Annotated in this window: 41 protein-coding genes and 1 pseudogene (1 of these 42 only partly in view); 13 read left to right on the top strand and 29 right to left on the bottom strand. The window is 40.5% G+C overall.

Features of this window, described 5'->3' with window-relative positions:
- The coding region (locus RMY16_RS06710; protein WP_416211650.1) for a glutamine amidotransferase-related protein at positions 1-440 on the top strand (440 nt) is incomplete at its 5' end.
- A gap of 101 nt (positions 441-541) precedes the next feature.
- The gene (locus RMY16_RS06705) at positions 542-964 is read left to right on the top strand and encodes a hypothetical protein (RefSeq protein ID WP_322735722.1); all 423 of its coding nucleotides are present in this window, start codon (positions 542-544) and stop codon (positions 962-964) included.
- A gap of 190 nt (positions 965-1,154) precedes the next feature.
- On the opposite strand, the gene RMY16_RS06700 is transcribed toward RMY16_RS06705, so the two are convergent.
- From RMY16_RS06700 to RMY16_RS06685, 4 genes are all read right to left on the bottom strand, one after another.
- Positions 1,155-2,630 carry an ABC transporter substrate-binding protein gene (locus RMY16_RS06700; protein ID WP_322735721.1) on the bottom strand — a complete coding sequence of 492 codons (1,476 nt, stop codon included), beginning with the start codon at positions 2,628-2,630 and terminating at the stop codon, positions 1,155-1,157.
- Positions 2,631-2,978: 348 nt separating this feature from the next.
- Positions 2,979-3,881 carry an ROK family protein gene (locus tag RMY16_RS06695; RefSeq protein WP_322735719.1) on the bottom strand — a complete coding sequence of 301 codons (903 nt, stop codon included), beginning with the start codon at positions 3,879-3,881 and terminating at the stop codon, positions 2,979-2,981.
- Positions 3,882-4,043: 162 nt separating this feature from the next.
- Complete coding sequence (locus RMY16_RS06690) at positions 4,044-4,238, bottom strand: hypothetical protein (RefSeq protein WP_322664121.1); 195 nt, start codon at positions 4,236-4,238, stop codon at positions 4,044-4,046.
- Positions 4,239-4,325: 87 nt separating this feature from the next.
- Entirely contained in the window at positions 4,326-5,222 is an 897-nt protein-coding gene (locus RMY16_RS06685) for an ABC transporter permease (protein ID WP_292726601.1), read from the bottom strand.
- A gap of 326 nt (positions 5,223-5,548) precedes the next feature.
- Here RMY16_RS06685 and RMY16_RS06680 point away from each other — a divergent pair, with 326 nt between their 5' ends.
- Positions 5,549-5,842, top strand: coding sequence for a hypothetical protein (locus RMY16_RS06680; protein WP_322664119.1), 294 nt, complete (start codon positions 5,549-5,551; stop codon positions 5,840-5,842).
- Positions 5,843-6,075: 233 nt separating this feature from the next.
- Here RMY16_RS06680 and trxB read toward each other — a convergent pair whose 3' ends face one another.
- Positions 6,076-7,446 carry a thioredoxin-disulfide reductase gene (gene trxB, locus RMY16_RS06675; RefSeq protein ID WP_322735718.1) on the bottom strand — a complete coding sequence of 457 codons (1,371 nt, stop codon included), beginning with the start codon at positions 7,444-7,446 and terminating at the stop codon, positions 6,076-6,078.
- A gap of 180 nt (positions 7,447-7,626) precedes the next feature.
- Here trxB and RMY16_RS06670 point away from each other — a divergent pair, with 180 nt between their 5' ends.
- From RMY16_RS06670 to RMY16_RS06660, 3 genes are all read left to right on the top strand, one after another.
- Positions 7,627-8,193: a Uma2 family endonuclease gene (locus tag RMY16_RS06670; RefSeq protein ID WP_322735717.1), complete on the top strand. Its 567-nt coding sequence runs from the start codon at positions 7,627-7,629 to the stop codon at positions 8,191-8,193.
- Positions 8,194-8,396: 203 nt separating this feature from the next.
- Positions 8,397-8,954, top strand: a complete 558-nt coding sequence (locus tag RMY16_RS06665; protein ID WP_322735716.1) for a type IV pilin-like G/H family protein — start codon at positions 8,397-8,399, stop codon at positions 8,952-8,954.
- Positions 8,955-9,144: 190 nt separating this feature from the next.
- Positions 9,145-11,382, top strand: coding sequence for a tetratricopeptide repeat protein (locus RMY16_RS06660; RefSeq protein WP_322735715.1), 2,238 nt, complete (start codon positions 9,145-9,147; stop codon positions 11,380-11,382).
- Between the two features lie 196 nt (positions 11,383-11,578).
- Here RMY16_RS06660 and RMY16_RS06655 read toward each other — a convergent pair whose 3' ends face one another.
- The 12 genes from RMY16_RS06655 to RMY16_RS06600 all read right to left on the bottom strand — a co-directional run bounded on the left by RMY16_RS06655 (position 11,579) and on the right by RMY16_RS06600 (position 25,402).
- The gene (locus RMY16_RS06655) at positions 11,579-11,905 is read right to left on the bottom strand and encodes a helix-turn-helix domain-containing protein (RefSeq protein ID WP_322735714.1); all 327 of its coding nucleotides are present in this window, start codon (positions 11,903-11,905) and stop codon (positions 11,579-11,581) included.
- On the bottom strand, positions 11,905-12,276 hold the full coding sequence (locus tag RMY16_RS06650; protein ID WP_322735713.1) for a type II toxin-antitoxin system RelE/ParE family toxin: 372 nt from the start codon (positions 12,274-12,276) through the stop codon (positions 11,905-11,907). The genes RMY16_RS06655 and RMY16_RS06650 overlap by 1 nt, the downstream gene beginning before the upstream one ends.
- A gap of 123 nt (positions 12,277-12,399) precedes the next feature.
- The gene (locus RMY16_RS06645) at positions 12,400-16,446 is read right to left on the bottom strand and encodes a glycosyltransferase (RefSeq protein WP_322735712.1); all 4,047 of its coding nucleotides are present in this window, start codon (positions 16,444-16,446) and stop codon (positions 12,400-12,402) included.
- Positions 16,447-16,564: 118 nt separating this feature from the next.
- A complete protein-coding gene (pseI, locus tag RMY16_RS06640; RefSeq protein WP_322735710.1) occupies positions 16,565-17,617 on the bottom strand; it encodes a pseudaminic acid synthase in 1,053 nt (350 codons plus the stop codon).
- 20 nt (positions 17,618-17,637) lie between these two features.
- Complete coding sequence (gene pseG / locus RMY16_RS06635; protein ID WP_322735708.1) at positions 17,638-19,128, bottom strand: UDP-2,4-diacetamido-2,4,6-trideoxy-beta-L-altropyranose hydrolase; 1,491 nt, start codon at positions 19,126-19,128, stop codon at positions 17,638-17,640.
- Positions 19,125-20,414 (bottom strand): aminotransferase class III-fold pyridoxal phosphate-dependent enzyme, encoded by a 1,290-nt coding sequence (locus RMY16_RS06630; protein WP_322735706.1) that lies wholly within the window; start codon positions 20,412-20,414, stop codon positions 19,125-19,127. The genes pseG and RMY16_RS06630 overlap by 4 nt, the downstream gene beginning before the upstream one ends.
- Before the next feature lie 2 nt (positions 20,415-20,416).
- Entirely contained in the window at positions 20,417-21,193 is a 777-nt protein-coding gene (locus RMY16_RS06625) for a glycosyltransferase family protein (RefSeq protein ID WP_322735704.1), read from the bottom strand.
- The gene (locus tag RMY16_RS06620) at positions 21,190-21,864 is read right to left on the bottom strand and encodes a class I SAM-dependent methyltransferase (protein ID WP_322735703.1); all 675 of its coding nucleotides are present in this window, start codon (positions 21,862-21,864) and stop codon (positions 21,190-21,192) included. The genes RMY16_RS06625 and RMY16_RS06620 overlap by 4 nt, the downstream gene beginning before the upstream one ends.
- 1 nt (position 21,865) lies before the next feature.
- Positions 21,866-22,750: an aldo/keto reductase gene (locus tag RMY16_RS06615; RefSeq protein WP_322735702.1), complete on the bottom strand. Its 885-nt coding sequence runs from the start codon at positions 22,748-22,750 to the stop codon at positions 21,866-21,868.
- Entirely contained in the window at positions 22,747-23,970 is a 1,224-nt protein-coding gene (pseC, locus tag RMY16_RS06610) for a UDP-4-amino-4,6-dideoxy-N-acetyl-beta-L-altrosamine transaminase (protein ID WP_322735700.1), read from the bottom strand. Before pseC ends, RMY16_RS06615 begins: the two co-directional genes overlap by 4 nt.
- Entirely contained in the window at positions 23,928-24,917 is a 990-nt protein-coding gene (pseB, locus tag RMY16_RS06605) for a UDP-N-acetylglucosamine 4,6-dehydratase (inverting) (protein ID WP_322735699.1), read from the bottom strand. The genes pseC and pseB overlap by 43 nt, the downstream gene beginning before the upstream one ends.
- A 59-nt stretch (positions 24,918-24,976) precedes the next feature.
- Entirely contained in the window at positions 24,977-25,402 is a 426-nt protein-coding gene (locus RMY16_RS06600; protein ID WP_322735698.1) for a tetratricopeptide repeat protein, read from the bottom strand.
- 888 nt (positions 25,403-26,290) lie between these two features.
- On the opposite strand from RMY16_RS06600, the gene RMY16_RS06595 reads away from it, so the two are divergent.
- Positions 26,291-26,509, top strand: coding sequence for a DUF4327 family protein (locus tag RMY16_RS06595; protein ID WP_012407469.1), 219 nt, complete (start codon positions 26,291-26,293; stop codon positions 26,507-26,509).
- A gap of 84 nt (positions 26,510-26,593) precedes the next feature.
- On the opposite strand, the gene RMY16_RS06590 is transcribed toward RMY16_RS06595, so the two are convergent.
- The 3 genes from RMY16_RS06590 to RMY16_RS06580 all read right to left on the bottom strand — a co-directional run bounded on the left by RMY16_RS06590 (position 26,594) and on the right by RMY16_RS06580 (position 31,203).
- Complete coding sequence (locus RMY16_RS06590; protein WP_322735696.1) at positions 26,594-27,874, bottom strand: protein kinase domain-containing protein; 1,281 nt, start codon at positions 27,872-27,874, stop codon at positions 26,594-26,596.
- A gap of 194 nt (positions 27,875-28,068) precedes the next feature.
- Positions 28,069-30,054 carry a serine/threonine phosphatase gene (locus RMY16_RS06585; protein ID WP_322735695.1) on the bottom strand — a complete coding sequence of 662 codons (1,986 nt, stop codon included), beginning with the start codon at positions 30,052-30,054 and terminating at the stop codon, positions 28,069-28,071.
- 333 nt (positions 30,055-30,387) lie between these two features.
- The gene (locus RMY16_RS06580) at positions 30,388-31,203 is read right to left on the bottom strand and encodes a basic amino acid ABC transporter substrate-binding protein (RefSeq protein ID WP_322735693.1); all 816 of its coding nucleotides are present in this window, start codon (positions 31,201-31,203) and stop codon (positions 30,388-30,390) included.
- Positions 31,204-31,334: 131 nt separating this feature from the next.
- Between RMY16_RS06580 and RMY16_RS06575 the strand changes: the two genes are divergently transcribed.
- The gene (locus RMY16_RS06575) at positions 31,335-32,537 is read left to right on the top strand and encodes a PLP-dependent aminotransferase family protein (protein WP_322735692.1); all 1,203 of its coding nucleotides are present in this window, start codon (positions 31,335-31,337) and stop codon (positions 32,535-32,537) included.
- 125 nt (positions 32,538-32,662) lie between these two features.
- Here RMY16_RS06575 and RMY16_RS06570 read toward each other — a convergent pair whose 3' ends face one another.
- The 4 genes from RMY16_RS06570 to RMY16_RS06555 all read right to left on the bottom strand — a co-directional run bounded on the left by RMY16_RS06570 (position 32,663) and on the right by RMY16_RS06555 (position 35,722).
- Entirely contained in the window at positions 32,663-33,118 is a 456-nt protein-coding gene (locus tag RMY16_RS06570) for a hypothetical protein (RefSeq protein ID WP_322735690.1), read from the bottom strand.
- A 362-nt stretch (positions 33,119-33,480) separates the two neighbouring features.
- Positions 33,481-34,104, bottom strand: coding sequence for a J domain-containing protein (locus tag RMY16_RS06565; RefSeq protein WP_322735688.1), 624 nt, complete (start codon positions 34,102-34,104; stop codon positions 33,481-33,483).
- A 233-nt stretch (positions 34,105-34,337) separates the two neighbouring features.
- A complete protein-coding gene (locus tag RMY16_RS06560) occupies positions 34,338-34,949 on the bottom strand; it encodes an ATP-dependent Clp protease proteolytic subunit (protein WP_179067384.1) in 612 nt (203 codons plus the stop codon).
- 110 nt (positions 34,950-35,059) lie between these two features.
- Positions 35,060-35,722 carry an ATP-dependent Clp protease proteolytic subunit gene (locus tag RMY16_RS06555; RefSeq protein WP_289797597.1) on the bottom strand — a complete coding sequence of 221 codons (663 nt, stop codon included), beginning with the start codon at positions 35,720-35,722 and terminating at the stop codon, positions 35,060-35,062.
- A gap of 238 nt (positions 35,723-35,960) precedes the next feature.
- Between RMY16_RS06555 and RMY16_RS06550 the strand changes: the two genes are divergently transcribed.
- From RMY16_RS06550 to RMY16_RS06540, 3 genes are all read left to right on the top strand, one after another.
- A complete protein-coding gene (locus RMY16_RS06550) occupies positions 35,961-37,217 on the top strand; it encodes a VWA domain-containing protein (protein WP_322663197.1) in 1,257 nt (418 codons plus the stop codon).
- 12 nt (positions 37,218-37,229) lie between these two features.
- Positions 37,230-38,510 (top strand): VWA domain-containing protein, encoded by a 1,281-nt coding sequence (locus RMY16_RS06545; protein WP_322735686.1) that lies wholly within the window; start codon positions 37,230-37,232, stop codon positions 38,508-38,510.
- Positions 38,511-38,651: 141 nt separating this feature from the next.
- On the top strand, positions 38,652-38,876 hold the full coding sequence (locus tag RMY16_RS06540) for a hypothetical protein (protein ID WP_322735684.1): 225 nt from the start codon (positions 38,652-38,654) through the stop codon (positions 38,874-38,876).
- A 385-nt stretch (positions 38,877-39,261) separates the two neighbouring features.
- Here RMY16_RS06540 and RMY16_RS06535 read toward each other — a convergent pair whose 3' ends face one another.
- The 3 genes from RMY16_RS06535 to RMY16_RS06525 form a co-directional block, all read right to left on the bottom strand.
- Positions 39,262-39,462, bottom strand: coding sequence for a hypothetical protein (locus RMY16_RS06535; protein WP_322735682.1), 201 nt, complete (start codon positions 39,460-39,462; stop codon positions 39,262-39,264).
- A gap of 91 nt (positions 39,463-39,553) precedes the next feature.
- A complete protein-coding gene (locus RMY16_RS06530) occupies positions 39,554-39,976 on the bottom strand; it encodes a DUF5615 family PIN-like protein (protein WP_322735680.1) in 423 nt (140 codons plus the stop codon).
- 18 nt (positions 39,977-39,994) lie between these two features.
- A complete protein-coding gene (locus RMY16_RS06525; RefSeq protein WP_322735679.1) occupies positions 39,995-40,921 on the bottom strand; it encodes an AraC family transcriptional regulator in 927 nt (308 codons plus the stop codon).
- A gap of 239 nt (positions 40,922-41,160) precedes the next feature.
- On the opposite strand from RMY16_RS06525, the gene RMY16_RS06520 reads away from it, so the two are divergent.
- Positions 41,161-42,237 carry an alpha/beta hydrolase gene (locus RMY16_RS06520; protein ID WP_322735677.1) on the top strand — a complete coding sequence of 359 codons (1,077 nt, stop codon included), beginning with the start codon at positions 41,161-41,163 and terminating at the stop codon, positions 42,235-42,237.
- 192 nt (positions 42,238-42,429) lie between these two features.
- Positions 42,430-42,815 (top strand): annotated as a pseudogene (locus tag RMY16_RS06515) (VOC family protein).
- A 131-nt stretch (positions 42,816-42,946) separates the two neighbouring features.
- Here RMY16_RS06515 and RMY16_RS06510 read toward each other — a convergent pair.
- Both RMY16_RS06510 and RMY16_RS06505 read right to left on the bottom strand, forming a co-directional pair.
- Positions 42,947-43,552, bottom strand: a complete 606-nt coding sequence (locus RMY16_RS06510; RefSeq protein WP_322735676.1) for a Uma2 family endonuclease — start codon at positions 43,550-43,552, stop codon at positions 42,947-42,949.
- A gap of 46 nt (positions 43,553-43,598) precedes the next feature.
- A protein-coding gene (locus RMY16_RS06505) for a hypothetical protein (protein WP_322735675.1) crosses the window boundary here: on the bottom strand, positions 43,599-43,889 show its 3' portion. Its footprint extends 207 nt past the window's final position; 291 of the gene's 498 nt are visible here — the last part of the coding sequence; its start codon lies off the right edge, out of view — the gene reads right to left on this strand; the stop codon is at positions 43,599-43,601.

The raw sequence follows: 43,889 nt of genomic DNA, 5'->3' as shown, positions 1-43,889 counted from the left end.
GTGCTAATAGTGCCGAATTTGACCCTTACACAACCGATCCGGTAATTAATTTATTGCCAGAACAACAGGAGGTAGTGGATTTAGGGGGTACAATGCGCTTAGGATTATATCCTTGTCGTGTTCTCCCTGATACTTTAGCTTTTAAGCTTTATCAAGAAGATGTGATTTATGAACGACATCGACACCGCTATGAGTTCAACAATGCTTACCGCGATTTGTTGTTAAAGTCTGGTTATGTGATTAGTGGTACTTCTCCCGATGGACGTTTAGTTGAAATTGTGGAATTTACCAAGCACCCATTCTTTCTTGCTTGCCAATTTCATCCAGAATTTCAATCATGCCCCAGTACACCTCATCCCTTATTTAAAGGATTCATTCAAACAGCGATCGCTCTTTCTCTTTCGACATCTAGCACACCAACACCATTGGAGGTGTCATAACAATTCAAAATTCAAAATTAATTACAACATTAACTTAAGGCTTCAGTAGATTTGGATATCCAGGGTGCATCATTCGTAAATTTCGGACTTGAGGAGATGTTGTGGCGTACTGGGTGAAAATCCTTTACGAGAGGAAAGAATATGTAGTAAATTTTGAATGTGTCCATGCTTTTTGTTATGAACTGAATGGCAGAGTTACTTTTTGGCTACCCGATAGTGCCATTCCCATAGTAATTAACCCACAAAGTAACCTGGAAGACTATCAAAAAATTCTCGATTATTTAGAATGTGTGACAGGATTAGAATTAGATCATGCCCACTGGGTAAAAATAATTTACGAAAAAAATGAATATGTAATTAATCTCAACTGCATCAGTTCCTTTTGTCATGAACCGAACGGCAGGATAACTTTTTGGTTGCCAGATGGCACTATTCCCATTATCATTAACCCTGTGAGTAATTCTGAATCTTATGAAAAAGTTGTGAAATACGTTCAGAAAGCAACAGGATATTCTTTGTCTTGAAATTCCTGTGTAGCAGAACAAGCTAACAAGAAACTTGAAAAACAGATTTACTGTCTTCCCAATCCTAAAAAATGGTTTGGGGAAATTTTTACTCAAATAGCCTAGCTATTGAATCATCTTTTTTATAGAGTTATCTAAGCAGAAAATTGTAACTTTAGTGGTAAGTGCTGATTCTAAAATTGCATATAGCTCACTGCCATTCATCAAAAATTTGTTTTATCCGCTCAATTGCCGTGTCTGCTGCTTCTTCTGGAGATATGCTATTGACAACTATTCGATTGAGAGCCTTACCCCAAACATTCTCTTCTAAAACTAGGCTGTAAGCAGGGTTTTGAACAATATAAAATAGGCGAGAATCTTTAGTTAGTGTTTGAGTTGCAATGGAAAGATGAGGATCTGCTGGATTTGTCCAAAAGGGGTCTTTCCAAACAGGCTTCATTACTGGTAGATACCGTCCTCCGGTAGCTTTGAGATAGTTTCCTATTATCTCAGGTTTAATTAAATATGCGAGAAAGTCTTTGGCTACCTTCTGATTTTTAGACTCTGCAAACAAAACTATTTCATTAACCGAGACTAAATATCGCATCGGTTTACCATTAGGTTTGTTCGGAAATTCTAGGATACCAAGCTTGTTACGATAGGTGTCAGAATCTTGGCGGACAGCAGTAGAAATCGAGAGTGAGGAGTTAGGTGTCATAACCACGCCACGATTGAGCAAGCTGCGATTATTGTCTGGATTTAACCAGTTTACTGCGTCCGGTGGTACGTAGTCCTGCTGGAAAAATTTCGCATACCACTCTAAGCTTTTAACAATACCTTGATGTACCTTGGGATCGTTGAGGAGAAGTTGACCCTTGGAGTCTAAAATTTGGACATTGTATGCCTCTAAAATTTGCTCAAATAAGTAGTAGGTATCTGTAGATCCAGTGGAGAAAGGAAAGCCTAACCCGTAAATATTCTGTTTTTGCTGTGTGCGCAAATCATCCTGTACTTGTTTCCAAAACTCCCAGAAAGCATCCCACTCTTTAGGGATATTGCTTTGAGTTCGACCTACTTGCTCTAGCAAGTCTCGCCAATAAAAAATGTGAATTGTTAATTGATTAATTGGGACTGCATAGTAACTCGGTTTTTTATCAACGTTGTTATATAAACGAACTGCTTCCAGAACACCTTCAGAATAAATACTTTTAACTGGCTCAATTACATCGGAGACATCTGCCAGTTTTCCTTCCCAGGCAAGACGTGGATACAGCTCCCTCTCAGCACTGCTATTTATTACCATATCAGGCGAATTACCTGCCTGAAGTGCCCTTTGAGTCTTTTGTGGCAACTCATCGTTAGTATAGAAAGTAAGTTTAATTTTGTTACCGCTTTGCTGTTCCCAGTTACTAATAATCTTCTGGAGCGCTTCATCCTCTTCCAAAGTATAACCTTTATCTGACCAAATCTTTAGGACTTTACTGTTAATAGGAGACTCACTGACTGAGGATTGGCTAGATTTTAAGATGTTAATACAGGCAAGAATCATCAAGCTGAGTATCAATGCTAAAAGTACGTAGCGATGACTAGCTCTTATTAGCATTACGGTAAAAGTTTGCTTGACTTTTTGCTGATTCTTAAAGCCTTTAGCCTTTGGACTGGCTTTGCTTGTGAATAACATACTCATTTTTATGATTTTTGCCAGAAAAACATCTTTACTGCATCTTCTGACATTACATAGCGCTTATTCAAGTTTAAATAGTTGTTTTTCACTCACTTTTCACCATCAGTTAGAATTGCTAAGTAAGTGGGCAAGAATAAAATCAACTATATTACGTAATGTAAAATTAATTAAATTAGCTCGTAGTATAGCGGTTCTCGCTTGAATGAGATAGAAGATCCCCTCCCCGCCGGAAGGGATGAGAGGACTATGATGTACCTCATGTGATTAAGAAACGCTATAGCTTCAGCAATAATCTAAGCCTCTTTCCATTACGGGGAGAGGTTTGGAGAGGAGTTCCAAGTTTAACCATAATCAAAAACCTGAATAGTTTTGCCATGCCAACTTTGCTGCACCTACTATCCCAGCAAAATTGCCTAACTCCGCTGGCAATATTTGTAAACCCGCTCGTGATAAAGGCTGCACTCGCTTCTCAATTTCTGCTTTCATACCTGGTAAGAAAAACTCAAAGCTGCCACTGATACCACCACCAATCACGATCGCTTGCGGTGTGAGTACATAAATCAAACTCGTCAAACCAATTCCCAAATTAATACCATATTCTTGCCAAAAAGTCAATGCTGCGGCATCTCCTTGTTGAGCAAGAAAACCCAATTCGATCGGTTCCTTGAGAGTGCGACGGCGAATTGCAGTAGCACAGGCATATTGCTCCAAAGAGCCTCGATTGCCACTATTACAAATTGGACCATCAGGATTTAATGAAATTAAACCCAATTCCCCGGCGGCTCCTTGATGTCCAATAAATAGTTTGCCATCAAGGATAATTGCACCACCAACCCCAGTCCCTAAAGTTAGCAGAATCAGATTTTGAAAGTGGCGACCGGCTCCCAGCCAAGCTTCTCCCAAAAGAGCGCAATTAGCATCATTAGCGATCGCAGTCGGTTTGCCAGTTTTAGCTTCTAACCAGTCTGCTAAAGGCACATCGACCCATCCAGGTAAGTTAATGGCGATTTTAGCAATGCGTCCTGCGGCATCGGATGGGCCAGGAGTACCAACACCAATGGCAACAGCTTGATTATCTGGATCGATTTGAGCGATCGCATCTACCAGCACCGCCAAGACAGCCTCCGGCGTTGTTGGTTGAGGAGATACCACAGTCAAAGATTGCAGGCAACTACCATCATCTGCAAAACGTCCCAGCTTAATTGCTGTTCCCCCAACATCAATGCCAATTACTTGAATTTTGTCATTTGTCATTTGTCACTTGTACTGAGCGTAGTCGTTGGCGCAGCCTCTCGTAGAGAAGTATTTGTCATTTGTAATTGGGTATGAGGCATTGGGCATTGGTAATTGGTGAACAGTTATCACACATTCCCTATTCCCGATCATCGAGTTCAAAATCAACAATTCGTCAGGGTTTTAGGATTTGGCACGAAAATATTCTAAATTTTCTGTCCTCTTGGGTGCGACTCGTAAATTAGCAACAGTCATAGTACGAACACTAGATTGCTCTTGCCAAGCTGTAATTGGCGCACCTCTTAAAATACCAGCAAGAGCAACGGAAAGGATAAACCCGCCAGTAGCGGCAGCAATTAACGTTAGATTATCTTTCATACAAATCTCTGTATTGTTTATTTGTCATTTGTCATTTGTCGTTTGTCCTTTGTCTAAAACTAATGACCAATGACCAATGACCAATGACTATTGTCGGATTCTATTTTCTCTCCGTAATCGGGGATTGACAAATTCATTTAACCCCTCACCAAGTAGTGATAACCCTACCACCATGAATGTCATCGTTAAACCAGGGAAAAGGGTAGTCCACCAAATACCAGTAGGTAGAGCTTCTAGAGCTTGTTTTAAATCATGTCCCCATTCTGCCACTTCTTCGGGAAGGCCTAGCCCCAAAAAGCCTAAACCGCCCAACACCAAAATCGCATCAGCGGCGTTGAGTGTAAATAGGACGGGTACACTTTGAATGACGTTGAAAAACAGATAACGAGAAAGCACAACCCAAGTGGAAGCGCCCATTGCTTGAGCTGCTTCGATGAACACTTCAGTTTTCACACTCACGGTGTGGTTGCGGACAACGCGATAATATTGGGGTATGTAGGCAATGCTAATAGCGATCGCTGCATTTAATATCCCACGCCCCACCACAAACGCCAATGTTACAGACAGCAGTAGCCCCGGTAGAGTGTAGATGCTATCCATAATAAATAGCAACACTTTATCCAACTTCCCGCCGAGATAACCACTTAGCATCCCCAAAGGCACACCGATAATCATACTCAGCGCCGTTGCCAAAATCACCACCTGCAAAGCAGCTTGAGCGCCAAACAATGTCCGGGAGAACACATCATAGCCGAGGCGACTAGTACCAAACCAATGTTTAGCTGAGGGTGGCTCGTGAATTGGATTAGAGAGAAAATCTTTCGGGTTTTGCAGCCATCCCCAAGCCTGCAATACGGGAGCGAAAAATGCCAGGAAGATGAAAAATAGGGTAATGGCTAACCCGATGAGCATGAGTTTTTGGGAAAGATTGAGACTTTTGCCAAACTGTAAAAATGTCGGTAGCCGCCGTTTTGTAATGGCCATAAAGCGATCGCCTGGAGCAAAGCTTGATACGCTGACCATTTTACATATTAGATAGGGGATTGCGTAAACATCCTTAAATAAAAGTTCGACTACCTGACGCTGGATACAGAGTTAGACTCGGTTAAAGGTGAAATTATGCCTCATTTTTGCCAGAGCTTTTAACTACTATTTAGAGTACTACAATGTTCGTGATAATCTTTATCAACGAATCAGTCATCTTTATGATGCAGCCTTTGATTTTTTGGCTCTTCAGTATTTTAACTGTTGTCTTAGCTGTTAATACTTCATTAATATGTAGCACAATATTTTCTATTATCTTAGTCATTGTGAAACCTCTTCTACAGACTTACTTAGAACAAGAAATCTGGATACTAGTGAGAGATAAGTGGTATTTCGCCACAATTATCGGAGTTTGGGATGATCTGTTGTGGTTTAAACATAGAACTTACAACAAAGATACAGAGGAAGATACTTTCTGGGAAATGGTTGTGAAAATCAGTGAAGTAATTGCTATTGATAAAATTAAGTCTATTATTAGTAGAAAACCAGATATGCTAATTTCACGGCTACTAGAAACTGAGCAAGATACAAGCGATCGTCATCAAGATAATGAATATTAATTAGCTCAATTTAGGAGATAGACTCATTTTTTGCACCTGTCTCAAGATGCAAAAAATGAGCAGTAAAGTTGTCGGCTATGACACAATACAGCTCAGAATGAGCAACAAAACCCTGATGTAGAGACGCGATTTATCGCGTCTTAAAATACCAATTATCTACACCAATAACCTATAACCCAAGCGTATTGGGCTATAGGTTATTGGGTATTGGTAACTGCCCAATACCTACTATTTCAAAGATTACTTTCAATCAACTGGCGATATTCGCTCTTTTGCTTCACGCCTTTGACTTCCTTCACCAGTTCCTTATTTTTGAACAATTGAACTGTTGGCGTTCCTGTCACACCAGCATTTTCAGCAATATCTCGGTCTTTGTCGATGTCAATTTCTACAAAGTGAATTTTGCTGTCAAATTCATCCACCACTTTATTTAAAATTGGTTTCAGGGTATGACAAGGGCCACAACCAGGAGAGACGTATTTAACAAGGAGTAAGCGATCGCTTTCATGGAACAATTTCCGTAAGGCATAACCACCCTGATGGCGCGTCCCATCCAAGTTAAATCCAACTTCTTCCTCAGCTTCAGTCTTTTTGGCTGGCTGATGTTCTAATTCATTATCTGCTGTTTCTGGTTGTTGATGGAATTCTTGAATCAAGCCAGTAGATGACAACCAACGTTCTGCCAACATCGCCGCCATACACCCAGTACCCGCAGCCGTAATTGCTTGCCGAAACTCATGATCTTGTACGTCACCAGCAGCAAAAACGCCTTCTACACTGGTTTCTACAGAACCGGGCTTAGTAACAACGTAACCTATCTCATCCAGTTCTAATTGTCCTTTAAATAGAGAGGTATTGGGACTGTGACCAACGGCGTAAAATAAACCCTTAGCGTGCAGTTGGCTCTCTTCACCAGTTTTAGTATTGCGGACTTTCACCCCTTCCATGTGACCATTACCGAAGATATCCACGGCTTCTGTATTCCAATGCACTTGGATTTTTGGGTTACTCAAAACGCGGTCTTGCATAGCTTTAGAAGCCCGCATTTTATCGGTGCGTACCAACATATTTACCTTAGAGCCGTATTTTGTGAGGTAAATAGACTCTTCCGCCGCTGAGTCGCCAGCACCAATCACAGCTAATTCTGCGCCGTGAAAAATTGGTGTTGCACCATCGCAAATTGCACAAGCGGAGATACCCCGACTCCAGAATTCATGTTCGCTGGGTAAACCTAAACGCTTTGCTGTTGCACCCGTAGCAATGACGATGCTGTTGGTTTTTATTTCCCTCTCTTGCGATCGCACTGTAAATGGACGCTGACTCAAATCAACTGAGATAACATCTTCAGTATATAGTTCAGCCCCCCAGCGCTCCGCCTGCGCCTTCATTTGATCCATCAGTTCCGGCCCGGTAATTCCTTTAGGAAACCCCGGAAAATTCTCAACTTCTGTCGTTGTCATTAGTTGCCCACCAGGTAATCCCCCGGCTTGGAAACCTTCAAATACAACGGGTTTCAGGTTAGCACGTCCGGCATAAATGGCGGCTGTGTACCCTGCTGGCCCAGAACCGATAATTACTAAGTTTTCTACAGTTGGATTAGTCATGAAAATATACGAACTCATAACGACTACGCTTAATATAGCATAATAAATTGCGATTGGCTACGCCAAGTGGGAAGCGATCGCAAGTTAGAAAAATCGGGAATACAGAGACAGCGCTCATAGGTTGCCGCTTGATGTGCGAAGAGTATTTATGATAGCTATAAGAGTATTTGCTGTCGTGTTATGTCTTTTACTATTACAGACTTAGAGCAGCTACAAACTGAGCATCCAGAATGGCAGATGGAGCTGGTAGAGGGGAAAATCGTAGTTATGGGGCCATCAGATTACGAGTCAGAAGAAATTGGCACTCGGTTGAGTACCTTCTTGAATATTTGGGTAATGTCACGCAGGCTAGGGCGAGTGACTGGCTCTAGCGCAGGCTTCATACTACCTAGAATAGAAGAGGACGATTCGGAAAAAAGAAACTTACGTGCCCCTGATGTGTCTTTTGTTAAGGCTGAGCGACTGAAGAAGACCAAGCGCGACTTTGTAGAGTTAGTTCCAGACCTAATGGTTGAGATTAAATCTAAAAGTGACAGAATCAAACCGCTTGAAGAGAAGATTCAGCTATTCTTGCAACTTGGCTCTACAGTCGGTATATTGATTGACCCTGACAAATTGACAGTAACGGTTTATCGACTAAACCAAACTCCAGTGGTGATGCAGAATGGCGACATCCTCACACTACCAGACTTGCTGCCAGGTTGGGAACTGGCAATATTAGAGTTGTGGCCACCTGAGTTTGAATAAGGCGCTTCCACAATCGAAGTTCAGAATCTCGCCCTTGTATTGACCAAGGACTTAGTGATATTTGTGCCATTTGGGATGCAAGGATTTTAGATTGTGTAATTGTACCTCCCCAAACTTTTTTTCTGAAGGTGATAGGAAAGCGATCACAGTTGGGTAAGTTACATCTAGAACACCCAAGCACTTCCTACCCCAGGAAAACACTTATGAAAACCGAATTAAAAGCCAAGTTTCTCCAACACATCCTCAACAAAAAGAATGAAAATGAGGGTTTTACACTTATTGAATTACTAGTAGTAATTATCATCATCGGTATTTTGTCTGCGATCGCACTGCCTTCTTTCTTGAACCAAGCTAACAAAGCCAAGCAGTCAGAAGCTAAAACTTATACAGGTTCGATGAACCGCGCGCAACAAGCTTATTACTTGGAACAAAATCAATTTGCAGCCCAAGCTGACTTTGGTAAATTAGGTCTTGGTGTGGCAACACAAACCACAAATTACATATACAAAATTACTGGTGGTGGTACTGGTTCCCCCAGCCTAGTAAGTAACCAAGCAGATACAGTGATTGCTACTGCACCACTCAAAACTTATGTTGGTGGTGTGAGTGTAGCAACACAATCTGCTACTAGTGAAGCTACTACCATAGCTATTTTGTGTGAAGCAGACAAAGCAAGAGTTAACGGTGGTTTAGCGGCAGGTGATGCTACCGCTGGCGCAACCGGACCTAGTTGCCCCGACAACTTTATTCCTTTGAAATAAGTAGAAATATGATTTACTACGTGAGAATATAGTTCGGTTAAGCCACTTCATCGCAAAACTAATTCTTTATGTAGTTTGCATTTAACTAAATTAGGTATTTTTCAAAGTGGGTAGATTTTTCTATCCACTTTATTTCCATAATGTGAGTCATTCACAATATATTACCCATAAATTTTCCCCAACAATCACAATGATTACTAATACATATAATTGGCAAAATCAGGCTGAAGAATATTTTATTCAAGAAAACTATCTGCAATCGTCAAAATTATATGAGCAGGCAATCGCTATAGAACCAAATGCTGTTTCATATTATTGGCATTTAGGATTGATATTATTATTACAAGGTCAAGAGGCAGAAGCTCAAATGACTTGGATGCTGCCAATGACAGAGGCAGATGAGGAGCAGTTAGAAATTTGGACAATTGAACTGTTTCAATTTTTGCAAATAGAAGCAGAAAGGCGCGAAAATCTGAGGCAATACTCCATAGCCTGGTTAATTCGTCAGCATCTGCGAGAAATTAATCCTAGTGATATCAATAATTTACTCAAAATTTTATTGCTTTCTCTCAAACTCGAAAAATTTGAAGATATTGAGGAGTTGCGTGAGTGTGGATTAATTAAAATCTTACATGAAAAGCAAAGTGCAAATGTAAATACCGAACTATTAACACAAGTTTTACAAGAAGTTTTAAGTACTATTCCTTTACATCCAATAAATTTAGATTTAGCAGAAGCTTGTTTACCTTACTTTTATGATATTTATCAATGCTTCGATATACTGCTTACGGCTGCTCTGAAAATTGGTCATACTTTACTACAGCCTGTGCTAGCGTCATCTCTTCTAGAATTACATTTACGATTGGAGCCAGAAAATGTAGAAATTTTGCGGCATCTAGCGACTTTTTATCAAAATGCTCGTAATTATTCTCAGGGGATAGAGACGGCTAAGTTGTGTTATTCCTTATCAGAAGGCTTGGCTGATAAAATTTTTGCACTCCATTTGCTGTTAAGAGGTCTAATGTCAGCAGGGGGATATTGGCAAGAGATATCTACAACTTGCCAAGAATTAGAAACTGTGTTTCAACAGTTTATTAAAGCTCAACCAATTGCTTTAGAAGAAGCAAGAATATTACGGTTGCTTACACCATCTTTTGCCATACCTCACATTAAAGATACTCCTGCTGAATTCCGAGCTATTCATAATAAAGTAGCTGAAATTTTTAATAATGATCTTCAAGCTCTTGCCAAATCAGAAGGAAAAAACTACGAGCGCCAAATTATTAATCATTCCTCTTTAACTGCTCATTCAAAAAAATTAAAAATTGGTTATGTATCTTACGCTTTAAGAAATCATTCTGTTGGTTGGCTAGCTCGCTGGCTATTTCAGCATCATAATAGAGATAAATTTGATATTCATACTTATTTTGTTAACTACCAATTAGTAAACGACTATCTCCAGGAGTGGTATCTAAGCCAGGCAGGAAAAGCTCGTCAATTAGGTATGAATGGTCTAGAAATTGCTGACCAGATATATCAAGATGAAATTGATATTTTAATTGACCTTGATAGCATAACTCTAGATATTACTAGTGAAGTGATGGCACTCAAGCCAGCCCCCATTCAAGTTACTTGGCTGGGGTGGGATGCATCAGGTATACCTGCAATTGATTACTTTATCGCAGACCCTTATGTACTGCCAAATGATGCACAAGATTACTATACAGAAAAAATCTGGCGATTACCTCAAACTTACATAGCAGTAGATGGTTTTGAAGTTGGTGTACCAACTCTCCGCCGCGATGACTTGGATATTCCTATGGATGCAGTTGTATATCTCAGCGCCCAAAGAGGATATAAACGCCATCCAGAAACGACAAAGTGGCAAATGCAAATTATTAAAGAAGTACCTAACAGCTACTTTTTGATTAAGGGACTTGCTGAACAAGAAACAATTAAACGCTTCTTTTACCAAATTGCCGAAGAAGAAGGTGTAGATTGTTCTAGGTTACGATTTTTACCACAAGTTTTTTCAGAGTCAGTTCATCGTGCTAATTTAGGCATTGCTGATATTGTATTAGATACATTTCCTTACAACGGAGCGACAACAACCTTAGAAACATTGTGGATGGGTATCCCTTTAGTGACGCGAGTCGGCGAACAGTTTGCGGCGCGTAATAGCTACACCATGATGGTGAATGCGGGTATCACAGAAGGTATTGCCTGGACTGATGAAGAGTATATAGAATGGGGTGTGCGCTTAGGGAAGGATGAGGCTTTACGTCAGCAAGTGGCTTTGAAACTGAAAGCATCGCGGCAAACAGCCCCGTTGTGGAATGGCAAACAGTTTACCCGTGATATGGAAAAGGCTTACGAACAAATGTGGCAAAACTATAGCGATTCTCAATTACATAGAATACAGACCTAACCCCAGCCCCTTCTCTACAAGGGAAGGGGAGTAAGATTCAAAGCCTCTTTCCTTTTAAAAGAGAGGTTTGGAGAAAGGTTAGAGCGTATTGCATCCAAATGAAAAGCAATATATAATTTACCACTACACAAGCAAAGTCCACCTCTGTGGACGAACGAAAAACTAAGGTTTTTAACTCGTATAGGTAGGTTTTGCCCTATAGCAATATCACAGTTTCAGCAGATTGGCCCGACGCATGACGAGGGCGAAGATGCAAGGTGATTTCCGTATCGAGTCGCTTGAGGAAAATGAGGAGTTTGCCTTCGCTGAACCGTTGAAACTCTCCTTTCATCAAATGAGATACTTCTGGTTGGGGAATGGCAAGAAGTTCGCTAATTTCACGCTGTTTCAAATTGCGTTGAGAGAGGAGGCGGAGTACTTCAATCCCTATCTTGCCCCGCGTAAAAAGTTCTGAAGCATTCGACAAACCGAGGTCAGCGAATACGTTGCCACTGCTTTCTTCAAAAACGGGTTCCTGTGTCATTATTGTTTTTCCCTGGCCACTGCATCCTTATAGCGTTGTTTAATCAGGTCAACATCAGCCTGTGGGGTTTTAATACCCTGCTTTGATTTCTTTTGAAAAGCGTGCAGGACATAGATTTTCTCTCCAATCTTTACTGCATAGACTGCCCTGTAAGTATCAGTATCGTAGCGTTTGATAATTTCATACACGCCACTTCCAACCTCTTTAAAAAGCTTGGCATCCATTGGTGTTTCTCCTGCTTGCACCAATTGGAGCGCATAGCCTACTGATGCACGTACTTCTTCAGGAAATGAACGGATATTTTTGAGAGAGTCTCCCATCCAAACCAGAGGTCGTAAAGGAATTTCTATAATATCCTCGTCATCATCCATTTTATATGAAATTTACTATAAAAAAAGTCAGACCATAGCATGAAATGTCCCCCACGCAACCTCCGAGGTAAGTTGGGAGGGGCAAGATTGGGTAAATTAAAAATTTAAACGCTAAAGTGCTTACTACAAACTTAAGCTATCTACATCGCAGGATGGAAGAGCTTCTGCTTTGGCTTGTGCGATCGCAAATTGATTATCTGTTGCTAAAGTAATTCGAGTATGAATTTTGGGCAAAAGAGTTTTCCATTGTGTATCACTTATCTTCCCTAGCAAAGAAATTTCTGGCCCTTCAGTTATATCTACATCATCTTCCATGAGCAAATTCATGGTCAAAGACGATAAAAGCATATCCGCTTCTTCTTCAGAAATGTTGTGAGTATCTATCAGGAGAGTTAAGCTACTTTTATCTGGGTGAGTAGTGAGAGTAGAAATGACACTTGCTAAATCTTGATACAGTAGGTCTTCTGGCTGTAACCAATCTGGAAAAATAATTAGGTTAGTATCTCCTAAGCGGAAATTTTGACTCAGAGTATCTGCAAGATATTTACTAAATAGTTCTTGAAAGAGACTGCCTATTTTAGCTGAGTAAGAGCGACTATCTAGAAAACTAGGATTAGCTTGCATTTTTTCCTTGATTTCGGCGCTCTTTTGTTGGCGGAATTCAGGGTTATTGCCAAGTGCGATCGCTAACTGTATATAAGACTCTTCACTATCTGCAACTAAACCAGGTACATCAAGTGTTTGAACCATTGCAGCCCCCATTGCAGAGCGAAAGCTAGTTCCCCGCCTAGCAATTACTGGTAAATTAACCTGTAGTGGTTCTATCAAAGAAGTTGTTCCAGCAAATGGAAAAGAGTCTAAATAAATATCGGCAATTTTGAAGTATTCTTTAACTTCTTGGCGGTTTGGTACTGGCTGAGGATCTAAGACTATTAGTTGGTCTGCTGGTATTCCATGCTTTGAAAATACTTTATTTAAGTGATTTACAAAAGTTTTCTTAGGATAACTATTTGACCAATTTGGTCCAAATGGCAAAAGTACTAAAACGGAGTTTGGAACTCCAGAAATTATTTTTGCCCAAATATCAATTAGTTCCGGGATGATTTTAAAGAAGTTAGCACCAGAGATAAAAATAACTGTTTCTTCGGATATACCCAAACTTTCTCGATCGACTTTGACAGTTACATTTTCTTCCTCATTACCATAACTAAAGCAATGAGCAGACCCTTCAAGTTTCACCAACTTTTCTTGATATTGCTGTTCTGCCGTTGGCGATGGATCGGTTAGCGTACCAGAAATGTAATAATCTATATGCCGCATTCCTGTTGTTACCACAGATCCGCCACTTGTAATTTGTATTCTGGCTAAACGATGCATTGATAAAAAGCAAATTTGATTTGTTACTGCCGTCACATTGGTAGCAATAAATAATATATCGAGGTCATCAGCACGAATAATATTTGCCTGTTCTACTAAATCTTGTGGCAGTAATTTAAAGAAGTTGGCACAGCTTTGGCAATATTGCTCTAGTTGATGACCAGTTTGATTAAGAGAGTACAAAATTACTTCAAAATCTCTACTGATATACTCATAAATCGGCAGGTAAGCAAATGTTTCAGAACCAGGTAGAAAATGTGCAGCCAGGACACCCAAGCGTATTTTTTTCCTACTTGTAGGTCTATCAGCAAACTCGTAATCTACCTGATATCCCTTCAAATTCAGTAAAAACTCTATAATCTCTCCACGTTTAACATAAATATCTTTAAGATTATGCTCATTAAAATATAGGGGTATAAAATTAGCAATGGAAGTAAAGTTATTAATTATTTCATGCCACAAGGAAGAATCAGGATTTTTTAGTATTGATGTGTGTAAGTAATCAATCCATCCCTGCATATAGTAATAGTAATTATCTGCATCACCCGGTTCTTGAAAGTTAACTGGGGATGAAAATAGGAATTGCAAATAGTCTTTAAGTAACCAAAGAGGTATGCGAGAGAGGTCATGCTTTAATGGTAACTGGTCAGCACGGCGATACAGCATAGCTGCTAGTAAATACTGAATTGCTTTTGGCTGCTCAAAACCTTGAGATATATTTTTAACTATATCATTAGCAAAAATTTCTTCCTCATCAGTTAGGCTTTCGTATTTAATGCCACTCTTCAGTAACATTTGATATGTTTTACCTAGCAGACTTACGTAACTATCTTTTATTTGTTCCTCTGAAATATTTAACCATTCTTCTGCTATTTGTTTTCGTAATTGACATAATTCAGTATTCTGGTCACTCAAAGCTGCATATCTATAAAGAGCTTGTTGTCTTGTTGCTTGAGGATACCGTGCATCACTGTAAATTGTTTGAAAGAATTTTTGGTAATCTAATAAAATAGCATCTTTTAAAGCAACGTTTCGACGAGTTTGTTGTTGTGGATGTATCCTAAAATGAGATAAAAATTTGTCAACAAAACCAACTTTGTATTGGCTCATAATTCTGAGCCACATCTCCAAATCTACAAGCTGACAAAATTCAGAATTAAATAAGCCTACTTTTTCAAATACATCTTTTTTAATAAGAACTGTACTTGGCTCCCCAATTTTATTAATTGGATTGTCAAGTATATTTGGAACTAGCAAAAGTTCCTGCCCTGATTGAATTGGCTTTAATGTTGACCAAGATTTGTGTACATCTTTAGCTTCGTGGTGCATTAAAAAGTTTGAATCATAGTTATTATTACTAAAAATTGTTCTAGGTGAAAAAACCAAACCTATCTCTTCATCTTGTTCAGCCAAATTGACCATTTCTTCAATAGCGGTTGGCTCTAGTAAATCATCTTGAAATAAAAATTTTATATATTTACCTCTAGCTTGAGAAATACAAAAGTTCCAATTATTCGCTAATCCATATGTCTCGTGTTTAATAAGTGTAAATACAGCAGTAGTTTTCTCTAAAATTAGCTTAATCAGTTCTAGCGTTTGATCGCTAGAATCATCATCAGAAATAATAATTTCTAGATAAGGATAAGTTTGAGATATTACGCTAGCAATAGCTTCTAATATAAATGATTCTCCATTAAAAGTAGGAATGCAAATACTAACTAAAGGTAATTCTTTATTTTTAAATAATATGTTACTTGTCTGATTTAATTGGCTGTAGTTAGAAATTTTATCTATTCTTAAACTGCTATCAAATACAACTTTGTGAGATACAGAAATAATCCTGGATTTCGTTTTACCCCTAAACAGAAGTTCAGCATCAATTAACTCTTGACCAAGTTCTAGACTCGATTTAAAATTCTTAGCACCAAGGTAGTAATCAACTATTGCCATCTGTGCTGGTGTAGTCTGAGGTTGAGGAACGGCAAAAAGTGACTTTAAAGCTAATTCTCTATCAGGAGGTATGTATGCAACATCATGCTTGAGTAGAGCTTCACTTTCAGCCGTCTGAGTAGTCTCAATTGAATTTAGATGAAAGTAAGAACAACCCGATTTGATAGAATAAAATATGTGTGTTCCTAGATCATTGCCAGAAGCATACCGATACATGGAACAAAGATGATAAAAACGGAATAAAAAATTAGGGTCAAAAACATGTCCAGCGGAAACTATTTGTATTCCTCTTTTTTGAAATGGAATATGCCTACCTAAGTTAAAATCTTTCCAGTACAGACATACTGTCACAGGTTGATATTCATCATCAAGATGTATTAATTCTTCTGCAAGGGCTTCAAAGTCCATTTGAACTGTAACGTAACCAGTAGAGTGGGAAGGGAAAAAGATAGTTCCACTTCTATTAGGTTTTGCCTCTGGTTCTCTTTTCAGAATTTCTCTTGCGTATAAAAATGGTGATGCTGCTGGGATAATATTTTTTTTAGGTTCGCAGTTTTTAACTGCGTTAATATATACGTCTTCTCGATAACTTGGATAACAATGTATATTAAGCAAAGGAGATTCTATCTCTGCTTGCCAGAGGTGGTTGTTGCTCAAACTTAGTCCATGTACTAATAAAACTTTTAGCGGATATTTATCAGGAAAATTTACATATTTTTTGATAATCGAGTCCATGCCATAGAAAAAATTTCCAAAAAATACTTCATTAGTTTGTAATGGTCGGTCGGCACATAATAGAGTGAGGTCTTTTTGACTGGCAAGTACATCTTCTATAGTTAACATTTTTGATTTCCGTATTTTAGTATTCAATTGATTGAAAAAGTCTTAGTTTGTTAATATATCTAAAAAAATTTTCGTTCTCATATTTTCAACAACGTAGGGCGATTATCCTAGCTTCTAACTAAATTATCCAATCCCATCTGGCTGGTGTCCCTGTTTTGACATCTTGTTTGATTTGTTTACCCAGGAGAAAGTCGTAATACTTTGGTGGTAAGCCAAGACCAGGACGTATTGCTTTTAGATTCTCTGGCGTAAATATATCTCCCTTCTTCATGTCTTGGGTAATGTAGAGAGATCGCCTAAAACTCAAAGATGCCCTCTCCGCTTCCATCGGGCCGTAATTTGTCTTACCCAAGGCTTGCCAAGCTCTTTTAGTTTCAACAACCAGTTGAGACATTTCTTCTGGTTCCATTGAAAAAGCAGAATCAACGCCACCATTAGCCCGACAGAGGGTAAAGTGTTTCTCTATGAATGTAGCCCCTAAAGCAACGCCTGCAACAGCAACACCAATCCCCATTGTGTGATCCGATAACCCCACCTGTAGATTAAACAAATCGCGCAGATGAGGGATGGTCAGTAAGTTAGTATCTTTTGGTGTAGCTGGATAAGTACTGGTGCATTTGAGTAGTATCAAATCCTGACAACCAGCTTCCCGTGCTGTCCGCACTGTTTCGTCTAACTCCGAAATTGTCGCCATACCAGTAGAAATAATCATCGGTTTACCAGTGCTGGCAACTTTGCGAATTAGAGGTAAATCAGTATTTTCAAAAGAAGCAATTTTATAACAAGGTACTTCTAGAGATTCAAGAAAATCTACAGCAGTAGTATCAAAAGGAGTACTAAAACCAATTATTCCCAATTCTTTACAGCGAGCAAATATGGGTTTATGCCATTCCCAAGGTGTATGAGCTTCTTGGTATAACTGATATAGTGATTTACCAAGCCACAAACTCTGAGGATCTTGAATATAAAACTCACCCTCGTCTATATCTAAAGTCATTGTGTCGGCAGTATAAGTCTGAATTTTCAGACCATCTACCCCAGCTTTTGCCGCTGCTTCAACAATTTTTAGAGCTACTTCTAATGATTGGTTGTGATTACCAGACATTTCAGCAACCACAAAGGGTAAATGGTTAGCATCGATTTTTTTACCTGCAATGTCAATTTCTCGCATTTTATTTTGCAACTGGAGTTCTATTTGTATCTGATTAAATAAACTACCTCATGTTCTCCTAATTTAGTTTTTCCCATATTTTTAAACCCAGCTTTTAAAAAAGCTTTTATTGATATTTCATTATTGGGCTTTGCATAGGCATTAATAATAGTAATATTTGAATTTAAAAATATTTTTTTACATCCTAAATTAATTAGATGAATACTATACCCTTGATAACGAAATTTTTTATCAATACTTATGGAAATAATGGCTTTATCGCCCTCTAGCTCATATCGAAATTGACCAATAGGCACATCATTTCTATCAAGACCAATGTAGATAATAGAAGTAGGACAATGCAGTCGTGATTGGAACCATTGAACATGATGTTCCCAAGGTATAAGTTTTGTGGAAAAGGAAACAGCCCGTACCTCTGGGTCATTTGACCATTCCCATAACAAACGACAATCTTCTTGGCACGCCAAGCGTAATTTTAACAACTTGGCTTCTAGATATTTCAGTACGCGCTTACTTCCTTCGCCATCTACTAACTCTTGACCACATCTAGTCATTTCTACTCGTGTATGTGCAGCTCTTAATAAATGAGCAACCGCCGACGCTATTTCAGCAGCAGAAACATCCTCATGCCAACCAAGATGAACAGATACCCCCATTTCATTTAATTTTTGTGCGATCGCTCGTTGATTGTCAGCCAAAACTAACACGATACTTGGTAAACCCATAAAAGCCAGTTCCCAGCTAGTAGAGCCACCAGCTGCGATCGCCACATCAGCCCAAGCCATTAGTTCGGGCATATTAGTTACATTCCTCTTCAAGTGGATGGGAAACCTTGAATCTAAGGAAGCTGATTGCAATTGTTCATCATGAGGATTACTTCCCCCCACCACCACAACAGTTTCCAAGGCATCCAATTCCACTAATTGCAGGGCTTTTATAACTTTAAGAGTTACATTATTTGGATCGCTACCACCCAATGTTACCAAAATCTTACGAGCGATCGTCGGGGTCTCTCTCTTCCAGCCGCGCCACTGCCAAAACTCCCGGCGTAATAGAGCGTATTTCACACCCAGTAGAAGCTGAGTATAAGGTTCTCGGCTCGTGTATAGACCCTCATGAGCATAAATATTCTGATTCAAGACCACATCTGCATAGTAGTGATCTGCGTGTGCATAATCATCAATAAATAGCAGGCTTAGACCAGCATCTTTGATTACTCGTTGATACTCAGCACCAAAGTGGTATCCATCCGCTACTAACCAATTTGCATCTAGCTGGCGTGCAAAACTAGCAGTTTCCCTTGCATCCTCAATACTTCCCCAAGAAACTGACAGGTGAACTACTTTTATTCCCTCTGATAGCAGCCTCTGTTCTAACGCAGGAACTGAGTTAGACATTAAAAAGATTGCCTGTTTCTCAGTGTTCTGCCAAGCTTGAGCTAATGCCAAACAACGCATTAAGTGACCAGTGCCAATTTGGGTACATGCATCAACACAAAAAACTAAATTCATCTGATTTTAAATAATGGTTCTAATGGTTGACATTTGAGATATTTCTCTAAGGATTGATTGTCAATTACATCTTTTAAAATCTGAAAAACTTGGGTGTAAGCTGTTAGCAGGTTTTCTATATCAGAATCACTATGGCAATAACTCATATTGTGAGTTCCAAGGGTCAGAATTCCTCTAGCAAACATTTCTTGGAGAAAAAGGGTTTTAATCTGCAATTGGCTATATGGGTTTACTTCTTTAAAAAGTAAGAACGACCAACAAGAGTGACCAGATATAGATAAAATATGAGAGATTTGATAATGCTCTATGAGTTGCTGCACACCTGATATGATTTTTTGCCCTTGCTTTTTCAGTGTTGCAATAACTGGTAGCTGCTGCAACTTATTCATTGTTGCTTTAGCTGCTGTTAAAGAAAGTGTTTCACCTCCAAATGTAAAAGAGAAAAAGACTTCCTCCATTAACTGCATAATCTCCGCTTTACCTGTTACAGCAGATACAGGATAACCATTGGCTAATCCTTTTCCAAAAGTTGCTAGGTCTGGTATTACACCGAAATATTCTTGTGCTCCCCCATTTGCAAAACGAAATCCTGTAATAGTTTCATCAAAAATTAGAAGTGCGCTATTTTGATGAGCTAACTGTTTGACATCTTCTAAAAAGCCTTCTTTGGGTTCAACTACATTCATCGGTTCCATTATTACCGCAGCAACTTCATTGGGGTACTGCGTAAATATCTGATGCAATGAATCTAAGTCATTGTAATTAAAAGAGTGAGTCAAAGCTCGAACTGGCTTTGGTACTCCTCGATTGCGAGTAGTAGAGGAAATATACCAATCGTGCCAACCATGATAGCCGCATACAGCAACATGATCTCGTCCTGTGTAAGCCCTAGCTAAGCGAATTGCTCCTGATGTTGCATCTGAAGCATTCTTGCTAAAGCGTACCATTTCGGCACAAGGCACTATCTCAACCAGTTTTTCAGCCACCTGCATCTCAATAGGGTGAGGTAAGGAAAAAAGCACTCCTTGTTCTATTTGTTGAAGCACCGCCGCATTTACATCTGGGTCACTGTACCCAAGTGTTATGGCTGCTAAACCATTGATGAAGTCAATATACTCATTCCCATCAACATCCCAAACATGGCTACCAAACCCTTTATGTATGAAATAAGGAGAAACACCAAAGGGATATTGAGTTTTACTCTTACTAAAAGTTTGGGTTCCCAATGGTATTGTTTGAAGTGCCCTTGCCAAAAATATTTCTGAATTATAATAACGTTCTGACATAGTTAATCTTCCCCAATCTTTTTTAGAAACAATTCATCAACCAGTAATGATTTTTGTAAACTTTCGTTACGCTGATAGCAAGTATTAAAGTTTTTCAAATAGGAATTTAATTCTAAAAAATCTAAAATATCTTGAGTCGTAAACTTAGAGTTATTTGGATATAAAGCTTCGTAGATATTTGCAATTAATGAAAAGTCTAATTGTTCATCAACAGTCCAACGTAAATGGGACAAGTTAGTATTATTCTTATAACCTCCTATATAAAAAAGGTGCGGCTGTTGATTCATAAAAGGAGTTACATGCTCCCTTTGTGAAGGAAGCTTTGCCTCTTTCCAAGCTTTTTCTAAGCATTTGAAACGGAATATTTCTATATCCAAGCCATCAGGATAAGTGGGTTCAAGAGCATTACTAACATAATCAAAACATCCAGTTAAATAAAATTTAATAACATTATCAATTAAATCTGGATCGGCTAGTGGGCAATCACCTGTTAACCTAACTATATGCTCTGGAGAATGCGATTTAGCCGCTTGGTAAAACCGATCTAGGACATCATCTAAATTTCCACGGTAACATTCTACATTGATATTTATACACAAATTTTCAATAGCATCGTCTGTAACATCTTTGCTTGTGGCAACCAGAATATTATCAATCAGCTTTGCACGCTTTATTCGTTCAATTTGTAGTGCTAACATCGGTACACCAAGAATTGGCTTGAGCACCTTTCCCCTAAAACGGGATGAAGAAAACCGTGCTTGAAGAATTGCCAAAATCATGTAACCTCCTGATAAAAACCTTGTAAAGACTTTTGCAGAAGAGTACAAACCCACCTAGAGGAGGAATCACAAACTTGTATAGCTAACTCTCGCTGATCGTGATTGGATGTGATTTTAGCAATTTCTTGATAAGTGACTAATGCCTCAAATATTTTGGCGTAGTCTTGTTTATAGGTATAAATTTTTTCGTTTGGCAAGTGGTGATAGTGGCGACGTTGAGGATAATCTGGTAAAAAATCACCTAAAAGTAAAATACCACCATCGGCGGTTAATCTATCTACTTCAGCTATAGTTTTCACTAGATTTTCACGGTCTATCCAGTGCATTACAGCACCAATTATCACTAAATCAAACTGATACTTAATAGGGATATTTGTTAGTAAACCTTGATACAATTTTAAATTTGGATAACGCTGCTTACCATCTTGAATTGCTTCTAAACTTGCATCAATACCAACTAAATTTATATCTCTAAATTTTTCACTTAGCTTATTAAGCCGCCAACCATTAGCGCAACCCAAATCAACAATGTTTTTAATTTCTCTTTTTGGCTTTAATAAATCGATAAGATGCAAAGCCCAATCAATCTCAGTAGAACCAATTAATACTGCCTTATTTCGTTTAAACCACTGATTACCTTCACGTTCTATAAAAATTTGATCTTGTTTCATATTAAAATTTCCAATTTGTAGGATTTAATATAAAATTATCTGTTAAAGCAAATTGTAAAAATACATTTGCCTCTAAAAAAAAGCTGGCTTTAAACGCTAATAAAATTTCTGATAAATGTTGAATATTATTAATACCAATAACTATAGAGTCAATTTCCTGGATGTTTTTAATGAAACTTATAGATGCTTGCAATGGTGAGATATTATACTGCGATAGCATTTCATGATATTTTTTTAAATGATTTTTAATAGAATCAAAATAAGATGGCAGAGATTCTGGCTCCATTAATAGTAAACCTTGAAAAAATATGGAACGCGCATGAATTTCTATACCATTTTTCTTCAGATAACTTAAATTTCCACTGAGTAATAGCCTTTGATCCAAGACGTTAATAGGTAACTGAATTAAATCTATTGGATACTTTTCTAAAACACTTTCAATTTCTTCTTGAGAATAAACAGACACTCCTATTTTTTTGATCATTTTTTTTTCCTTAAGATGGAGCATTTTCTCCATCAGAGATTGTCCATTATTTGCTAGTAAATCTTTAGCTTGATGTATCAATAAACCATAAATAGAGGATTGATTTAATGTAGATAAAGATTGATAGAAAGTATTCTCTAAAAGTTTAACATCATCAGATGTAATACAATTTGAAGAAAATTTAGGAGTTTTTGTCACAATTTCAAAGTTATGATTATCAGGAATTAACTTTCCTAAAATTTCTTCACTAGTTCCATAAGCAGGGGCTGTATCTAAAACCTGGATTCCATTTTGACCTGCTAGCTCTATTATTTTTGCTACTTCCTCTGTTGGTGTTTTTCCTTCTTGATTAGATATTCCGTAATCTAAACCAAATTGTGCAGTACCAATACCTAATTTCATGACATAATCTTCTCTGATAGTAAAGTTTGTTTTATAGCCATTACTACTTGATCTTGCTCATTCTGAGTTAATGCATAATAAATAGGAATACTTATAGCTTCCTGGTAATATCTCTCAGCATTTGGAAAATATCCTAACTTAAAACCCAGTTTTTGATAATATGGCTGAGTGTGAATCGGAATATAGTGTAAATTAACACCAATTCCATCTCGACGCATTTCTTCAAACACCTGTCGGTGAGTTTTACTAATTTTGTCTAATTGCAAACGCATCACATACAAATGCCAGCTAGACATTGTATCTGGATGTTGCCAAGGTAAGACTAGTGGTAAATCTTGCAGCATCTGATTGTAGCGTTCAGCTAAAAAGCGACGGCGTTCCACAAACTCATCTAACCTTTGCATTTGGCTAGTACCCAAACTTGCTTGGATATCCGTCATCCGATAGTTAAAGCCTAAATCTAACTGCTGATAATACCAGGAACCATGAGGTTCACCTTCCATTAAATCTGGATTGCGAGTGATACCATGACTTCGCAATCTAATTAATTTTTTATACAACTTCTCCTGATTTGTAAGCACCATACCACCTTCGCCAGTAGTGATAATCTTGACTGGATGAAAGCTAAAAACCGCCATATCGGAAAATTGGCAGGAACCAATAGATTTTCTCTGATAGCTTCCGCCAATGGCATGAGAAGCATCTTCGATAATTTTGAAACCATAACGCTGTGATAAAGCGGCAATTTGTTCCATCTCACAAGATTGCCCTGCAAAATGCACGGGTATTAAGACTTTGGGCAAACAACCTTGCTTTTTTGCCTCACCTAACTTACTTTCTAATTCATCTACGCTCAAATTATAAGTATTTGGGTTAATATCAACAAAGTCAACCTTTGCACCACAGTAAAGTCCACAATTAGCTGAAGCAACAAAGGTATTTGGTGATGTCCACAGAATATCTCCTTGCCCCAAACCAGCAGCAAGGCAAGCAATATGTAATGCAGCTGTCGCACTAGAAACCGCTATGGCATATTTCGTTCTACAGTAGTTGGCAACAGCTTGCTCAAATCTCTCTATAGCTGGGCCTTGAGTAATCCAGTCCGAGCGCAAAACTTTAATTACGGCATCAATATCTTCTTGACTGATATCTTGCCTTCCATAAGGAATGTAGTCACTCATTGCTTCAGTATATCGAGTAGTTGGAAACCTTTTAGCCATTCTGTATTTATCTCAGAGCTATACTCAAACCCTTCTGCAACGGGGACTCCTTTCTCACTTAAAGCGTTGCAGGCATAATCCACAGAATGAGCATATTCAATAGTTGGTCTAATTACATAATGATCGGCAAACTCCAATACTAAATGTGAAGCTTCAGAAGAAAACATGGCCTCATGTAGCTTTTCCCCTGGTCTAATACCAATAATTTTAATTGGAACTCCCGGTGCAAGCGTTTCAGCTAAATCGGTAATTTTCATAGAAGGGATTTTTGGAACAAATATTTCTCCGCCATGCATTCTTTCAAAACTGTTAATGACTAAATCTACACACTGTTGGAGAGTAATCCAAAAGCGGGTCATACGTGGATCTGTAATAGGAATCTCTGTGGCTTTTTCTTGAATTAGTTTTTGAAAAAAAGGCACTACTGAGCCTCTTGATCCGACAACATTACCGTAGCGAACTACAGCAAACCTGGTTTTCATTGTTCCAACAATATTATTTGCCGCAACAAAGAGTTTATCGGCTGCTAGCTTGGTTGCACCATAGAGATTAATTGGATTAACTGCCTTATCTGTTGAAAGGGCAATCACCTTTTCTACTTCCTGATCAAGGGCAATATCAATAACATTATTTGCACCGTGAATATTAGTTTTAATACATTCCATTGGGTTGTATTCAGCAGCAGGAATATGCTTAAGTGCCGCAGCATGAATAACATAATCAACACCTCTCATTGCCAGACGCAACCGATCGCGATCGCGCACATCTCCAATAAAATAGCGCATCACAGGTGCGTTAAACTCTTGCGCCATCTCATACTGCTTCAGTTCATCCCGTGAATAAACGATGACTTTCTGAGGTTGATATCGGCTGAGAATCGTCTTCACAAATTGTTTGCCGAAGGAGCCTGTACCACCAGTGATTAAAATCGATTTGCCATTAAACATTTTGTATTTTTTTGTAATCTAAAAATTAATTATTTCGCAAAAATATTTAAGTGAAATTGTTAATTAGATTTGGGTTGATTACTTGTGCTGCGATCGCTATTTCCCTCTTGTTTCTTAATCTGCTCTAATACAACTTTGTAATCTTGCCGTTCGGGGTGCAACTTTACTAGCTTCTCTAAAGGTTCCATTGCACCTTTAGCATCCTTTAATTGCAACCGCAGCAAAGACAGTTTTTCTAAAGCAAGTTGGTTTTCTGGTTCCCGTTGTAAAACCAACTCGTACCCGCGCGCCTGTTGCTGTAATCCTGACTCAGGAGAAGCAGACGCAGTTGCTGGCTTTGGTTGAGTAGCCTGTTGGATTGCCGGAATTACTGCAAATACCGTAGAACCAAAAAACGAGAACATCGACACTATCGTGACAATCTTTTGTCGCCGCTGAATCTGTTTTTTGCGGGTAATTAGGTATTCTTCGTCTGAACCAGCCATGCCTGACATACTTGCTGCGGTAAATACTTAGGTATCAGCAAGCCTCCCGTTCTGAGGATACCCATCTGTTCAACAGAAACTAACATCCTCGCTAAAAATTTTTCACACAAACTTCAAATACTGACTATGAAGACAAGGGAACTTTATGCTAACCCATGCTGCACCGACAATTTTGCCATGCGATTGCTCCTATACCTCAAAGCAAAACCCTACCCTGCGCCCTAACAGGTCTTATTTTTTGAGCAAAATATTAAAATATAAAGATTTGCAATTATTTCGCCTAAAGCCAGATATTTGCGATAATATAAATAACATTTAAATTAACAGAAAGAGTAGACATTTCTACTCAATTGCAAATTTCCCTGTCAGTCAAAAACTTTTAAACTAGCTCTTATCCTATAGCTATTGCAACAAGCAAGCATATTTTTCCTAATTGAAACAAACAGAATTTTTCCAGTAGTCCTCAGTCACGCTACTTCGTGGAACTTCCTTGAGGAGTAATTATTCTGGTTAGCGTCCACAATACATATCTTACGAAAGGTAGTGTTGCACTCTTGCAGAAAAAAGGTAGAGGTAAAGGGGAAAAACAAAAGGGGCAAAGGTTAAAGGAAAAAGGGGAAAGATAAACATCCCTTACTTCTTCTCCCAAAACTTTTGTCTGGCTTCTGCAAAAAGTTTAAGGATCGCTTGGTAAAATTGGGATTTTCTGGTGGTAATTACCGTACAAAACCGAATTTATCAGTAACTTAGTAGAGTTTGTTATGGTATAGTTAAAAAGTTAAGACTAGCTTTACCAAATTAAACCACTCTACGGGCCGGCAACAATTGCAGAATGGAAAGCAGTTTTAATTAAGCATTTACCCACAAAATCAGAATTCAATCGAGGTTATGACTCAGCAAGTGATTCACCCAATGGTGAAATTGCAGCGCAATGTGCAATCACTCATAGAATCGAATATTATCAAGCCAAGCGATAGCATCTGGAAAATCGCTCTGCTCTATGGTAATGAATGGCAGCACTGGAAACAAGAACTGCTTGACTTTGGCTTTAGTATGCAAGACCCAGTTAGTGAATTGCTAGCTGTAGAAACTTGGGATGAAGAGTAGGGAATAGGGAATAGGGGATAGAAATTTTTAAAATTCTCCACTCCCTAGACACGATTAATCGCCTCTCTCCACACTCCCGACTCTCTAAACTTTACAGACAGCTAAAGCCGCAGCCAATTCCTTTGCATTTTGATAGCGATCGCGTGGCAATGGTTCTGTAACGCGATCGATAACATCTCTTAATTGGGAACTAATGGTGGGAACTTTTGCCACATCAAACCTGAAGTTTCGTCCTCGTTGGCGATAATACTTGAACGGGTTTTCGCCTGTGAGCAGAAAAATCAGCGTTGGGCCAATTGCGTACAAATCAGATTGAGTTAAAGGTTGTCCTCGTTCTTGTTCAGGAGCGCAGTAACCTTCTGCGCCAATTCGAGTACCGGGCGCTGTGCCAATTTCTTTAACTGCGCCAAAATCTAGCACCACTATACGATTTCCTGAACTTCGCACCATTAAATTGGCGGGTTTGATATCGCGGTGAATCAGTGGAGGCTCTTGGCTATGAAGATAGTCTAGAATATCACAGGTTTGGATCATCCAAGCGATCGCTTGGTTTGGTGTTACTGGGCCAGTGGTATAGACACGTTTCTCCAAATCTTGTCCGTGGATTAGTTCCATTGCCAAGTATTTTTTTCCGCCTTCTACAAAGAAATCATAATACTTGGGAATTCCAGGATGGTTAAGGGATTTGAGAGTGTGCGCCTCTCGCTCAAATAACTCTTGAGCTTTGACAATTTTTAGCATATCAGCATTCATTTGCTTCAACACCAGCAGTTGTGGCACACCCGCAATCAGACCAGCCTCATCCCAAGCCAGATAGGTAGTACCCATACCTCCTTGTCCAAGAGTTCGCAACACCTGATAATGGCGAATTCTCTGTTGGACTGAGAGAGGTTGACCACAGTGGATGCAAAATAGATTGTTTGGGGAATTGCCTTCGTGCGTGCAAGTGGAGAATGAATTTGCCGATTTTTTTGCCGAGTAAAGTGTCTCGGCGGCGTTTTCTTCTCTGCCTTGTTGTTGCGATCGCAAACCAGCTTCCAGTACTGTTACCTCTTGAATTTGGAATTGCAGTATTGGGCCTCCCTGTGCCAATTGCAAAAAGGAATTATCTGGTAACGGACTCTGAAGTACAAGGATACCGTTGAGAAAAGTCCCATTTGTACCTTGACTAATCAGCTGCCAAGCATCGCCATTGCTAGCATCACCGACTTTTCTTAGTTCTAGATGATGCCGCGAAACTAAACTATCAGTTAAAACAACGTGATTATCTGCCGCTCGACCAATCCGAATTATGGAGGAGTTCTCAAAGCACCACTGCTGGAGGGGCGTTTTCTGTTGCGGTTCTAACAGGGTCAGACTAACCACAATACAACCTACAAGGTAAATGGATTAGGGAATGGGGAATGGGGAAAGGGGAATGGGGAATGGGGAAAGGGGAATGGGGAAAGGAGAAAAAACCTTATATATTATTGAGCCTTCCAATCTTTTTACCCTTACCCTTTTCCCTTTAACCGAGCAGTATTGCTCCCCTGCTCCCCTGCTCCCCTGCCCATTTATGATTAACTTTCCAGATTTGGGCGTACTTTTGCCCGAATAAGTATACCAGTAATATTGTCGTGACCGTTGTGTTGATTTGCCAAATCAATTAAATCTGTAACACCCCGTTCTAAGTTAGCACCAGAACTAAGTAAGGGTTCTAAGTGGGCCTGCCAATGGGTTTCTAGTAAATCATTGTCTGATAAACCGTCCGATGCCAACAGCAGAAGAGTATCTTCGTTGATGTCGAAAAAGCCTACGTCGGGATTAATCGAGTTTTCATCACGAGGCCCCAAGGCTTGGGTAAGTTGGTAAGCATCTGGGCGGGCGTAAGCTATGCTTGCTTCTACTCCTCGGTTAATCTCTCGTTGCCCAACTTCGTGATCTACTGTGACTTGTTGTAGTCCCTGCTTGCGCGTCAGGCGATAGAGACGGCTGTCTCCCACATGAGCTACTGCTGCTTGAGTATCTTGAATTAAAAGCATTACTAAAGTTGTACCCATACGTCCAACTCCAGAACGGGCATCTTGTTGATTGAGCTTGTAAATTGCTTCATTAGCCAAATATACTGCCTCACGAATGCTATCTTCTGTTGGCATCTGGTTGCCAATCCAGTGTTCTTGAAAGTATTGCCGTAGGGTGTTGACTGCTAACTCGCTGGCTATCTCGCCGCCAGCGTGTCCACCCATACCATCACAAAGAATATACAAACCATGCCCTTCTAAAACTTGACTTTTGGGTAACTCCAGTTTATTAATTTTGGTTTCAATGCCAAAGTAGTCTTCGTTATGATGACGTTGACGCCCCACATCTGTGCGTCCTGCATCTTCTAAGCTACTTAACTGCATCGCCAGCACCACAGTTGGCATATCATCAGTTTTGCTAATGATCTCTTCTAACTCATCTGATTGCGGGGTAGTGGACACAGCAGTATTTTTCTCCTTTATTGGGGGCAAAGTTGCGGTTCCTAGTGCTTCTAGTTCAATAGAGATTTCCTCCAAACGCGATCGCAATTGGGCGATCGTCTGAATTTTACCTACCTCTAAATCCCCCAACATCTGAACTACGGAGCCAAATTGAGTCCGTTGCGACTGTCTAAATAGTGCTTGCCAAACCCTTCCCAAAGCTTGGATCGTTAACGGCTCCTCTGGAATAGTAGATGTTTGGCTTTGGGCATCTTCTGACGACTTCATGGCAGGTTGAGAATTCGGTGATTCCACATACAACCTTTGTAGTGCCAACGTTTGGTCTTCATCCAATCGCAAATTCGACAAATCTAAAAGGCTTTGACGACAATTTACTGGTTCCAATACTGCCCAAAGTTGGGTCATTTCATAACACCAGTGTAAAATTTTTAACGAACTAGTTGTTTCTTCTTGCCACAGGTCGAGTAAATACTGCCAATCCGAGCGGTTTTCGATTATTAATACCTGTATATCACCTTGCTGCCATGCGTCGTGAATCGACGGTATCCCCCGCTCACCTTGGGATTGTAAAGCAATATAAAGTTTAGCAAGGCGAGGAATTTCACTCGCTTCCACTGATGGCGTTAGCAAATCTGATTCCTGACTTTCTAGGATTGCCTCAATCGGTGATATTTGATACGGCTGACAGTCTAGAACTCTCACACCTACATCAGTAATAAAGGCAGTTTCCGTTTGAGCAGGTAGCGCATCTAATAATTGATAGCGCTCTTGGGAGTCTAAATAGGAGCCTAATGTCATCTGAGAAATAGGAAATGAGGAGGGGATTGCTTGTTCATCTCCCTCACCTCCCACATCTTCTACATCCCCTTCTCCTTTCAAAGCTTCCCCAGTTGTTTCTTTAGCAATAATTGCCCAAAACACTGTTCCACATTCTGTGTCACAGTTATGACATCGTAGTGCATTCACAGGTACATCATCGGTACTGCATTCGGGACAGACCTTGTGAGTCAGGGACGTGCCACAGTTTTGACAGAATTTATTGCTATTGGGGTTTTCAAATTTACACTGAGGGCAAATCAGCATAGTGGAAGTTCCTTTATTCCCATTCGTTCCAAGGTGCTCCTAGCTACTAAAATCCAAGGTGCCACAATTGGCTGTCCCTGACTACGGTAGATTGTAGTTTATCAATGAATTTTGGTGGCAGTATTAATTGTGACGCATATTAAATAAATATTTCATATATTGGCAGCTAATTCCTTAGAAATGGGGAATGGGGCGAGAAGATGACGGGGATGAGGAAGAAGCAGGGGAGCAGGGGAGCAGGGGAGCAGAGGAGCAGAGGAGAGAGTTGCAGTAAATTTTAATTTTTCCCCTCTGCACCTCTGCCTCTTGTGCCCAATGCCCAATGCCCAATTATCAAGAGTCTGGCAATTGTGGAGGTTCAGCGTCAAACCATTTTTGATAAATTTGCTTGTAAGTGCCATTGGATAACAAAGTTGCTATACCTTTGTTAATTGCATCTAAATGGGGTGAATCCTTGGGCATAGCAATCCCGTAGTATTCTTCGGTAAGCAAATCCGCAACAACTCTGATGCCTTTGAGTTTGCCATTTTTAATCGCATACAAAGTAGCGAAAGCATCGCTAACCACAGCATCAACGTTGCCATTGAGTAAGTCTTGGAAAAATTCTGGGCCAGAATTAAAAGTACTAATTTTGGCGTTGGGGATGGTTTTGGCAAAATCTGCCCCAGTGGAACCAATTTGGACAGCAATTTTTTTGCCTTTGAGACTATTGAAGTCTTTAATATTTTGATTGTCTTCGCGGACAGCGATCGCAAGCCCGGCTTTAAAATAAGGTCGTGAAAAAGCAATTGTTTTCAGGCGTTCGGCGGTAATTGTGATTCCACTAATTGCTGCATCAACTCTTTTAGCTTGCAAGGTCGAAATCATGCCATCAAAGGGCAGACTTTCAAACTGGACTGCAAAACTTGCTACTTTAGGGATGCCTGCGGCGGGCGACGCCAACGCATTCATCAAATCAATATCAAAACCTGCTAACTTACCGTCAGCTGTTTGAAATTCAAAAGGGACAAAGGTGGGGTCTGTGGCCACCTTGAGAAGTTTAGTGTCTGGGTTAGTAGTGGGATATAAACTCTGACAGGCAATAATCAGTAGTAGGCAGCCTAAACTTAGAATTAGCTGCTGCCACTTGAAGTTAGTTAATTTTGCCATAGTAATTTCGTACTAGCAAGCAATATTTACGATACTTGTCATGATGTTATAAGAAAGAATACATACGTAGAAGTTTTCGCTAATTGCCTTTGTGTGTGTTCTATATTCTGACTCCCAATTTTGAATTGCTTATGGCTCCTACTACTTCTGCTTATCAAATTACTGATTTGTTTGCCGAAAGAGCTAGAAATCTGACACCACCAACTTACGGCACTGAGTTAACCAAAATCCTTACCGTCAGCTTTGCCTATGGTCTGGCTGATCCAATTCTCTTTCCCCATGCTGACTTGTCTGCTGCAAGTGCAGCTGTACTGGCAGAAGAAGCTCCGATCGCTCTCAATTACGGGCCACCCTCAGCCCAACTTTATGAACAAATAATCCTCCGCTTGCAAGCTCAAGGAATTCCTGCCGATCGCGATCGCGTGATTATTGGCTACGGTTCTGGTCAGATTTTGGGCTTGCTACCAGATGTGTTTCTTGAACCTGGTGATGTGGTAATTGTGGAAGGGCCAACTTTTTTGGGAGTAGTTAGTAGATTTGTCCAGGCTGGCGCCCGCCTGATTACCATTCCTGTAGATGAAATGGGAATGGATGTAGATGCGTTAGAAGAAACTTTAAGCGACCTGAAAAAACAGGGTATTCGACCCCGTTTTATTTACACTATCCCTACTTTTCATAATCCCACAGGCACTACTATGCCGTTATCTCGTCGCCAAAAACTGGTAGCGTTAGCGGCTGAGTATGGCGTGTTGGTGGTAGAAGATGATGCCTACAGCGATTTGCGCTTCCAAGGCGAAGTTATGCCATCCTTAGCAAGCCTTGACAAGGAGGGGTGGGTGTTATACGTGAATACCTTCTCGAAAATCATTGCGCCCGGTATCCGGCTAGGCTGGGCTTGTGGCGATCCAGCAATTATTGAGCGGTTGGCAATGTTCAAAAGTGAAGGGACTGTGGGGCCGTTTGTCAGCCATGTGGTTGGTCGCTACTGTGCTACAGGCAAACTAGATTATCACATTCAGGAGCTAATCGCCTACTACAAACATAAGTGTAATTTGTTGTTGGAAGCGATCGCTCAAGAGTTTCCCAGTGATGTAGTTGCTTTGCGACCAAGTGGTGGCTTTTTTGTATGGTGTAAATTGCCACCAGACATCAGCGCCGAAGCACTCCTAACTGCTGCCAATGAACATGGCATCAGCTTTTTCCCAGGAACTCGTTGTTACCCCAATGGACAGGGAGATGATGCCATCAGGTTAGCTTTTAGCTTTCAACCAACTAAGAAGATTGTCGAGGGAATCGCTACCTTGGGAGCAGTGCTACGTGGATGGCAGCGATGATCGTACCAATTTTAGATTTTGTTGAAAGTCCGATATAAAGAAATCTCCGGTCAGACTTTCCAACTTACGAGCCCTAGCAATTAGCTAACCGCTCTCCCTTTTCCACATCTTGTGAAAAATCACGCTTAGTACCAGTTAGTGCGGGTAACAACGGTTCCGGTGCCGCAGACTAAGGCCGCGCGGGAAAGGCGGCCACTGAGATTATTGCCAACCTTTGTGTAGGCAAAGTTAATGCCCGGATCGACGGTTTCGCCAACATAGTCCCAACTGGTGGGGTTGGGGTTACTGCTCCGGGTGCGATCGAGGTAGACTTTGCAGTAAGGCGGCGCGTTGTCGATTCGTGCGAATGAACCGCATTGGCCGCTGTAGAAGTACTTCAGAGTTATGTTGCTTCCAGCCCAGGTTGCCCTCTTACTCTGCTGGAGGTTGTAGCGGCAGGGCGTGGATTCCGGGTAGCGACCTTCATAAGGGTAGTTTGGATAGCCCGGACTGTTGAACGGCGCAGCCTGAGCGGCGGTCGTAAATGCTAGCGATGTGGAGATGAATAGACCGAAAACCCTGGTGATTGTTCTGATCCCCATGAGTGGTTTCCAAATTCAATTTTATATTTATTTACTAGATTAACTGTTTATAGTAAGTAGGCAAAAAAATTTCTCAGTATGTAACAAAAATCTAAAGTAATTAACCCTCTTTAATCACTCTGAACAAAGAAAAATAAGAGCGTATTTTTTAACTGTAGATAAAGTAATAATTGAAGCGTTTCTTTTCTAAGAAAATCCTAAAATCAAGGTTTTTGGTAAAAGTTTTATACTCAGAACTAGCCCTTTCAAGGTGACTCAGCATTTTTTCGGAATTTATTTAACTGCATTAGTCGCAGATAACACAGAAGTAAGAATTATTGTCCAAAAATTTTACCTAGCTTGAAAGGGCTAATTTTGAATCTTTAAAAAATTTGCTCCAAGCGCTGGAAATCACGCTGGACTTCATACCAGAGACTTTTATTATGAGGGTCTGTTTTCAAAGCTTTTTTAAGATAAATTCTGGCTTTGAGTAGTTGTTTTTCGGAGATTAGCGCCCGTCCCCAAATTTGATAGGCGATCGCTAGCCATTGACGGACTTCTGCATCTGTTGACAAACGATCTGCTAAAGCTTCTGCCAGAGCGATCGCTTGGGGAAATCGTCTTTCTTGCAAAAATCGCTGCAATTGCTCATAAGTCTTCCACTTCAGCCGTTCTTCTATTTCCAACAGATTCGGCGGCTTTGGTTTCTCTGATTGTTGGCTTGTCACCGTTGTTACTGGTGTTTTCTGCCGCTGCGTTGCCTTGGCGTCGTCACGTCCAGACGTTGACACCTGACTTGAATGTACGCCAATTTCCTCTGGTAGTACTACCGTCAGCAGGAGTTTGTAAGCCTCGGTCAAGGCAATAAATTTATCTTTGGCTTTGTTGTCATCTGGGTTGATATCGGGATGATATTGCTGCGCCAGTCGTCGGTAAGACGCTTTGATGTCAGCAAAAGAAGCTCCCGATCTTAAACCTAGCAAACGGTAGCAATCTCCAAGATCCATCTTGAGCTATCAGCTATCGAATATTTAGCTATTGGCTATTATCTGTCAGTATCAGCTTCAAGCCCGGACTATTAATGATAAGGGCTAATTTTCTATTTTAAAGTTCAATGTTGACAGTTTGTTTAAAGAAGGGGAGTGGGGATTAGCGAGCTAGGAGTTAGGAGTTAGGAGTTAGAATTCTTCCTCTGCCCCTCTGCCCCTCTGCCCCTCTGCCCCTCCGCCCCTCCGCCTTTCTACTCCCCAGTTATTACCGAGGTTCGTTCTTCAATCACACGGTCAATTAAGCCGTATTCTTTTGCTTCTTCAGCAGACATGAAAAAGTCACGATCCATGTCTTTTTCAATCTTTTCTATGGTCTGACCGGTTTTATCGGCATAAATGCCATTGAGCTGGTGACGAATCCGCAGAATCTCTCTAGCTTCAATTTCGATATCGGTTGCTTGTCCACGGGTACCACCTGAAGGCTGGTGAATCATAATCCGTGAGTGAGGCAATGCTAGTCGTTTGCCTTTGGTGCCAGCTGCTAGCAGGAAAGACCCCATTGAAGCAGCTAAACCCACGCAAATAGTCACTACATCTGATTTGATATGTTGCATGGTGTCAAAAATCGCCATACCAGATGTAACCATCCCACCTGGGGAATTGATGTATAAATAAATATCTTTACCTGGATCATCTGAATCCAGATACAGCATTACAGCGATAATTTGATTGGCGATTTCATCATCAATATCACGCCCCAAGAATATAATCCGTTCCCGGTAAAGGCGATCATAGATGCTAATCCAATCTGTATATTGTCCCCCGGGCATCCGGTAAGGAACTTTAGGAACGCCTATAGGCATAATTTACTCCGTTTTTAATAATTTGGGGCAGTTGGAGAGTTAGGAATAACTGATAACTCCTAACTTAATAACTCAGCACTCAGCACTCAGCACTCAGCACTCAGCACTCACTAGAGGACACTGGCAGGGAGTGGGGGATTTGCGAGTTCTTCTTTCTCAAAAACTCGGTCAATCAAGCCGTATTCCTTCGCTTCGTAAGGTGTTAAATATAACAACCGATCCATGTCTTTAGTAATTTTTTCTGGAGCCTGTCCAGTGGTGCGATGTAAAATATCAACTAACGCCCCTTTATTTACCAAAACTTCCCTGGCGCGAATTTGAATATCCGTTGCTTGACCTTGGGCGTAGCTCTTGGGCTGATGCAGGATAATCGAGGAATGAGGCAAACTAGCGCGGCAACCTTTTGTACCAGCACTCAGAAGCATCGCTGACATACCCATCGCGGAACCGACGCAGATGGTATGTATAGGAGGTTTGATATATTTCATGGTGTCATAGATGGCGAAGGCTTCGGTTTCAAAGCCAATAGGTTCGCCACTGTAACCGGAAGTGCCGGTGGAGTTGATATAGATTTTAATCGGTTTTTCGGGATCGTCGGATTGCAAAAACAGCAATTGGGCCACGATTAATTCCGTGACAGCAGGCACCAGAGGCATCCCAATATAGACAATTCGCTCCTTCAATAAGAGGGAAGGTAAATCTGGCGGTGGTGTCCGGTAAAAGTTATCGCCGTAATATGGGGCTTGAACAGCCTTAATTGGGGAAATGTCCATAGCAACTGATCGCCTGAAACTATGCCGTTAACTGTAATACATCCTAGCGCGATGCCAGTCTTCCTTAAGGTGCGGATTTCTCCCTAATGCTGAAGGTGGCTTCGCATCTGCCAATGCTTGGCTTCTAAGATATTCTGATTATATTAGTGTATTTATGTTAGATAAGTTTTCCGTAGAGCTAAAGTAGTGCTTTGAAGTTATTTTTTAATATGTATATCCTGAATAGGGACTCTGAGTTATGAAGGTTAATTTGCAGCCTGCCTTGAATGATGGTAATTTGGACGCAAATCAACTGAACAGTCAACGTCAGTTGGGAATTTCGATTTCGGCGATCGCAGAAAATCAAGACCGCCATGTACCTTTGAATTTATGTTTAATTCTCGATCATAGTGGTTCGATGAATGGGCGATCGCTAGAAACGGTGAAAAAAGCCGCGAATCGTCTGGTAGATAGACTCAACCCTGGCGATCGCCTCAGTGTGGTAGTTTTCGATCACCGGGCCAAAGTCTTAGTACCCAGTCAAAGTATCGAAAATCCAGAGAAAATCAAGCAGCAAATTAATCGCCTAGCCGCCGATGGTGGAACTGCAATTGATGAAGGACTCCGTTTGGGGATTGAGGAGTTGGCGAAGGGCAAAAAAGATACTGTTTCCCAAGCCTTTTTGTTAACCGACGGGGAAAATGAACACGGTGATAACAATCGCTGTTTGAAATTCGCCCAATTGGCTGCTAGCTATAATTTGACTTTAAATACTTTGGGATTTGGTGACAACTGGAACCAAGATGTTTTAGAAAAAATTGCCGATGCTGGCTTAGGTACTTTATCTTATATTCAAAAACCCGAACAGGCGGTGGAAGAGTTTAATCGCCTGTTCAGCCGCGTTCAAACCGTGGGATTGACTAATGCTTATCTGTTATTCTCTCTGATGCCCAATGTCAGGTTAGCGGAACTTAAACCTATCGCCCAAGTTTCCCCAGACACAATCGAGTTACCACTGCAACAAGAAGCTGATGGACGTTTCGCTGTGCGATTGGGAGATTTAATGAAAGATGCAGAACGGGTAATCTTAGCTAATATTTATTTGGGACAATTGCCAACAGGTGAACAAGCGATCGCTAATGTGCAAGTCCGCTACGATGACCCAGCCGCTAACAAAGTAGGTTTAGTTACACCAAATATACCAGTTTATGCCCATGTAGTGAAAAACTACCAAGCAGACCCGAATCCCCAGGTGCAACAGTCTATTTTGGCATTAGCGAAGTATCGCCAAACCCAGCTAGCCGAAACGAAATTACAACAGGGCGATCGCTCTGGTGCGGCGACAATGTTACAAACGGCTGCGAAAACTGCCTTGCAAATGGGAGATACTAGTGCAGCGACAGTGTTGCAAACTTCTGCCACCCAGCTACAATCTGGTGGAGATTTATCTGAAAGCGATCGCAAGAAAACCAGAATTGTCTCCAAAACAGTTTTGCAAGATACTCCTCCCCAGTAAACTCAAGTTTAGATGAAAGTTAAATTGCTCTCGGCGTTAAATGACAATAATGTTGATCTGGCTCAAACAAGTAGCCAACGTCAATTGGCAATTACAATTTCGGCAATCGCTGGTGAGTCCGATCAAAATCTCCCTCTTAATCTCTGCTTGATTTTGGATAAAAGTGGTTCCATGCATGGACATCCAATTAAAATGGCGATCCAGGCGGTGGAAGGTTTAATCGATCGGTTGAAAGTAGGCGATCGCATCTCGGTTGTAGCTTTTTCTGGCACTGCGGAAGTCATTATCCCTAACCAAGCGATTGAAGACCCCGAAAGCATTAAATCTCAAATAAAAAGCAAACTGACTGCTAGCGGCGGCACTGCGATCGCTAATGGTTTGGAATTGGGAATTACAGAACTGATGAAGGGTACAAGAGGCGCTGTTTCCCAGGCGTTTCTGCTGACGGATGGGCATGGTGAAAGCGGTTTGCGGATTTGGAAGTGGGATATTGGGCGAGATGACAATAAGCGCTGTCTGAAACTGGCGCAAAAGGCTGCCAAGCTGAACCTAACTATCAACACTTTCGGATTTGGCAATAGCTGGAATCAAGATATGCTAGAAAACATTGCCGATGTCGGTGGTGGTACTTTAGCTTATATCGAACGTCCCGAACAAGCTGTAGATCAATTTAGCCGACTGTTTGGACGGATTCAATCGATTGGGCTAACTAATGCTTACTTGCTGTTATCTTTAGTGCCCAATGTCCGATTAGCAGAATTGAAACCCATTGCCCAAGTTGCCCCAGACACAATCGAGTTACCAGTGGAAACTGAAGCTGACGGTGGCTTTGCTGTGCGTTTGGGAGATTTGATGCAGGATGTAGAACGGGTAGTTTTGGCTAACATTTATCTGGGACAATTGCCAGAAGGGAAGCAAGCGATCGGGCATTTGCAAATTCGTTATGATGACCCATTGGTTAACGAACAAGGTTTACTTTCGCCCTTGATGCCAGTGTATGCAGATGTAGTGCAGGCGTATCAACCGACATCTAATCCCCAGGTGCAACAGTCTATTTTAGCATTAGCGAAGTATCGCCAAACCCAGTTAGCCGAGGCTAAATTGCAACAAGGCGATCGCACTGGTGCAGCCACAATGCTACAAACAGCAGCCAAAACTGCCTTACAAATAGGAGATAAAGGTGCAGCGACAGTGTTGCAAACTTCCGCCACTCGCTTGCAAGCTGGGGAAAAACTTTCTGAAGCTGACTTGAAGAAAACTAGGATTGTATCAAAGACTGTTTTACAGGAATAGTAATTCAGCCTTGCTAATTAACGGTATGAAAGTTTCGCGCTAAAGCGCAAAGCGAGAAAAAATATTTTATTCCTCAATTGAGCAACAAAGTAGTCGCATATTCCTAACTTATTAATTAACAACCAGCGAAGAGTTTGACTTATGCTGATCCAAAAGATTGTCCAAGAATTGCAAGACATCCCTGAAGACAAACTAGCAGAACTTTATGACCTAATTCACTACTTTCGGCTAGGTTTAAGTCAAGAACATACACAACCTCTTGCGGTGAGCGAAGTCGAACCGCGCACCCCTGGTTTATTGAAAGGACAACTCGGTGATGCTTTCTTTGAACCACTACCAGAAGATGAACTCCAGCAATGGGAATGAGCTACCTCATCGACACCCATATCCTGCTGTGGTGGCTCTTTGACGACCCAAAACTCCATATTGACTGCCGAGACATCATGCTAAAAACTAAAAATTTTAGAGAAGGGTAAATAAATTTATTAATATAATTACGAATCGGTTTTAACTTTCCCAAGTGTCGCAGAGGCTTCAATTTTTCCAACATAAAGTGAATGCGCTGAAAAATTAAATATAACTACGCGATCATAGTAATGTCTAGGTATTAAATTAATATATTAAGCAGCATCTGAAGGATTTTTGCTGAATGAAGCGATCCCAAGCTAGTGGCTTAACGATATGCCAAAATGAATGCAGAAATTACTTAAATAAATAAGTAAACTGGGGTTTGAGAAAGTAAAAGCTTGTTTTACTTACGGAAAACACCAAAATGAGAAAATAAAAGCTGCTTTTGAGAAAGTAAAAGCTTGTTTTGCTTGCGGAAAACACCAAAATGAGAAAGTAAAAGCTGCTTTTGAGAAAGTAAAAGCTTGTTTTGCTTGCGGAAAACACTAAAATGAGAAAGTAAAAGCTGCTTTTGAGAAAGTAAAATGTCATTTTGAGTAAGCAATATGTCTTTTCGCTTATTGAATATGAAGTTTTGACAAAGCAATAAGCCTTTTTGCTGATTAAATATAAATTTTAGTTAAATATGCGAAAGGTTAGACATCAGGCAACAATGGTAAACGACGAATACGAATACGGCTTGGCTCAACTGTAACGGCTGCTCCTTGTTCCAAATCCTCTTCACACTCAGCGATTACCGTCAGCAACAAATTCGCTAATGCTTGAGAACGTAACCTTTCAATCCGAATACGAATGACTGAAGGAGTAGTTGCTTCATCAAGTGCTAGCAATGTATGAAAATCTGCATTGAGTGTAGCAACAACACGTCTCTCTTCTCTAGCTTTCTGGATGATTTCTGCATCTTCAGCTTCAGACATCCCAATTTCACCCAGATAGATAGTGTCGATACCTGCATCACGTAGCAATACTGCCGCAGAGAGTGGTAATCCCCGATCAAGCAACAGTTTCATAGCGGTTAGGTAGTTCAATGATGCGATCGCCCAAGTAAGACGATGCAAAAATTAAGGCTTGTTTTCTTATTGCCCTAAATTGCTGCGAAGCTTGGCGATGTCACGATGCGGGGGAATACCAAATAGTTTTTTATATTCCCGGCTGAAATAAGACGGGTCATCGTAACCGACGCGAAAGCTGGCGATCGCCACATCAATGTTTTCGCCGAGCATCAGACGGCGCGCTTCCTGAAGCCGTATTTGTTTCTGGAACTGCAAAGGACTCATCGCCGTGACGGACTTAAAATGTTGGTGAAAGCTTGACACGCTCATGCCGAGTTCGCGGGCTGTATCTTCGATTTTCATCGGCTGATCAATGTTCTCGCGGATTTGCTTGACCACCCTGGAGATGCGCTGCGCGTCGCCTTCCGTAGTGATGAGCTGACCCAGGCGTGCGCTCTGTTTTCCCTTTAAAAGCCGATAAATGATCTCGCGAACGATCAGCGGCGCGAGAAACTTCATTTCGTCCGGCGTGTCAAATAGTTTCACCAATTTGACGACCGCTTCCAGCAAATCGGCATCAACCGGGCTGACATCCATCGCCTTGACTCCGGTGCCGCTTTTTTTAGTTTCGATGCCAGATTCAATCATCACCGCAGCAACAAGTGCTGGGTCGAGGTCTATGCGAAGATTCAAATAAGGTTTTTCCTCGGACGCTTCGACGACATTACTCATAATCGGCAAATCAAGCGTCGAGATTAAGTAATGACCGGAATCATAGTGAAATAATTCATCGTTCAAAAGCACATCTTTGCTGCCCTGCGCGATGACGCAGAAAGCGGGCTTTAATACGGATACCTGGCTCTCGGTCGGCTTCGACGATTGATAGATGAAAATACCTGGAAACACTTCCAAAAGGCTGTTTTCGGGAGCGAGACGAATCATTCTTTCGATCAGCTCCTCCCGATTGATCTGCATCTTTCGCTTTTCAAATTCTGCTTCTTTTGCGTTCATAAATTTATATTAAACATTTTGTTTCTGTTCAGCACGTTGCACGGCGATTTTTTGGAGAATTGTCCGGTTTTTTTCAATGAACGTCCTAACGCTATCCGTTTTCACGCCCGCATAATTGGACTTATACAGCAAAAAGAAGACACGCTGCTGATAAAACCAGATTGATATTTGGAGAAATTTCAGATTAATAGAGCAGCAATTTCATGTGTAAATCTCACAATTAAAAGGGGAGAAATTATATGAAATCTATATTAATTTTACCGATGATGGCTCTGATGATCAGCGGGCAAGCTTACACACAAACAGAACAAAAAGCACAATCAGAAAAAACAAAAGAAATGGAACAAATAACACCACAGGGATATACAACTTTTCAGGTAAGCGACAACGTTACGATGTATAAGGTTACTTTTAAAAACCAATACAAAATGAATGTTGCGGGACATTTATTTATTCCCAAGAATTTAGATCGGAGTAAAAAACATTCGGCGATCGTTGTTGGGCATCCGATGGGAGCTGTAAAAGAACAAAGTGCCAACGTGTATGCTGCAAATATGGCTGAACGAGGGTTTGTGACTTTATCTCTTGACTTGTCTTTCTGGGGTGAGAGTGAGGGCGAACCACGCAACGCTGTTGCGCCTGATATTTATTCTGAAGATTTCAGTGCAGCAGTTGACTTTCTTGGGACACGTCCATTTGTTGACAGAAACCGAATCGGAATAATTGGAATTTGTGGTAGCGGAAGCTTTGTTATTAGTGCCGCTAAGATTGATCCGCGAATGAAAGCTGTTGCCACAGTCAGCATGTACGATATGGGAGCAGCCAACCGAAATGCACTTAATCATTCGCTGACCCTTGAGCAAAGAAAGAAAAGCCAGGAGGAGGCTGCAAAGCAACGTTATGTAGAGTTTACCGATGGTGAAACCAAATACACCAGTGGGACTGTACATAAGTTAGATGAAAACACACACCCTATCCAGCGTGAGTTTTATGATTTCTACCGTACACCGAGAGGTGAATACACGCCTAAAGGAGGATTGCCGGAACTCACAACGCACCCGACGTTAAGCAGTAACGTTAAGTTTATGAATTTTTATCCGTTTAATGACATAGAAACGATTTCCCCTCGTCCTATGCTTTTCATCACGGGTGATAAGGCTCACTCAAGAGAGTTTAGTGAAGATGCCTACAAACGTGCAGCCGAACCCAAAGAATTATATATCATTCCCAAAGCAGGACACGTTGATTTATATGACAGAGTTGAGTTAATTCCCTTTGATAAACTCACGTCATTTTTTACCGAACATTTAAAGTAACGTGAGTTTTAGATAAGAACCGAAGAGTTATGAATAAACCGTCGTTTTGGCACTATTGGCTTGTTCATGAAAAGAAAGGTAATATCAATCAAAAACATTAAAGCTTAACCTCGACTTAAGAGGGTGTAATGTGATTGGGTTCCCACCTACGTACACTCTCTTAATAATTGTACTAAAAAAAGCAAAACTCCAATGAAAACCACTGGTATTCATCATGTAGCTGTTATTTGTTCTGACTACGATCGCTCCAAAAAATTTATGTAGAAGTTTTAGGCTTTCCGATTATTCAAGAGACTTTTCGCGCCGCCAGAAATTCTTATAAATTAGATTTAAAAGTTGCAGAAAATACTCAAATCGAACTATTCTCTTTCCCAAATCCTCCAGAACGACCTAGTAAACCAGAGTCTTGTGGTTTAAGACATCTTGCTTTTCAAGTTGATGATGTAGAGGAAACTGTTTATTATTTAAAATCAAAAAGGTTAGAGGTAGAAAATATCAGAGTTGATGAAATTACAGGCAAAAAATATACTTTCTTTAAAGACCCAGACAATTTACCATTAGAAATTTATGAGCGTTAAAATTGCTGCTAAGCAAGCTTCATGATCACTATAGATAATGAAGCGATGTCTACGACGAGCTACGCTTAGACATCATTCTAATTAAGGCTTATTGCTGCCAAAATTGCTATATTAATCAACTATGCCTACACTTAACGAGGCAGAATGTCATCTAACCGAAGTTTAATACCGGGTAAAAGTAGCGAGTTAATTAATTGGTTGAGTCGGTATTGTTGTTGAGTATAGCTGTCTTCAACCAATTGACAAACGGTGAATGTAGGTTGTTTGGGTTTCCCAATAAATGCTACACCGCCTAATCCTCGATAATCGACAATCCAATATTCAGGGATGCCTAAAAGCGCATATTCCTCAACCTTTCTTGCATAGTCAGTTTCCCAATTAGTGCTAACAACTTCCACCACCAATTTAATTGAGCGTCCAAGAGTAATTACGGGTTCTCGCTCCCAAAGGGGTTCGCGATCAAGAACGGTTTCATCAAGAACCACAATATCAGGACGACGAACTGTAGCTGTATCTGCAAAGGGGTAAATTAAACAAGTGCGAGGAATAAACCAGGGGAGTTGTTCTGCAACAAGGTAGATGCCAATTTGGGTTGCAAGTTTACCACTCACCGTTTCATGCGGGCCAGTGGGTTCCATGTCAATTAGTTCTCCATCTGCTAGTTCATAGCGGGGATTGTCTTGATATTGGGAGATAAAATCTTCAAATGTGAGAGCTTTTGGGGAGATATATGTCATGAAAGTCAATCTCCTGAAGACAAGTTATTTTGATTCTAAGTCAACTTTACGGCATGAAATTTATTTGGTTGTTTGGAGGACAGTAAATACTTCTACCAAAAGAATCGCCAGTTTCAGCATCCCTTACTTCCACAAGTTTAGCGTTATCAGTACAGACACTTCTACCTCTAGACATTCTCAACTCACCTTGGACAAAACCAGTCACTATCCAGACCATCCGGTTGTTGGAAATCGATGATTTATATAGCCCTGTTTTGGCTGCAAATTCTTCGTATGTTGTAAGTTTTGTTTCTGTTATTTGCATCTTACTAGACTTTTTAATAGCGCTTTCAATCGT

Source organism: Nostoc sp. DedQUE12b, from assembly GCF_034530835.1.
Classification (GTDB): Bacteria; Cyanobacteriota; Cyanobacteriia; order Cyanobacteriales; family Nostocaceae; genus Nostoc.
Note: the sequence above shows the minus strand (reverse complement) of the source record. Positions and strands in the feature narration are given on the sequence as shown.

Excerpts from the sequence above, each read along its gene's own strand:
- RMY16_RS06700 (WP_322735721.1), bottom strand. The coding sequence starts at position 2,630 with ATGAGTATGTTATTCACAAGCAAAGCCAGTCCAAAGGCTAAAGGCTTT.
- RMY16_RS06695 (WP_322735719.1), bottom strand. The coding sequence starts at position 3,881 with ATGACAAATGACAAAATTCAAGTAATTGGCATTGATGTTGGGGGAACA.
- RMY16_RS06690 (WP_322664121.1), bottom strand. The coding sequence starts at position 4,238 with ATGAAAGATAATCTAACGTTAATTGCTGCCGCTACTGGCGGGTTTATC.
- RMY16_RS06685 (WP_292726601.1), bottom strand. The coding sequence starts at position 5,222 with ATGGCCATTACAAAACGGCGGCTACCGACATTTTTACAGTTTGGCAAA.
- trxB (WP_322735718.1), bottom strand. The coding sequence starts at position 7,446 with ATGACTAATCCAACTGTAGAAAACTTAGTAATTATCGGTTCTGGGCCA.
- RMY16_RS06670 (WP_322735717.1), top strand. The coding sequence starts at position 7,627 with ATGTCTTTTACTATTACAGACTTAGAGCAGCTACAAACTGAGCATCCA.
- RMY16_RS06665 (WP_322735716.1), top strand. The coding sequence starts at position 8,397 with ATGAAAACCGAATTAAAAGCCAAGTTTCTCCAACACATCCTCAACAAA.
- RMY16_RS06660 (WP_322735715.1), top strand. The coding sequence starts at position 9,145 with ATGATTACTAATACATATAATTGGCAAAATCAGGCTGAAGAATATTTT.
- RMY16_RS06655 (WP_322735714.1), bottom strand. The coding sequence starts at position 11,905 with ATGACACAGGAACCCGTTTTTGAAGAAAGCAGTGGCAACGTATTCGCT.
- RMY16_RS06650 (WP_322735713.1), bottom strand. The coding sequence starts at position 12,276 with ATGGATGATGACGAGGATATTATAGAAATTCCTTTACGACCTCTGGTT.
- RMY16_RS06645 (WP_322735712.1), bottom strand. The coding sequence starts at position 16,446 with ATGTTAACTATAGAAGATGTACTTGCCAGTCAAAAAGACCTCACTCTA.
- pseI (WP_322735710.1), bottom strand. The coding sequence starts at position 17,617 with ATGCGAGAAATTGACATTGCAGGTAAAAAAATCGATGCTAACCATTTA.
- pseG (WP_322735708.1), bottom strand. The coding sequence starts at position 19,128 with ATGAATTTAGTTTTTTGTGTTGATGCATGTACCCAAATTGGCACTGGT.
- RMY16_RS06630 (WP_322735706.1), bottom strand. The coding sequence starts at position 20,414 with ATGTCAGAACGTTATTATAATTCAGAAATATTTTTGGCAAGGGCACTT.
- RMY16_RS06625 (WP_322735704.1), bottom strand. The coding sequence starts at position 21,193 with ATGATTTTGGCAATTCTTCAAGCACGGTTTTCTTCATCCCGTTTTAGG.
- RMY16_RS06620 (WP_322735703.1), bottom strand. The coding sequence starts at position 21,864 with ATGAAACAAGATCAAATTTTTATAGAACGTGAAGGTAATCAGTGGTTT.
- RMY16_RS06615 (WP_322735702.1), bottom strand. The coding sequence starts at position 22,750 with ATGAAATTAGGTATTGGTACTGCACAATTTGGTTTAGATTACGGAATA.
- pseC (WP_322735700.1), bottom strand. The coding sequence starts at position 23,970 with ATGGCTAAAAGGTTTCCAACTACTCGATATACTGAAGCAATGAGTGAC.
- pseB (WP_322735699.1), bottom strand. The coding sequence starts at position 24,917 with ATGTTTAATGGCAAATCGATTTTAATCACTGGTGGTACAGGCTCCTTC.
- RMY16_RS06600 (WP_322735698.1), bottom strand. The coding sequence starts at position 25,402 with ATGGCTGGTTCAGACGAAGAATACCTAATTACCCGCAAAAAACAGATT.
- RMY16_RS06595 (WP_012407469.1), top strand. The coding sequence starts at position 26,291 with ATGACTCAGCAAGTGATTCACCCAATGGTGAAATTGCAGCGCAATGTG.
- RMY16_RS06585 (WP_322735695.1), bottom strand. The coding sequence starts at position 30,054 with ATGCTGATTTGCCCTCAGTGTAAATTTGAAAACCCCAATAGCAATAAA.
- RMY16_RS06580 (WP_322735693.1), bottom strand. The coding sequence starts at position 31,203 with ATGGCAAAATTAACTAACTTCAAGTGGCAGCAGCTAATTCTAAGTTTA.
- RMY16_RS06575 (WP_322735692.1), top strand. The coding sequence starts at position 31,335 with ATGGCTCCTACTACTTCTGCTTATCAAATTACTGATTTGTTTGCCGAA.
- RMY16_RS06570 (WP_322735690.1), bottom strand. The coding sequence starts at position 33,118 with ATGGGGATCAGAACAATCACCAGGGTTTTCGGTCTATTCATCTCCACA.
- RMY16_RS06565 (WP_322735688.1), bottom strand. The coding sequence starts at position 34,104 with ATGGATCTTGGAGATTGCTACCGTTTGCTAGGTTTAAGATCGGGAGCT.
- RMY16_RS06560 (WP_179067384.1), bottom strand. The coding sequence starts at position 34,949 with ATGCCTATAGGCGTTCCTAAAGTTCCTTACCGGATGCCCGGGGGACAA.
- RMY16_RS06555 (WP_289797597.1), bottom strand. The coding sequence starts at position 35,722 with ATGGACATTTCCCCAATTAAGGCTGTTCAAGCCCCATATTACGGCGAT.
- RMY16_RS06550 (WP_322663197.1), top strand. The coding sequence starts at position 35,961 with ATGAAGGTTAATTTGCAGCCTGCCTTGAATGATGGTAATTTGGACGCA.
- RMY16_RS06545 (WP_322735686.1), top strand. The coding sequence starts at position 37,230 with ATGAAAGTTAAATTGCTCTCGGCGTTAAATGACAATAATGTTGATCTG.
- RMY16_RS06540 (WP_322735684.1), top strand. The coding sequence starts at position 38,652 with ATGCTGATCCAAAAGATTGTCCAAGAATTGCAAGACATCCCTGAAGAC.
- RMY16_RS06525 (WP_322735679.1), bottom strand. The coding sequence starts at position 40,921 with ATGAACGCAAAAGAAGCAGAATTTGAAAAGCGAAAGATGCAGATCAAT.
- RMY16_RS06520 (WP_322735677.1), top strand. The coding sequence starts at position 41,161 with ATGAAATCTATATTAATTTTACCGATGATGGCTCTGATGATCAGCGGG.
- RMY16_RS06510 (WP_322735676.1), bottom strand. The coding sequence starts at position 43,552 with ATGACATATATCTCCCCAAAAGCTCTCACATTTGAAGATTTTATCTCC.